The sequence below is a fragment of the Methylobacterium sp. BE186 genome, from assembly GCF_031457035.1.
Classification (GTDB): Bacteria; Pseudomonadota; Alphaproteobacteria; order Rhizobiales; family Beijerinckiaceae; genus Methylobacterium; species Methylobacterium segetis.
The window spans coordinates 1-46,966 of the sequence record NZ_JAVDVV010000037.1; the positions used below are offsets into that span (position 1 = coordinate 1).

General features: G+C 66.7%; 41 protein-coding genes and 2 pseudogenes. 19 read left to right on the forward strand and 24 right to left on the reverse strand.

The annotated features are described in order from the left end of the window. Positions 1-307: 307 nt before the first annotated feature. The 3 genes from J2X36_RS24705 to J2X36_RS24715 form a co-directional block, all read right to left on the reverse strand. On the reverse strand, positions 308-484 hold the full coding sequence (locus J2X36_RS24705; RefSeq protein WP_310354613.1) for a hypothetical protein: 177 nt from the start codon (positions 482-484) through the stop codon (positions 308-310). Between the two features lie 478 nt (positions 485-962). Next, positions 963-1,232: a hypothetical protein gene (locus J2X36_RS24710; RefSeq protein WP_310354614.1), complete on the reverse strand. Its 270-nt coding sequence runs from the start codon at positions 1,230-1,232 to the stop codon at positions 963-965. A 47-nt stretch (positions 1,233-1,279) separates the two neighbouring features. Continuing rightward, positions 1,280-1,564, reverse strand: a complete 285-nt coding sequence (locus tag J2X36_RS24715; protein ID WP_310354615.1) for a hypothetical protein — start codon at positions 1,562-1,564, stop codon at positions 1,280-1,282. Positions 1,565-2,181: 617 nt separating this feature from the next. Between J2X36_RS24715 and J2X36_RS24720 the strand changes: the two genes are divergently transcribed. After that, on the forward strand, positions 2,182-2,409 hold the full coding sequence (locus J2X36_RS24720) for a hypothetical protein (protein ID WP_310354617.1): 228 nt from the start codon (positions 2,182-2,184) through the stop codon (positions 2,407-2,409). Between the two features lie 11 nt (positions 2,410-2,420). Here J2X36_RS24720 and J2X36_RS24725 read toward each other — a convergent pair whose 3' ends face one another. Continuing rightward, on the reverse strand, positions 2,421-2,705 hold the full coding sequence (locus J2X36_RS24725) for a hypothetical protein (protein ID WP_310354619.1): 285 nt from the start codon (positions 2,703-2,705) through the stop codon (positions 2,421-2,423). 179 nt (positions 2,706-2,884) lie between these two features. Between J2X36_RS24725 and J2X36_RS24730 the strand changes: the two genes are divergently transcribed. Beyond that, entirely contained in the window at positions 2,885-3,313 is a 429-nt protein-coding gene (locus J2X36_RS24730) for a hypothetical protein (protein WP_310354621.1), read from the forward strand. Positions 3,314-4,052: 739 nt separating this feature from the next. On the opposite strand, the gene J2X36_RS24735 is transcribed toward J2X36_RS24730, so the two are convergent. Further along, on the reverse strand, positions 4,053-4,301 hold the full coding sequence (locus tag J2X36_RS24735) for a PilZ domain-containing protein (protein WP_310354622.1): 249 nt from the start codon (positions 4,299-4,301) through the stop codon (positions 4,053-4,055). Between the two features lie 704 nt (positions 4,302-5,005). On the opposite strand from J2X36_RS24735, the pseudogene J2X36_RS24740 reads away from it, so the two are divergent. The 5 genes and pseudogenes from J2X36_RS24740 to J2X36_RS24760 all read left to right on the forward strand — a co-directional run. Next, positions 5,006-5,458, forward strand: a pseudogene (locus J2X36_RS24740) (C4-dicarboxylate ABC transporter substrate-binding protein); the annotation flags it as partial. 812 nt (positions 5,459-6,270) lie between these two features. Further along, a complete protein-coding gene (locus tag J2X36_RS24745; RefSeq protein ID WP_310354623.1) occupies positions 6,271-7,944 on the forward strand; it encodes a cache domain-containing protein in 1,674 nt (557 codons plus the stop codon). Between the two features lie 287 nt (positions 7,945-8,231). Continuing rightward, positions 8,232-9,230 (forward strand): hypothetical protein, encoded by a 999-nt coding sequence (locus J2X36_RS24750; RefSeq protein ID WP_310354624.1) that lies wholly within the window; start codon positions 8,232-8,234, stop codon positions 9,228-9,230. Positions 9,231-9,415: 185 nt separating this feature from the next. Then, positions 9,416-9,763 (forward strand): hypothetical protein, encoded by a 348-nt coding sequence (locus J2X36_RS24755; RefSeq protein ID WP_310354626.1) that lies wholly within the window; start codon positions 9,416-9,418, stop codon positions 9,761-9,763. Positions 9,764-9,830: 67 nt separating this feature from the next. Next, positions 9,831-10,520, forward strand: a complete 690-nt coding sequence (locus tag J2X36_RS24760) for a glutathione S-transferase C-terminal domain-containing protein (protein WP_310354628.1) — start codon at positions 9,831-9,833, stop codon at positions 10,518-10,520. Between the two features lie 271 nt (positions 10,521-10,791). On the opposite strand, the gene J2X36_RS24765 is transcribed toward J2X36_RS24760, so the two are convergent. Beyond that, positions 10,792-10,983, reverse strand: coding sequence for a helix-hairpin-helix domain-containing protein (locus J2X36_RS24765; RefSeq protein WP_310354630.1), 192 nt, complete (start codon positions 10,981-10,983; stop codon positions 10,792-10,794). A 91-nt stretch (positions 10,984-11,074) separates the two neighbouring features. Beyond that, entirely contained in the window at positions 11,075-11,953 is an 879-nt protein-coding gene (locus J2X36_RS24770; RefSeq protein ID WP_310354632.1) for a LysR substrate-binding domain-containing protein, read from the reverse strand. 78 nt (positions 11,954-12,031) lie between these two features. Between J2X36_RS24770 and J2X36_RS24775 the strand changes: the two genes are divergently transcribed. Together J2X36_RS24775 and J2X36_RS24780 are read left to right on the forward strand one after the other, a co-directional pair. Continuing rightward, positions 12,032-13,831, forward strand: coding sequence for a YbfB/YjiJ family MFS transporter (locus tag J2X36_RS24775; protein WP_310354634.1), 1,800 nt, complete (start codon positions 12,032-12,034; stop codon positions 13,829-13,831). A 220-nt stretch (positions 13,832-14,051) separates the two neighbouring features. Then, on the forward strand, positions 14,052-14,303 hold the full coding sequence (locus J2X36_RS24780; RefSeq protein ID WP_310354636.1) for a hypothetical protein: 252 nt from the start codon (positions 14,052-14,054) through the stop codon (positions 14,301-14,303). Between the two features lie 67 nt (positions 14,304-14,370). On the opposite strand, the gene J2X36_RS24785 is transcribed toward J2X36_RS24780, so the two are convergent. Then, positions 14,371-15,324 carry an MYG1 family protein gene (locus tag J2X36_RS24785; RefSeq protein ID WP_310354637.1) on the reverse strand — a complete coding sequence of 318 codons (954 nt, stop codon included), beginning with the start codon at positions 15,322-15,324 and terminating at the stop codon, positions 14,371-14,373. A 407-nt stretch (positions 15,325-15,731) separates the two neighbouring features. On the opposite strand from J2X36_RS24785, the gene J2X36_RS24790 reads away from it, so the two are divergent. Further along, on the forward strand, positions 15,732-16,022 hold the full coding sequence (locus tag J2X36_RS24790) for a hypothetical protein (RefSeq protein ID WP_310354639.1): 291 nt from the start codon (positions 15,732-15,734) through the stop codon (positions 16,020-16,022). Here J2X36_RS24790 and J2X36_RS24795 read toward each other — a convergent pair. The 4 genes from J2X36_RS24795 to J2X36_RS24810 form a co-directional block, all read right to left on the reverse strand. Next, entirely contained in the window at positions 16,002-18,419 is a 2,418-nt protein-coding gene (locus J2X36_RS24795; protein ID WP_310354640.1) for an MASE4 domain-containing protein, read from the reverse strand. The genes J2X36_RS24790 and J2X36_RS24795 overlap by 21 nt on opposite strands. 203 nt (positions 18,420-18,622) lie before the next feature. After that, positions 18,623-20,773: an ATP-binding protein gene (locus tag J2X36_RS24800; RefSeq protein ID WP_405029854.1), complete on the reverse strand. Its 2,151-nt coding sequence runs from the start codon at positions 20,771-20,773 to the stop codon at positions 18,623-18,625. Beyond that, complete coding sequence (locus J2X36_RS24805; protein ID WP_310354642.1) at positions 20,766-23,918, reverse strand: PAS domain S-box protein; 3,153 nt, start codon at positions 23,916-23,918, stop codon at positions 20,766-20,768. The genes J2X36_RS24800 and J2X36_RS24805 overlap by 8 nt, the downstream gene beginning before the upstream one ends. Before the next feature lie 4 nt (positions 23,919-23,922). After that, positions 23,923-24,111: a type II toxin-antitoxin system ParD family antitoxin gene (locus J2X36_RS24810; RefSeq protein WP_310354645.1), complete on the reverse strand. Its 189-nt coding sequence runs from the start codon at positions 24,109-24,111 to the stop codon at positions 23,923-23,925. Between the two features lie 297 nt (positions 24,112-24,408). Here J2X36_RS24810 and J2X36_RS24815 point away from each other — a divergent pair, with 297 nt between their 5' ends. Beyond that, a complete protein-coding gene (locus J2X36_RS24815; protein ID WP_310354646.1) occupies positions 24,409-24,747 on the forward strand; it encodes a Mov34/MPN/PAD-1 family protein in 339 nt (112 codons plus the stop codon). 215 nt (positions 24,748-24,962) lie between these two features. Further along, positions 24,963-25,345: pseudogene (locus J2X36_RS24820) on the forward strand (hypothetical protein). An 81-nt stretch (positions 25,346-25,426) separates the two neighbouring features. On the opposite strand, the gene J2X36_RS24825 reads toward J2X36_RS24820, so the two are convergent. The 5 genes from J2X36_RS24825 to J2X36_RS24845 form a co-directional block, all read right to left on the reverse strand. Continuing rightward, positions 25,427-27,154 carry a response regulator gene (locus J2X36_RS24825; RefSeq protein ID WP_310354648.1) on the reverse strand — a complete coding sequence of 576 codons (1,728 nt, stop codon included), beginning with the start codon at positions 27,152-27,154 and terminating at the stop codon, positions 25,427-25,429. Then, positions 27,151-27,612 carry a response regulator gene (locus tag J2X36_RS24830; protein WP_310354650.1) on the reverse strand — a complete coding sequence of 154 codons (462 nt, stop codon included), beginning with the start codon at positions 27,610-27,612 and terminating at the stop codon, positions 27,151-27,153. Before J2X36_RS24830 ends, J2X36_RS24825 begins: the two co-directional genes overlap by 4 nt. Before the next feature lies 1 nt (position 27,613). Beyond that, the gene (locus J2X36_RS24835) at positions 27,614-29,866 is read right to left on the reverse strand and encodes an ATP-binding protein (RefSeq protein WP_405029855.1); all 2,253 of its coding nucleotides are present in this window, start codon (positions 29,864-29,866) and stop codon (positions 27,614-27,616) included. 381 nt (positions 29,867-30,247) lie between these two features. Beyond that, positions 30,248-32,302: an ATP-binding protein gene (locus J2X36_RS24840; protein ID WP_310354653.1), complete on the reverse strand. Its 2,055-nt coding sequence runs from the start codon at positions 32,300-32,302 to the stop codon at positions 30,248-30,250. After that, a complete protein-coding gene (locus tag J2X36_RS24845) occupies positions 32,302-33,828 on the reverse strand; it encodes an ATPase domain-containing protein (RefSeq protein WP_310354654.1) in 1,527 nt (508 codons plus the stop codon). Before J2X36_RS24845 ends, J2X36_RS24840 begins: the two co-directional genes overlap by 1 nt. A gap of 500 nt (positions 33,829-34,328) precedes the next feature. On the opposite strand from J2X36_RS24845, the gene J2X36_RS24850 reads away from it, so the two are divergent. Next, a complete protein-coding gene (locus J2X36_RS24850) occupies positions 34,329-34,520 on the forward strand; it encodes a type II toxin-antitoxin system ParD family antitoxin (protein WP_310354656.1) in 192 nt (63 codons plus the stop codon). Then, positions 34,517-36,571: an ATP-binding protein gene (locus J2X36_RS24855; protein WP_310354658.1), complete on the forward strand. Its 2,055-nt coding sequence runs from the start codon at positions 34,517-34,519 to the stop codon at positions 36,569-36,571. Before J2X36_RS24850 ends, J2X36_RS24855 begins: the two co-directional genes overlap by 4 nt. Before the next feature lie 216 nt (positions 36,572-36,787). On the opposite strand, the gene J2X36_RS24860 is transcribed toward J2X36_RS24855, so the two are convergent. From J2X36_RS24860 to J2X36_RS24875, 4 genes are all read right to left on the reverse strand, one after another. Then, positions 36,788-37,225 (reverse strand): SHOCT domain-containing protein, encoded by a 438-nt coding sequence (locus J2X36_RS24860; RefSeq protein WP_310354660.1) that lies wholly within the window; start codon positions 37,223-37,225, stop codon positions 36,788-36,790. 86 nt (positions 37,226-37,311) lie between these two features. Then, positions 37,312-37,647, reverse strand: coding sequence for a DUF3768 domain-containing protein (locus J2X36_RS24865; protein WP_310354662.1), 336 nt, complete (start codon positions 37,645-37,647; stop codon positions 37,312-37,314). 127 nt (positions 37,648-37,774) lie between these two features. After that, positions 37,775-38,416 carry a hypothetical protein gene (locus J2X36_RS24870; protein WP_310354664.1) on the reverse strand — a complete coding sequence of 214 codons (642 nt, stop codon included), beginning with the start codon at positions 38,414-38,416 and terminating at the stop codon, positions 37,775-37,777. 753 nt (positions 38,417-39,169) lie between these two features. Further along, a complete protein-coding gene (locus tag J2X36_RS24875) occupies positions 39,170-40,309 on the reverse strand; it encodes an HPP family protein (RefSeq protein WP_310354666.1) in 1,140 nt (379 codons plus the stop codon). Between the two features lie 696 nt (positions 40,310-41,005). Here J2X36_RS24875 and J2X36_RS24880 point away from each other — a divergent pair. From J2X36_RS24880 to J2X36_RS24890, 3 genes are all read left to right on the forward strand, one after another. After that, positions 41,006-41,404: a hypothetical protein gene (locus J2X36_RS24880; RefSeq protein ID WP_132251774.1), complete on the forward strand. Its 399-nt coding sequence runs from the start codon at positions 41,006-41,008 to the stop codon at positions 41,402-41,404. A gap of 92 nt (positions 41,405-41,496) precedes the next feature. Further along, positions 41,497-41,784: a CBS domain-containing protein gene (locus tag J2X36_RS24885; RefSeq protein WP_310354668.1), complete on the forward strand. Its 288-nt coding sequence runs from the start codon at positions 41,497-41,499 to the stop codon at positions 41,782-41,784. Between the two features lie 82 nt (positions 41,785-41,866). Then, complete coding sequence (locus J2X36_RS24890; protein ID WP_310354670.1) at positions 41,867-42,100, forward strand: hypothetical protein; 234 nt, start codon at positions 41,867-41,869, stop codon at positions 42,098-42,100. Between the two features lie 167 nt (positions 42,101-42,267). On the opposite strand, the gene J2X36_RS24895 is transcribed toward J2X36_RS24890, so the two are convergent. Both J2X36_RS24895 and hmpA read right to left on the reverse strand, forming a co-directional pair. Beyond that, on the reverse strand, positions 42,268-42,879 hold the full coding sequence (locus tag J2X36_RS24895; RefSeq protein WP_310354672.1) for a hypothetical protein: 612 nt from the start codon (positions 42,877-42,879) through the stop codon (positions 42,268-42,270). A gap of 305 nt (positions 42,880-43,184) precedes the next feature. Then, the gene (gene hmpA / locus J2X36_RS24900) at positions 43,185-44,426 is read right to left on the reverse strand and encodes an NO-inducible flavohemoprotein (RefSeq protein ID WP_310354673.1); all 1,242 of its coding nucleotides are present in this window, start codon (positions 44,424-44,426) and stop codon (positions 43,185-43,187) included. Between the two features lie 95 nt (positions 44,427-44,521). On the opposite strand from hmpA, the gene J2X36_RS24905 reads away from it, so the two are divergent. Further along, positions 44,522-45,004: an Rrf2 family transcriptional regulator gene (locus J2X36_RS24905; RefSeq protein ID WP_310354675.1), complete on the forward strand. Its 483-nt coding sequence runs from the start codon at positions 44,522-44,524 to the stop codon at positions 45,002-45,004. Between the two features lie 326 nt (positions 45,005-45,330). Here J2X36_RS24905 and J2X36_RS24910 read toward each other — a convergent pair whose 3' ends face one another. Further along, positions 45,331-46,329, reverse strand: a complete 999-nt coding sequence (locus J2X36_RS24910) for an AraC family transcriptional regulator (RefSeq protein WP_310354677.1) — start codon at positions 46,327-46,329, stop codon at positions 45,331-45,333. Positions 46,330-46,456: 127 nt separating this feature from the next. Here J2X36_RS24910 and J2X36_RS24915 point away from each other — a divergent pair, with 127 nt between their 5' ends. Beyond that, a complete protein-coding gene (locus J2X36_RS24915; protein WP_310354679.1) occupies positions 46,457-46,909 on the forward strand; it encodes a DUF2380 domain-containing protein in 453 nt (150 codons plus the stop codon). The last annotated feature ends 57 nt before the right edge of the window (positions 46,910-46,966 follow it).

The following is a 46,966-nucleotide window of genomic DNA, read 5'->3' on the forward strand; positions in this document are numbered from 1 at the left end:
GATCTCCTCTGGCTTAGGTCGCTTCGCCATCTCGTCCGTCCTCCAGGCTCAATAGCCATACCAAAAGGGCGGACCACTCCCGTGGGGACGGATCACCACACGCTCCTTCGCGGGCCTCAAGTTGCAGTAATAGACCACAGCGTTCGCTATGGTCGGCGAGCCAGGTCTTGACCTTGTGCGCGGCTGACTGCGCTCGCACACTGCCGGGGCCGGCGTGGTTGTTCCTTCCTCGGACGCTGGCCCCACCGGTCGGACAGACTTGTGCAGGATCGATCTTGTGGACGAGTCGACGCTCAGCGCGGCTCGCTCAGCCCTCGGCCTTGTCGGGCTGCGCCGTCTTGGCGCCCCCAGCCGGATCCGTCTCGTCCTCGCCGGACGCGTCAGGATCGGTGCGACCCTGCGGTGTCAGACGGGGCGCGGCGATATCGGATTCATCGGCCTGAGAGCTAGGTTGCCCGGGCTTCTTCTCGGCGTTAGCCGACATGCTCGTTCTCCGGTGTTGCACCCCAACCCAACGCTCTGTGGAAGCGACAGTTCTGCTCAGCCGCTATCGCTCTGGAGCACGCGTGCCGTCTCGCCGCCGCAGGATGACTGTCGGTCCGTCGCTCTTTGTCTCTGGCGTTGCCCACCGCTTGCCGCGTGCGTCGGCAGCCCCAAAGGGGCCGCCGTCGCGACCCTGCACGCGGTCTGGGCTGGCTTGCGCCTTGGAAGGCGGCTCGAAGGATTGTTTTGGCTCTGCGTGCGGCGCGATCAAAACTTGGATGACCGCCGGAGCGATCAGCACCGCAAGAAACATGAGCGATGGGGTGGAGTGCTTCATTGCGGCCTTCACTGGAACCTCGCCGATGCAAAGGCGTCCAGAGGGCTAACGTTCCTACTCCTGAAGGCTGAGCCGGCTCTTGCCAGCGGAGCCGCCCCATGAACACCCATCGCAGTGATGAGGGCAGGGGTAAGAGGCTCGCTCAGAACCTCTCCGACAGTTCAATTCGCGCGGCAGGTACGCCAGGGTTGGATGCCGCAGCGTCGGGGCCTTTCGCAGCCGCCTCAAGAAGCCGGATGACCCTCTCACGATCGAGCGAGTCGCGGTCGGTCAACCCGTTGATGAGGACCTGCAGGGCGTATTCGAGAGCAGAGATACGGGCTTCGAGTTCCTGTTGCTTCAATTCTATCGCAGGCTCTGCCGCCATCAATACTGAAGCCGGGGCAACGGATCTTGGCCCGGAAAGATCCATTCTCACCCTCCCGGCCGGGGAGGCGCGATCGTGAGCGCCTTCGCTTCTTACGGACAGACGTGCCCAGCACGCAGTTCAGCGCGAACCCGCAATGCGACTGCGGTGATGATGTCGGGGCGCGATTGAATAGTCGGCGAAATGGTGAGCATCCGCAGAAGCCGTTCTGCGATGTCGGCTTCGAGATCAGCCAGCATCATGCGAGCCGCCGTGGACCCCTTACAGCGAAAGGTGTTGCTGCATTCGGTGAGTGTCGATTGCAGCAGAAGCATCGCCAATCGCGCGACCAGAAGGTCATCGGGAGGCTCCCTGCAAGATTTGAATGCGTACGCCATGGCTCTCGTCGGCGCGTATGCGAGCACGAACCCTGGAAAAGGAAAAGAAGCTATGTTGCTGATATATGCGATTATCATTCGCATATTGGTACTAAACTGTCCGATTTAGCCCGCTCGGATGCCTTCGAATTGAGGCGAGTCGTGCAGTTTGGTACTAAACTGTCCGATTTAGCCCGCTCGGATGCCTTCGAATTGAGGCGAGTCGTGCAGTTCTCCCGGGGGCTCGATCAAAAAAACTCTGCAGCAGCTCGTTGCAGCCAGTTTTCGAAGCAAGGCAGCTCCTTTTCGCGCTTCGAGCACGAGCCAGAAACACCGATTAGCTCGGCCCAGGAGGTACGGTCGTGAGTGCCTTCTATCATTGCCTTGATGTTACGCTCATCGTAGCAAGCAACGCCTCGCCCGCCGTCTCTCGAGCGGTGTGCAACTCGTCGAGGAGCCACCGATCAACGCAGAGCGCATGCGCGTCAATCTCAAGGTCTAGAAGCTCGCAGAATTCGCTGCGCCGGCCTGCTGGGGCATGTGGAATCGGTCCGTCCAAGATTGACAGCAGCCGCTTTGCGACCGCGCGCGTTGATGCTTTCCGATCTCGTAATGCCTGTGCAGTAATAAGTATACTCATGCGCGTCATCCTTACGGATTGCGCGGAAATATCTGCTCGTTTCTCCAAAGATCTCACATTAAAGCCGATCAACTTCTGGCCCTTCGTACCTTTTCGTGCGCACGCGGACGCACTGAACAGCTTCCTCCGCCGCTACCCCGGCAAGGACGTGGAGATAAACGCGCTGCACGGCGCGGCCTGCGACTACCTCGGCGTCGAGCGGCCAGTCGCGGCGGTGCAATCGTGAGCGCATCGCTCTCAGTTGAAAGCGTGCCGGCGCTCCCGCGTTCGAGCATCTCGAATGATGCCTTGCACCTGCTCGCTTACCGCCAGCAGTAGGTTCTCTTCCAAAGCACGGTTGGATCCAGCCGCGTACAAGAGAGCAAGGCGAGCCAACATGGTATCTTCAGTTTGATCTAGGCGCTCCAAGATCTCTGCGTCGCCTTGCCTGCGCAAATCGCCAGCGAGACCAACAAACGCGTCGCGCAGCAGTTCGTGAACAATTCGGCCGACAGCGGACGAAAACGTGTCCTCATCTTCCATGCGAGCGACCTTCCCTCCCAGATTTTTGTGCAAAATCGCACAATTCCTCGGGGGACTTCTGTTCACGGGTTCGTGATCGCTCCGCGACTCAACGGCGCGGATGAAAAGCAGAATTGCATGGTCCCCGCTCTGCACTCCGCTCCGCCACCCGTGCTAACGCCACCGCTGGGAGCGCTGTGATGGTCACCTACAGCTTCAAGAAGCGTTTCGCGGTGCCGATCCTCGCCGGCACAAAGGCGCAGACGCTCCGCACCGATTGGAAGCGCCACGTGCGGCCGGGCGAGCTCGTGCAGCTCTTCACGGGCATGCGAGCGAAGTACTGCCGGCGCCTTGGCGAGGCGCGGTGCACGGACATCGTGCCGGTCCGCCTCGCGTTCTCGCGGCACAACGCGACCGAACTGATCCGGCTCGGCGATCGCCTGATGGCGCCTTGCCTGCTCGACACCTTCGCCCGGGCGAACGGCTTCGCGAACATCACCGACATGGCTCGCTTCTGGTGTGCCGAGTATCCGCCCGAGGAGGGCGACACCCTCACCTTCGAGGGCGTGCTGATCCGCTGGACGCCGCTCGCCCCCGCCGACACCCTCGACATCGGAGCCGCAGCGTGAGGTGCGCCGCCTATCCGTGGTCGACGTACCGGACACCTATGGCATGCGCGGTCCGACGCACGACCTCGCACTGCTTGTCCAGGTTGTTGCTTGCGACGGTCAACCTGAACCGGCCCGGGATGCCGTCGGTCGTGGCGACCTGGATCAGGGCGCCCGTCCCGGACTCATCTCGCACGAGACAGTCGACGGGCGATGGCATCTCCACCGAGGTCAGCTCGCCGATCCGGAAAGAAGATTGCCGGATCGCCTTCCGCTGCTCTGATCCCACTCTCGGCCCCCACGCTCCACCACGCCGGCACGGTGGCCGAGCCTCGTTAAATTTTCGGGCAGCAGCGGCTGCGTCGCGCGGTGTCGCAGCATGCCCCCCCCCACGCCCCGAACCCGCTCCCGCCGCCAACCGAGGAGGAGCACCAGCGTGCGCGTGAGGCCGCGCAGGCGCTGCGAACCGCCATCGCCGATCCATCCACGATGGGCGCGGAGTCGGTCGCGCACATCGACCTCGCCGGCCCACGACGTGGCGAGTAGTGGACGACCTGGGCCAACCTGCCCGGCTTCGTCCGCGCCAACGGCCGCTTCCGGCACGCCTCGCTCCCGGGCCGGGAATACAGCTGGGCCGAGGTGGGGACGGAGATGATCCCCGACCTCGAGGCGCTGGCCGAGCACGGCATGCGCCCGACCGAGGTGACATCGGGAGCGGCAGCATGAAGGCTCTGACCAACTTGGGCGGCGGTGAGCGGATCTATATGCCCTCGAACTCCACCCCGATCTCGCTCTCCTTGCGCCAAGCCACACGCGCCGCACGCGTTTCTCCCGTTCCGGGAATCTCTAACGTGAAGGCGTCGGGGATGCCGATCACGCTGACCACTTTAAGGCGAGCACCAGACGGCGAGCGGTCGCGCAGTACACAGTCAATCACTCCGCCACCTAGCAAGTGGATCTTGCCGGGGATCAGGGCGCGCCGACGGGTCTCTGATCGCTTATCGTCCATAGTCACTAGCTCCCGCGATTGCAGATACAACCGCAATGAGCAGTGTCTTGGCAGACACTTGCCGTATTGCGACGCTATCCTTCCTGAGGAGGCACCCCCGTGAGCACCCCCGGCTTAGTTGATGGTCGGACAATACTGTTTCGCTTATGCATCAGGGATGATGGATTCGATCCGCGCGCGCTGCAAGCAGAACCAAATGGTCCTCTGGCCGGCTCGAGCCGCTCGCAAACAAGATCGCGAGCTGACACGGCATCAGACGTGCCAGACGATCCAAGCGCCCGGCGAGTTTGCGGCAGTATCACGTACGCAGATCGTCTGGAATACCGACCAGCGCATCGCGCAGAACCCCGCGAGCTATGCGATCATTTGTGGATGCAATAGGGATACCATCCAGCACAACCGCGCTCCTCTTACAAAATGCTCTGTACAGCATTTCACATACCCTGCGGACGTCACGTGTCAAGGCTCTCTGACGCCGCCGTGATTTACCGGTATGAGACCGGTGGCGCTAACGAGGTCTGCCCGTCCTCCACGCGCAATTGCGCGAACCTGCGTTCGCACATGGGGGCGCAGCAGTCTGAATTTCGCGCTGAGGATGTCCGCTGATGGCTGAGCACCCCGAACCTGGGCGCACGGCCTACGAGGCGCGATTCGCCGGGCAGAAGCTCGGTCCGCGCGGCGTCGCGTCAGCGCGGGCGGACCTCGAAGACGTCAGCCACCCAGACTACGAGGACACGGCCGACGCCACCTCCGCGCGCCTGCCCATCCACCCGGGCTCCATCGACTATTATGAGCGCGAGCAGGAGACTTTCATCGAGCGCTACGAGAGCTGGATCTACCTTGTGGCCATCCTCGCCGGCGGCCTTGGCTCCACGGGCGCCTGGCTGCGCCGTCGGATCGGACGCGTCCGCCGCGAGCGGATCGAGGTGTCGACAGCGCGCTTGCTCGAACACCGCTCGAAGGCGCGCCGCGAGACGGACCGCGACCGGCTGGAGGCGATGGCGGGCGAGGTGGACGACCTCGTGGGCGGCATCGCGCGCCACGCCCTGAACCGACCGACCGAGACGCGAACTAAGGGTGCTGGCAACGTGGCCATCGAGGCGGCGCGCTCAACGGTCAAGCGTGCCTTGTCCCATTCGAGTATGCCAGCCCGATAACTGGCATACTCGACCTGGCAGAACCGCAATCAGAGGTTCTACGAAGCCAATGCGAAGGTGTGCTCCAGTGCATTGAGCTGCCATACCGTGAGGGCGAGCCGAAGATCCGGCGATGGCGCGAGTGGGACCTGTGATCCAATATGTGCCGATGTCCGCTTCGGAGATGCCGGCAAACGCCTCTGAATGGCCGAGATGGCGCAAAGCCGAATGTCCGGTGTTGCGCGCTCCCGCGATCCGGCGTGACAAAGTCTGGCCGATAGCGGCCTGTCCGCTTCGGGGGCCAAACTACATTTAAGCGGACGCTCTGTGCGGCTCAGGTGAAGGCCTCAGAGTGACCTCAAGCGGACAATCGAACCGCATGGAACGAAGGTCCGAATGGGGTGGCAAGCGGAAGTTGGTTTGACGCCCCAAGACGGACCTTCGGCTGTGTGGCCATCTCGACCGTACATGGGTTGGCGGCCCCGGCCAGGAGCGGACGAGGACCGCGGGGAACTCAAAATGAGCCGCCGTGCTTCCAAAGGCTCATGACCGCCGGCAGCAGATGTCGGTCAGCGCGAGGTTTCGAGTCACGTTTGCAAACGCCAGCAGTGAGTTGCAATCCAAATCGGCGTCGCACAGCTGCGCTGATCGATAGATTTAGGACGCCTGCGCTCGCGATCTCGCATCTCGAACGACTGCGCTGCTGCCCGGCTCAGGGGCCGCGCTCGCGCTGAATTTGCCCCTGCTCGCTGGGCTTGGCGAAGTTTTAATTTCGAACCGCCTACAATAACCATTGCCTGCCGGCGAAGTCGGTGCACATTTGGTCTAAGTTCATGTCGCTGAAGATATCACAACGCATCGGCCTTCTAGTCCTCTGTTTCTTTTTCGTACTAGCAGTGCTTGAGGGTCTCCATCTCTTCAGCACGCGAGAGGCAATCTTGCAGGAGCGCAGAACCGCTCTCGCGGGTCAGGTTGAGGCGGGCATCTCGACAGTGAAGGGTCTCGCGCTCAGCGCTGAAAAAGGCCTGATCTCGCAGCAAGAGGCTCAAGACCGCGCAAAGTCAGTGATCCGGGCCGTGCGCTACGGTAAGAATGACTACTTCTTCGTCTATAATTATGATGGCGTGAACCTCGCGCATGGCTTGAAGCCAGAGAACGAGGGCAAAAACCTGCTAGAGGCCAAGGACGCGAACGGTCTGCGGTTCAACGCCGCCCTGATCGAGGCTGCCAAGGCAGGAGGCGGGTTCATCGAGTTCATGTTCCCGCGCGCTGGGCAGGATCAGCCTTCACCCAAGCTTGGCTACGCACTCAGCTATGCGCCGTGGAAGTGGGTGATCGGGACCGGTACCTACATCGACGACATCGACGCCCGGTTCTGGGAGCTTGCGCGGCGTGACGCGGCGTACGCTGCGGCCCTGATCGCCCTGCTGGTCGCCTGCGCGTGGCCGATTGCACGCGGGATCGTCCAACCCATTCGCGCACTCACAGGCGCGATGAGCACCTTGTCTGCCGGCCGCATGGACGAGGCCGTCCCTGGGCAGGAGCGCGGTGACGAGATCGGTCTGATGGCGAGGGCTGTTCAGGTGTTCAAGGAAGGGCTGATCGCCAAGCAGGCGGCCGAAGCGGCTGCGGCTGAAGAGGCCGAAGCCAAGATGCGCCGGGCGAACCTGCTCGATGATCTGACCAAGCGCTTCGAGCGTAACGTCTCGGTGATGACGCAGGGGCTCGCCGGAGCGGCCACCGAGATGGAGGCGACCGCGCAGTCGATGACCGCCACGGCGGACGAGACCACACAGCAGACCCTGTCGGTGGTCGGTGCTGCCCAGCAGACCTCGGCCAATGTGCAGACAGTCGCGGCTGCCTCTGAGGAGATGGCCGCCTCTGTGGCTGAGATCGTCCATCAGGTCAGCCAGTCGGCCCAGATCGCCAACATGGCCGTCGAGAAGGCTCAGAGCACGGACGCCACCGTGCAGCGGTTGGCGGGCACGGCCGAGCGGATCAGCAGCGCTGTGTCGATCATCTCCACCATAGCTTCGCAGACCAACCTGCTGGCGCTGAACGCCACCATCGAGGCGGCGCGAGCCGGCGAGGCAGGGCGAGGCTTTGCCGTGGTTGCCACCGAGGTGAAGGAGCTTGCCGGGCAGACGAGCCGGGCTACGGGCGAGATCAGCGATCGGATCGCCGAAATTCAGAGCGCCACGAGCGAGGCGGTGGCCGACATTCGCGAGATCAGCCGGGTGATCGCGGAGATGTCCACCTACGCGGGCTCGATCGCAGCAGCGATGGAAGAGCAGGGTGCGGCGACGCAGGAGATCACCCGCAACGTGCAGCAGGCGGCGCAGGGCACCGAGCAGGTGACGCGCAACATCGCGGGCGTGCGCGAGGGCGCAGGTCAGACCAGCACGGCCGCCTCTCAGGTTCTGAGTGCCGCCCAGGAACTAGCGCGTCATTCTGTGAGCCTGTCACAGGAGGTCGGCACCTTCCTATCCAGCGTCAAAGCCGCCTGAGCCGCCGATATCGGCTGTGATGCCGCGACTGGAGGCCGGGTCGTCAGCCCGGCCTCTTCGCTTTGTGCCCAATTACATCCTTCCGGACCTAACTCACGGCCAGAGGCCGCCGACCCTGGTCGCATGCTGGCTGCGCGCCTTTTGCCGAGGCACGTCAACGCCCCCACCCTCATCCCTCCGGCACGAGCTTCTTGTGGTGCGTGGCATTTCAGACGCAGGCAGGCGGCTCTGCTTCGTGTCTAACCACAGCGGTAAACCCACTGCCTTCATTGGGCCGCCGCAGGATCATGACCGGAAGCAACAATCCCGCACGTCGCGTCTTTCAAGCGGTCGCAGCGCTGTTTGCTTTGTTGGTCGTCTCGCTTACCGTCCAAGCCAAGCAGGACAACAAGGGCGGCTCCGACAAGGCTGACCAAGCGACGGGCGGCAAGGGGGATGGGCAGGAGACCGGCAAGTCAGACAAGCAGAAGGACGTTGATACCGAGCACCTGTTCGGCTTCACCGAGGGCGCCGACGCCGGCGAGAAGGGCGAGCAGGAGGTGGTGGTCGACACCATCACGCGCCTGAGCAAGCGCCGCGACGGCCCGGGTTCCTCGACCTACCGTGTGCTCGACACCCGCTTCGCCTACCAGTTCAACCCCATCGACAGGTTCAGCGTCGAGTTCAGCGCCTTCGGCAACCTCCGTCGCCAGCGCAACATCGTGGATCTGGACGACAAGTCGTTCGGCACCTTCGACGGGGTGTCAGTGGAACTGAAGTACCAGTTCCTGAAGGGCTCCGCCGAGCAGCCGCTCGGACTGGCGATCGAGGTGCGGCCGCGCTTCGCCCGCGTGCTGCCCATCGAGGGAAACGGGGCCAACATCTTCGACATGGAAACGTTGCTGCAGCTCGACGTCCAGGTGGTGCCGGACAAGATCTGGTACGGCAGCAACATCAGCTTCGAGCCAGCCGCCGGGCGGCAGCGAGGTTCCGGCGAGGGTTACCGCTCCTCGACGTTCCTGTGGTCGAACGCCGTCGTCGGGCAGATCGCCGAGAAGACCTTTCTTGGCCCAGAGGTGCGCTACCTGCGGGGCTATGACGGGATCTTCCTCAACCGCCTGGAGAGCGAGGCGCTCTTCATCGGACCTGCATTGCACCACCGCTTCACAGAGAAGGCGTGGTTGACGCTGGCTTATGGGGCGCAGGTCTGGGGACGTGACACAGATCCGGTGTACACGCGGCGTGCTCTGGGCCTGAATCAGTTCGAGCGCCACAACCTGCGCGTGAAGTTCGGCATGGAGTTTTGAGCGAGGCAGCGAAATTTGTTCTCCTGCCAGCTCAAAGCCAGCTTCCACCTCCTTCGGGGCTTGCCGGTCTCAGTACCGGCAGCAGTCCGGCTTATCCCGCTATCGCGAGTGACGATGCGGAACACGCGCTACTCTCATAGGCGACCAATCAAGAATCGTTGGAGCAGTGTGGCGGGGGCGTTTGGATGAGAGCAGTTCTGAGTTGGGTCCTGTGCTTCTGGATCGCGGCTGCCCAGGCGGACACCGCCAAGATTGTCGGGATTGGAGCTTCGACCTGTGCCCGCTTCAACCAGGAAATCGTGGAGCGCCCGGACGCCGAGCAGGACTACTTTGTCTGGGCGCAAGGCTTCATGAGCGGAGCGCTCATCAGGGCCCCAGAAGGCGTCGACACGGGGCTGGACCTCGCGCCGCCCTCAATGCCCCTGAACGTCCAAGCGGACTTCATCCGCACATTCTGCGCCAAGAACAACGATCAGGGCTACATGGACGCGGTGCGCGCGCTCTATCACCGGCTGCGCGGACCCAGTCTCTGAGCGTCCCCTCCAGCCCCTTCGTTCGCGGCCGCGTTCAGGCATCACCGCGTGAGCACCGGAGGACGCGATGCTGACCCTCTACTCGTACCCAGGCCTGTTCGGCGTCGCGGACAACAACGGCTACGGCCTCAAGGTCTTCGCCGTCCTCAAGCTCGCGGACCTGCCCTTCAAGCATGAGCACATCGTGGACGCCTCGGCCGCGCCGCGCGCGCAACTTCCCTACATCGTCGATGACGGCGAGACGGTCGGCGACAGCGACCGCATCGTCGCGCATCTCGCGAGCCGGCACGGCGTGTCCATCGATGCGGGGCTGAAGCCCGGCCACCGGGACATGGGCCACCTGATCAACCGCATGCTGGACGACCTGTACTGGGTGATGTCCTACTCCCGCTGGAAGGACGACCGCTTCTGGCCGGCGTTCCGCGATGCTTTGCGCCGCGAGCATCCCGAACTGACGGACGGGTTGCTCGGGAAGGCGCGAGAGTTCAACGCGCTGCGCTACCACTACCAAGGTATCGGTCGGTACGAGCCGGACGAGGCGTATGCCCGGGGCGCCGCCGACCTCCGGGTGTTGGCGAACTTGATCCCCGCGCGCGGCTTCCTGTTCGGGATCAATCCGACCAGCTTCGACGCCGCGGTCTACGGCTTCCTGGCCAACATCCACTTCTACGAGATCGACACCCCGCTCAAAGCGTGCCTCTTCACGCAACCTAACCTGGTCAGGCACTGCGAGGCCATCCACAGCCTCGTCCGATGAGAAGCGGTCGGAGCGCCGTCGGTTTCGGATCCCAACCTACGCCCCAGGGTCCCGGCCGTCGGGGCGGAAGCCCCCTGTGGAGGATCTCGTCGAACGGGATCTCAAACAGGACCCGGCCCGCCTCGTCCATGTCCACTTCTGAGATGCCAGCGAAGGCCGCCGAATGGCCGAGATGGGCGCGCAGCAGCCGTCTTGAGATGATCGGCAACTTCTCCGCTCCCAAACATCCTTGCGGGAGCCGGCCGAGCGGCGCGTAAGGTTGATGTGCGGCCTAGCTCTCCGAGACTGTGACCTGATCCGCGATATCGTCTGTTTTGCCACTGAGACCCGGAACCTCATCAAGCTGTCGCAGACTGGTGAACCGGCCCCGCTCCTCCCGGTAACGCACGATCTCAAAGCCGTGACCTCGCAGCACAGGCACGCTGTCCAGCTCCTCGGCGGTCGCCGTGTTGAGATCGACCATCGGACCTGCCCCGAGTCATGGTCCGACCGCAACGCCTGCAGCTTGCACACGTTCCGGTCCTGACTTCGTGAAACGGGCAGCGTCGGCACTTTCACGCAGGCGCCTGCTGACTGGCGGCCGCGCTGGGCAGTAGCCCCATCAGGGCCTGCAACGACGCGCTGGCCTCACCCGACCATACGAGGTGGGTGCGGTTGACCCGCAGATGCGGGGGCAGCGGATGGCGCTCCACGGCCGTGCTCAACACGGCCTGATCAAGCACCTCCGCCGGAACAATCGCCGCCCCTGTGCCGGCCGCCACGCACGCCACGATGGCGTGGTACGAACTCATCTCCAGAACACGGTCCGGCGACACAGCGCCTTCAGCTAGCCACTCGATGAGGCGCTGGCGATAGGAGCAACCATGCGGGAACGCCACCAGTGTTTGCCCACGTAGCGCGACAGCTTCGCGGATCGTCGGACCACCCCTGGCGGTGATCAGCACCAGTTCCTCGTCGAAGGCCGGAAGCGCAGAGACGCTGCCCTTCTCAAAGGGCTCCGACACGAAGGCGGCCTCGACCTCGAAGCGGTCGAGCTGGCGCAGCAACGTGCGGGTCGTGCCGGTTTGCAGCTCGATCGTGACGTTGGGGTGCCGTGCGTGAAAAGCTGACAGGATCGGCGGCAACCTCGCGCCGGCTGCGCTTTCCAGAGAGCCCAGCCGCAGCACACCGCGCACGACGCCGCTACGCACCTCCTGCTCAGCTATGTCAGCCATCTGCAGCAGCTTCTCGGCGTGGCCCAGCAGTGTACGGCCTGCCTCGGTGAGGGTCAGGCTTCGTCCCTCGCGGCGGAACAGCGTCACACCCAGCCGCTCCTCGAACTGCTTGATCCGGGTCGTCACGTTGGACGGCACACGGTGCAGCAGGTTCGCCGCGCGCGTCACACCGCCCTCCCGCACCACGCTGCGGAAGATGTGGAGGTCGTCTAGATCCATCGTTCTCATATGAAGAATGATATGCCAGGAGAATTCATTTTCCAAGAACAGGCTGAGGGTGTTTGATAGGCTCGTCCCATGAGCATCACACGTCCTTCTCCCCCGCCCCACCCCCACCCGACTTGGCCGGTCGTTGCCAGCGGCATCGTCGCACTCGCCGTCGCCATGGGCGTCGGGCGCTTCGCCTTCACGCCGCTGATGCCGTTGATGATGCGCGACGGCACCTTGAGCGCTGCAGCCGGCGCGGAGTGGGCGGCTGCCAACTACGGCGGCTACCTTGTCGGTGCCCTGACCGCCTCCTGGTTCTCCGGCAACCCGCGTCGTGGCCTGCTGCTGAGCCTCATAGGCGTAGCGCTGACAACCCTGGCGACCGCGGGAGCCGATGCCATTCCCGGTGCTTTTGCCGGTGTCCTGCTGCGCGCGGCGGCGGGCGTGTTCAGTGCCTGGGCGTTGGTCTGCGCGAGCAGCTGGTGCTTGGCCGAACTCGCAAGGCGTCAGGTCTCGCAACTGGGAGCCTGGATCTACACTGGGGTCGGGCTCGGCATTGCGCTTGCCGGCATGCTGGCCTGGCTCGGCGGACGTCAGCCGGCGGACTGGCTGTGGCTGGAGCTAGGGCTCGTCGCCGGGGCAGGCGCGCTTCTCGTCTGGGCGCAGTCAGCAGGGCCGAGTACCGCCGCAGTGCGAATGGAGGAGCGTGAGGCGACGGCAGATGCGCCGGACAGCCGCGGTGGGCACCTGGCTCTGGTGCTATGCTACGGCACCTTCGGGTTCGGCTACATCGTGCCCGCAACCTTCCTGCCCGCCATGGCCCGCGAGCTAGCCCCCGATCCCCTCGTATTCGGACTGACTTGGCCGCTGTTCGGCTTGGCTGCTGCCCTCTCGGTCGCGGCTGTCGCACGCTGGCTAGCGGCTTGGCCGCGGAAACGAATTTGGGCCATGGCCCAGGGCATCATGGCGCTCGGCACCGCGCTGCCCCTGGTTGTGCAGGCCCTCTGGGCAATTGCCGCGTCGGCGATCTTCGTCGGCGGCACGTTCATGGTTGCCACGATGGCCGGCTTGCAACTGGCGCGTGAAGTGCGGCCCGACAATCCCACGCCGCTCCTGGCCCAGATGACTGCAGCCTTCGCTGCCGGGCAGATCGCAGGCCCGTTGGTCGTCCGCGCGATCGGTTCGGGCCGCTGTGCTGGCGGGGATGCGCTGGGCTGGATCGGCGCGGCGGCCACGCTGCTGCTGGTGCTCACAGCCCTGTGGCTGTGGCGAGATGCCGAACTGTCATTCAAGAAGCCTGAGGTGAGCCTGATGAGCCCGAACCGTTCCGCCACCGCCATCCCAGCCTTCCCGGAAGCCGGTCTATCCGAGCGGCTGGGGCCGCCGGACACGCTCGACGCAGATCAGCAGGCCGCTGCTGACGAGCTGATCAACGGCCCACGCCGCGGCGTCTATGGCCCATTTCGGCCGCTATTGCACCGCCCGCCGCTCCTGCAGGCGGTCGCCAAGGTCGGCGAGACGCTGCGCTACGCAGGGACGCTCGATGATGCGTTGCGCGAATGGACGATCTGTGTGGTGGCCCGTGAGGTGTCCAACGTGTTCGAGTGGGACATGCACCTGCCGTTGGCCGAGGCCGCCGGCGTGCCTGCGGCTGCCTTGGTCGCTGTCGAGCAGGGGACGCCGCTACCGGACGACCTGCGCAGCGACCTCGCACTAGCGCGTACCGTTGCTGCGGAACTCATCGGCCAGCATCGCTTGCTCGATGAGACCTACGCCAATGCTATTCTGACCTGGGGCGAAGCGGGGACGGTCGAGCTGCTGACGCTGGTTGGGTACTTCGTGATGGTGTGTTGGCTGATGAACGTGGCACGCACGCCAGGGCCTGCATGATCCAGCTTTCAGTTCCGCCGGCAGACCACGTCACCATCTATCGGCAGCTACGTGTGCCAGATGGCGTGCCGGGTCGAGCCGTTATCGAGTTCGCGCGGGCGCTCCGAACCTGATCAGCTTGGCGAGCCGACAGGTTTCGGCGCAGTCCAACAGGGCTTCGATGCTGTCCGTGCGCCGCCATCGGAAAGGTCGACGCGATCATTGAGGGTGTGAGGTCACGATGCGGTTCTCCCTCGGCCTTCTGATGGTTCTCGCATTTGGCGGCCTCGCATCCGCCATTGAGGCGTCGATCACGATCGAACGCCTACTCGGTGACGGTTGGGAGATCGCGGGATATGCGGGGAACCTCGACGTGCGAACCTCTCTGATCCTGTTCCGGAAGAAGGATGTGAAGCACCTCGTGCAGTGCTCCACCCTGTACGATGTGACGAGGAGCCAACGCGTCGTCGTCAACTGCTACGAGCTGCGCTGAAGGTGGGGTGCAACCGGGCGCTGAGTGCGCTTCTCTCTGTTTGACCGGGATGGCCACGGTCCCTTTCTCAGATGCTCGCCGGTCTCCGCCCGATCTCGATGGCTCTGCGGGCCATCAACAAGGCCCCTTTGCGCGAACGGGCTGCTCCAACGAAGCGGCGAGAGTGGGCGAACACGGCGTCGGGCACACCGCTGGCCATAGCCAGTTCAGCGTCGCGCAAGCCGGCCCAAGCCTCTGGTAGCGGAAGGCGCTGAGCGAACGAGCCAGGCTCCGGCGGCATGGCCTCCACCATCCAGTTGCCGCTCGAGACCGGATATACGGCGTAGAGAACGGGGAGCGCATGCGCGAAGACCGCTCCTTCCCAAGGCATCTTCTGGTTGAGCTCTAGCACGCGCGGATCCGTCGACCGGGCATGAGCGTCGAGAACGGCAGCTTCAGCGGCCAGGCGCGCCCGTACTGCATCGATGCGCCGCTTCAGGGAGGCTTGCACCAGGTCTGCTGCCTGCAGGAAGGCTGCATCTTCCGCTGTGCGATCACCAACTGCGGGCGCGCTCCAGGCTGGGTTGAAGTCCTCAACAATCGCGGCAAGGCCTAGGGCATCTCCGGGACTGCCGACGCCATTGTCTGTCTCATCGATGCGCCGCACCAACTCGCGATCGATCACTGCTCCGACTTGCGCATCGAACTGCGCGGTATCAGGCAGGCCCGACACGCTCCGTACGGCGGCTTCACCGTAGTGGCGCCAGACCAGCCCGGCTGAACTGAAGGGCGTGCCATCCTCTCGCACCGGCGCGCCACGCTGGTGATGGTCGAAACGACCCGCTGCGGGCTCGTAGGCTGCTCCTACGTCCCAGGCCAAGTCGGCCCGCGCGATCTCAGCCTCGTCGCGGGTTCGAACAAGCTCATGATCTCGCCCAACCTCACGCAGGCTGAGTGCCAGCCGAAGGACGGCATAGGCGAAGGTTTCATCGAGGTGGAAGGTCCCGCTATGGGTGACCAGCCGTGGAGTGGATGGCGGCATCACCTTCTCCGGTCGGCGCTTCGTCTGAATGGACCGGAGCGTGCCATCCGTCCTGATCTAAATGCGGCTTCGCTCCTAGCCGAAGCGCAAAGCTGGCCGGAAAAATAATCAACCCCGATCAGTTTGGGCGCCTCGCTTGAGAACCGCCCTGCTGGCGATGGCAGGTACGATTCGTTCATCGGCTTGCGACAGGTTCGAGGAGCGTCCGCTTTCCAGTAGCCCGACCTTGAGCTGCAGACGACCGATGTTGGCCGAGAGCAGCCCGTCCGCTTCGGTGTGGGAGCTATGGGTAAGCGGACGGTCAGCGTAGCTTAGGTAGATGCCTTGAAGTGCCCCCTACCGTTACCAGGAACTCGTCGCCGCCAATGCGCGGCGCTTCTCGGCCTGAGACAGCGGGAACGAGGACTGTGGCCAAGCCGGTCGAATGCCGCATCGTCAACCTGCCAGACTTGCGCTTCGCGGTGGTGGGCGTGCTCGCCTGCGGCAAGGTCTTTCGCCGCGCCGGGCTGATGACCCTGGCCGGAGCAGAGGAGAGTGTGAGCGACGTGCGCACCCTCATGGCCGCCTGCGAGGCGCCACTCATCCGGCAACCGCCGACGTTGCCTGACATCCCGTGCTCCGGTCCCGATAACGGTCCGTCCGCCAGGATCGGACCGCGTCCGCCGTGCGGGCCATCCTCAGCCAAGGACGATCCGTAGCTTGTTCGCGAGCTCGTCTCGTTGGTACGGCTTGCTGAGGAGCGGCAGGTCTGCTGGCACCCCTTGGTCGTCGAGAGCAGTGCCCGTGTAGCCTGATGTCAGGAGCACGCGCAGGCCGGGCCGCAGGCGCCGTGCCTCGACGGAGAGCTGCACCCCGTTCATGCCGCCGGGCATCACCACGTCCGAGAACAGGATGTCGATCCGCTCTGGACCACCCAGCCGTCCTAGGGCCTGTGCGGCGTGCGTCGCGGTGAGCGTCCGGTAGCCGAGTTCGCCCAAACTCTCGACCGCCATCTCCAGCACCGCCGGCTCGTCCTCGACTACCAGGACCACTTCGCCCAAGGCGGCGCGGCGTAGCGGCAGCGCGCCGTCCGGACGGCTCTCCACCGCCTTCTCAGCCGAGCGCGGCAGGTAGAGCTCGACGGATGTGCCGCGCCCGACCTCACTCTTGATCTGAGCGTGGCCGCCGGCCTGCCGCACGAAGCCGTAGACCTGGCTCAGGCCAAGGCCGGTGCCCTTACCGACATCTTTAGTCGTGAAGAACGGCTCGAACGCGCGGGCGAGCGTACCGGCATCCATGCCATGGCCCGTGTCCGAGACGGAGACGAGCACATAGGCCCCGGGGCGTAGGTCCGGCCGACCCACGATCTCGCCGGCGTCAAGGTGTGCGTTGCAGGTCTTCACCGTCAGTGTGCCGCCACCCGGCATCACATCGCGCGCGTTCACTACGAGGTTGAGCACTGCACTCTCGAACTGCCCTGGGTCCAGCCGCACGGGGTCGAGGCTTGCATCAAGGTCGAGCCGGACCTCGACCGTCTCGCCCACCGCGCGCTGCAGTAAGGCCCGGAAGTCGTTGAGCAGGCGGTTCGGGTTGATCGTCTCGGGCCGAAGCACTTGCCGTCGCGAGAAGGATAGCAGCTTTTCGGTCACCTCCGCCCCGCGCCGGGCCGCGGTCATCGCCGAGGTGGCAAGCCGCTCGACGCGTTGCGCGTTGTCGGGCTTGCGCACGATCATGTCGGGGTTGCCCACGATGATGGTGAGCAGGTTGTTGAAGTCGTGCGCCACGCCGCCGGTCAGCTGGCCGATGGCCTCCATCTTCTGGGCTTGGTTCAGGCGCTCCTCGGCCTCGTGCTGCTGCGTCGTGTCCATGACGATGCCGGCAATCGTGCGCACCTCGCCCGCTCCGTCGCGGTATGCCTTGCCCCGCAGCGCGATCCATCGGGTTGCGCCGTCGCCGGCCCGCTTGATCCGGCAGTGCAGGTCGATACGCTCCGTGCCGCTCGCCCCTTCCAAGGCAGCGCGGACCATGGCGCGGTCCTCGGGCAGGACATGCCCGAGGAAGGTCTCGATGCCCCACGTCTCGACCGGATCGCGGTAGCCGAAGATCGCGTCGTGCCTCGGGGTTCGGCGCGAGGCGCCGCTGCGCAGGTCGAGCTCCCAATCGCCCATCTCGGCCGCTTCGAGCGCGAGGGCGAGGTTGTCGCGCGCCAGTTGCAGCTCCGACCGCCGCGCCTCGCGCTCATCGGCTGCGGCCTCAGCGCGGGCGTATAGAAAGTCGACCTCTCGCAGGTAGACACCGAGCAGGATGAAGCCTGCAACAAGCGCCTCCAGACGCCCCGCGAACCAGCCGACCGTGCCGCGGGCGGCGCCCAGCAGGGTGACCATGTTGTCGAACACGAGCAGGAGCAGCGAGACGGCCAGCCAGAGCTGCAGCACGGTCCGCAGGCGCGTGGTCCAGCACAGCACAGCCAGGGCGAGCACCGTGAGGGCCACGACGGTCGGGCCGACGCCCGAGGTCGTCAGCAGCCAGTAGTCGTCGCCCTCCACGCTCTTCGGCAGGAGGTGGACGTAGCGGGTCACCGCCACGGCTGTGAGCGCGGCGGCCGCCATCGTCCCAGCAATCGCCAGCAGGCCCACCCGACCGACGCGCGATGGCGACACAATCCGGTCGCGCCCGTCGCCCTCCATGATCGCGTAGGGCAGCGCGAAGAGCGGGGGGCCGAGGTGCCAAAAGGTCCAGAGCCAGGTCGTGGTGTCCGGCCCGCTGCCGAGGATGCGTCCTTGAGCGAGAACGTTGGGGAACGACAGCAACTGCAGGAGCACGGCCAGCGTCACGTAGAGGCTGCCGGTCCCGAGCACGAGTAGCGACCCCGAGCGGGTGCGCCGGTACTGAGTGAGGAAGAGGTAGGTGGTCAGGCCGTAGACCACGATCAGGGCCGATTGGTAAACGGGCACGAAGCCCGGCATGGGCCATATGGGCCAGCTTGCGAACGGAAGCAGCGCGAGCGTGATCGCGCCGAAGGCCAAGCTGACGAGGCCGGCGATCAGGCGCTGGGTCCTGCCGGCCCGGGCGGTGGCGAGGGTTGCGAGCGCAGGGCTCGCGGTAGCCGTGCCCATCGTGTGCTCCGTGACGAAGCGCGATGGCTGACCGTGCCGGCAAGTCGCTCGCGAAGCACAGGGGTACCACGGCTCCGGCGAAGGCGCCATTTGGCGCCCCGCAGGGGCTGACAGGGGCGGCCCCTCTGAGGAATTGACGGGGTGTGTGCACGCGCCTGTATGGAACCCCTATCCCATTCCCAGGCCGGCTCCAGGGTCTACCTCTACAAGGTAGCGGCGCGGACCTTCGGCTTCCGGGCGGTGGCCGCGCTCAGGACTTTGCCCACCTGCTCCGCCGAGTAGGGCTTGCGCACGAACTCGAAGCCGTGCGCGTCCTCCTTCGCCAGCACGTGGCTGTAGCCGGAGGTCAGCACCACCGGCATCTCCGGGTGCAGCTCCTGCAGCCGCTTGGCCAGCTCGATCCCGCCCATGCCGGGCATCACCACGTCGGAGAACACCGCGTCGAAGCGGAAGGGCACCGCCTCGATCTCGGCGAGCGCCGCCTCCGCCGTCTGCGTCAGCACCGTGCCGTAGCCGAGGTCGTGTAGGATCTGCGTGCAGAAGCGACCAATCTCGACATTGTCCTCGACCACCAGGATACATTGGTCGGCATCCTCGACCGGCACCCCCTCCGGCTCCGCCGCGTCCCTCGCCGCACCCTCGTTCGCGTCGGCCTGGGGCAGGTACAGCGTGAAGGTGCTGCCACGCCCGACCAAGCTGTCCACGTCGACGTCGCCGCCCGACTGATTCGCGAAGCCGATGACCTGGCTCAAGCCTAACCCGGTGCCCTTGCCCACCTCCTTGGTGGTGAAGAACGGCTCGAAGATCTGGGCGAGCCGCTCCTTCGGGATGCCCGAGCCGGTGTCCGTGACCGACACCACGGCGAAATAGTTCGGCGAGCCGGCATGGCCGCGGATCGGCGGCTTCAGCCGGTGGCAGCTCAGGGCGATGGTCAGCGTGCCCTCTCCAGCCATGGCGTCGCGCGCGTTCACCGCGAGGTTCACCAGCGCCGTCTCGAACTGGGTCGCGTCGGCTCGCACGAAGCAGGGGCTCTCAGGCTTCTCCGTCACGATGCGGATGCGCGCGCCCGTGAGGGAATCGAGCATGCTCGCCACGCCCGTGAGGCGCTCGCCGGCGTCGAACACCTCCGGCCTCAACGCCTGGCGCCGGGCGAAGGCGAGAAGCTGCGCCGTCAGCTTCGCGGCGCGCTCCACCGTGTCGGAGACCGCGTCCATGTAGCGGGTGCGGCGCTCCTCCGGCAGGTTCGGTCGGCGCAGGAAGTCGATGGACGAGCGGATGATGGTCAGCAGGTTGTTGAAGTCGTGCGCCACGCCCCCGGTCAATTGCCCGATGGCCTCCATCTTTTGGGCCTGGACCAGCGCGTCTTGCGCCTCGGCGAGCTCGCGGGTCCGCTCCTCGACCCGCCGCTCCAGAGTGTCATTCATGCCCTGGAGCGCATCGCGGAGCTGCCTGTCAGCCACGGCGCGCAGGTCGACGTTGCGGGCCAACCGGGTGGTCAGGGCAGCCAGCCAGAGCGCCAGGACGATGACGAGGAGGGCTGACCCGGTCTCCGCCTCCAGCAGTCCGGCGCGGACGGCATGGAGTTCCAGCAGGCCCAGCACCAGCGGCGCGACCACGGCCGCCGGCAGCAGGTGCCAGGTCAGGGCTCCGGCCTCGCCGCCGCCGAGGGCGGTCGTGACCCACGGCCGGTTGGGCCGGCTTAGGAGCACCCCGAGCGACAGGATCCCAAGCGTCAGCGCTGTGACCAGCGCCATGCGGGAGTAGGGACCGCCCTGGTGGAAGGCGCCCAGGCCGTAGGCGTTGCCGAGGCCGCCCACCGCCGCGACGACGAAGGCGATGAGGGCCGCGACGCTGCCGAAGAGGTGGAGGCGACGGCTTCGAACGTCCTGGAGGATGAGGCCGGACGCGGCGCCGAGGATGCTGGCGGCCGAGGCGAGTGCCATGCCGCTGTCGGGCGCCAAAGGCCCGAACACAAGCCGCTGGACCCAGTCGTCGAGGCGGAAGCCACCCGGAAGGGCGTATTGCAGGCCTGCGCCGAGTGCGATGGCCGCGGCCGCACCGGCAAGGCTCCGACCGGTACGACGGCTGGCCCGCGCGCCTTCGCGCCGGGCGGCGAACAGGAGCGCCGCCCCGAGCAGGAGCGTGCCGAGTGCGGTCAGGACGACCATCGGCGGCTGGCCGGGGATGAGGCGCCGCATCGCCGGCACGTCGAACCACCAGCCGACGAGGACGGTCAGGGACACCCCCGTGCCGAGGATGCCGCAGGCCCGCGCGATCCATCGGGCCCGAGCGGCGGCTCTCATCGACCGGGAGAGCACCGCCTCGGTGAGGCTTAGCCGTTCGGCATCAGCCATGCGCGATCATCTCGCGGATGCGCACGCCCAGAGCCTCGACCACGAAGGGCTTGGTCAGCACGGCCATGCCGGGCTCCAGGTGGCCGTTGCCGACCACCGCGTTCTCTGCGTAGCCGGTGATGAACAGCACCTTGAGCCCAGGACGCCGCTCGCGGCCGGCGTCCGCCATCTGCCGCCCGTTCATGCCGCCCGGCAGGCCGACGTCGGTGATGAGCAAGTCGATGCGCACGTCCGACTGCAACACCTTCAGCCCCGAGGCGCTGTCGGCGGCCTCGATGGCGGTGTAGCCGAGATCCTCCAAGACCTCCGTGACCAGCATCCGCACGGTCGGCTCGTCGTCGACCACCAGCACTGTCTCGCCCTGCTCGGCGCGCTGCACGTCGCCGAGGCCGGCCAGCGGGTCGTCCTCGTCGACCGCGCCGTGGTGGCGCGGCAGGTAGATGCAGACGGTCGTGCCCTCGCCGACCTCGGAGTAGATGCGCACCTGCCCGCCCGATTGCTTGGCGAAGCCGTAGATCATGCTGAGCCCGAGGCCGGTACCCTGACCGATGGGCTTGGTCGTGAAGAACGGGTCAAACGCCTTGCCGATGACATCCGGGCTCATGCCGGTGCCGGTGTCGGTCACGCAGAGCGAAAGGTACTGCCCGGTCGGGATGTCGTGCTTCCTCGCGGCGTACTCGTCGAGCCACTTGTTGGCGGTCTCGACGGTGATGCGCCCGCCCCTCGGCATGGCGTCGCGCGCGTTGATGCAGAGGTTGAGCAGTGCGTTCTCAAGCTGGTGCGGATCAACCAAGGCCGGCCACAGCCCGGAGGCGCCGACCACCTCGACCTCGATTTCGGGGCCGACCGTGCGCCGGATCAGCTCCTCCATGCCGTGGACGAGGGCGTTCACGTCGGTCGGCTTCGGGTCGAGGGTCTGCCGGCGCGAGAAGGCGAGCAGGCGGTGCGTGAGTGCGGCGGCCCGCTTCGAGGCGCCCTGGGCCGCGGTCATGTAGCGGTCTAGGTCGGTCAGCCGGCCCTGGGCCATCCGGGTCTGCATCAGCTCTAGCGAGCCGGAGATGCCGGCGAGCAGGTTGTTGAAGTCATGCGCGAGGCCGCCGGTCAGTTGCCCGACAGCTTCCATCTTCTGCGCCTGCCGCAGTTGCTCTTCGAGCCGCGCCTTCTCCTCGGCGACCCCCTTCTCGGCGGAGATGTCGCGCCCGACACCCGTCAGCCGGGTGCCGCCCGGCTCCGGCGCCAGCTTCCAGGCGATCCAGCGCCAGGTCCCGTCGGCGGCTTTGACCCGGTCCTCGAACCGCACCGGCCTGCCGGTCGCCCGCATGTCGAGCAGCGCCTCCATCACGACCGGGAAGTCGTCGGGATGGACGATCTCGGCGTAGGGCCGGGTCAGCAGGGTCTCCTCGTCATGGCCGAGCAGGACCGTCCAGGAGGGACTGACCTGCAGGAGGCGTCCCTCGTAGTCGGCGTTGACGAGCAGGTCCTCGCTGAGGTCCCAGAGGCGGTCGCGCTCGGCGGCGAGCCCCGCCTCGGCGTCGCGCTGGGCAGTGACGTCCTGCACGAAGACGTAGAAGCCGTCGACCTTGCCACTTGCATCCCGGCGCGGCTCGTAGCGGATGTCAGCGATCCGCCGCCGGCCATCCGGCCACGGCCAGGGCAGATCAAGGCGAACCGGCGTTCCGGCGAGCGCCCGCTCCATGTGTGGCAGCCTGGCTCGGAAGCCCTCCTCGTCGACGAGGTCATGGACCCTTCGGCCGATGACCTCGTCCGGTGTGCGTTCGAACCAGTCGCGGTAGGCGGCGTTCGCGAAGCGGTAGGTCAGGGTGCGGTCGACGAAGGACACCAGGAGGGGCAGCGCGTCGGCGACGAGGCGCAGTTGGGCCTCGCTCGCGCGCCGAGCCTCCTCGGCCCGGATGCGGGCGGTCTCGTCGCGGGCGACTTTCAGGAAGCCGCGCGGGCGACCCTGGGCATCCGGCGGCAGCGGGTGGACCGAGCCGTTCAGGAAGACGTGCCGGCCGTCCTTCGCCAGGTGCCAGCGCTCGTCGGCGGCGCAGCCGTTCCGCGCCGCCGTCGCGATCTCGCGCAGATCGGCGTCCTTCTCGCGGTCCTCGGGGGTGAAGGTGATGGCGGTGGGTTGCCCAACCGCCTCCTCGGACGACCAGCCCAGGACTGCCTGCGCGCCGGCCGACCAGCGCGTGATGACGCCGTCGGTGTCGGTGGTGAGGATGACGTGGTCCCGGGCGCTCTCGACGACGAGCCGCAGCTCCTCCTCGCTCTCGCGCAGGGCCGCCTCGGCGAGCTTCTGGTCGTGGATGTCCTCGACCACGCCGTACCAGCGGATGATGGCGCCGGCGTCGTCTCGGCGGCGATAGGCGCGGGCCCGCTGCCAGCGGTATTCGCCCGTGGCGGCGATGCGGATGCGGTAGTCGACGTCCACTGGCTCGCCCGAGGCCAAGCGGGTCGTGAATACCGCCGCGGTCGGCTCTAGGTCGTCGGGATGGAGCGCCTTGGTCCAGCCGGCGCCGTCCGGCTCGCCCGGCCCCTGGCCGGTGAGTTCGAGCCAGCGGTGCGAGTAGGAGGTGACGTTCCCCTGCGGGTCGCAGGTCCACGGCACCTGCGGGTTGAGCTCGACCGTCTGACGGAAGTGCTCCTCGCTCTCGCGCAAGGCCCGGTCGGCCAGCACGCGCGCGGTGGTCTCGTTGGTGAAGATGAAGAGGCCGGCGACGCGGCCCTCGCCGTCGAGCACGCGCGAGTAGGAGAACGAGAACCAGGTCTCGGCCGGGCCGCGATCGGTGCCGAGCTTCCACAGCAGGTCGTCGAAGCGGCGGCTGCGGCCTGCGAAGGCGTCGTCGATGATGGGCTTGGCCTGTTCCCAGGCGTCGGCCCAAACCACGTCGAAGCGCTCGCCCATTGCCCAGGAGAGCCGGGGCCCAAGCAGCGGGGCATAGGCGTCGTTGAATAAGAAGTGGAGCTCGGGCCCCCAGGCGAGGATCATCGATTCCGGCGAGTTCAGCACCAGGCTGAGCGCCGTGCGCAGCTCTGTCGGCCAGATCTCGGGGCGGCCGAGGGGGTGGCCGGACCAGTCGCGCGCGCGGATCATGCGGGCGGCCTCGCCGCCGCCCGCCAGGAAGGCCATGTTGTCGCTCACGGGATCAAGCCTCGCCGGGCGCCGACGCCCCTTCGCGATGGGCCAGGAAGGCGAGCTCGCGCTCTTCGAGGAGGCGTAGCGCCGTGCGCATAACCTCGCTCATGTTGCCGTAGCGACCCGAGGCGAGCAGCCGTTCCGCGACGGCCAGAAGCTCGGGACTGAGCGAGATGGTGACGGACTTGCGGAGGGGCATGCGGGCCTGTGGCCTGTGGGATCAGCTCACACAACGCGGCGGCGTGCCGCAAGGATGCCCGTCCGAAGTATGCCAATCCCGCCGGGCGTCATCGAAGATGTCCGAGCTGCCCGCCCCCGATCCAGAACCCCTCGTGACGATCATTCCCTACGCGGGCGGCCTTGAGGCAGGCTCTGGGCATCGACAACCCGGGTGGGGACGGGGCGTGCGCATCGTAGGTGAACTTCGCTTCCCGCCGTTCGAAATGAGAATTCGACCCCTCGGGAGATCGAGCCGAGTGTCGAGAATGCGTGGCGGATGCCCGGTGTCATCCCGATGGGCGTCTATCGCGACCGTACGCACGCGGACCCCGGGCATCACGGCGAGGCGATCTGCGCGCTCCACCGAAGGACGGGCTACGACTACATGCGGTTCAACTATCTCGGCGAATGGCACTCGCACCCGTCGCTTCCGAGCACACCCAGCCGTGATGACCTCGCCGCCATGCATGAGCTTCTCGCGGAGGACCGGATCGGCGCGACCTTCGCGTGCCTGCTGATCGTGCGGCCCCGGCTCTTCCGCCGCCTCGACGTGGGGGCCTACGTCTTCACGCCGGATGGCGGGATGCAGGTCTTGAAAGTCGTGCGCGAGCGGTAGCCGCCCGCTGGCTACACAGGGGTGGCGTCCTCGGCCTTGAGCGCGCCCGTCACGCGGGTCGGGTCGACGCGCATCCTCTCGATCCATTCCGCCAGGTTCGGCGGCCGGTACCCGGGATTGTCGCGCCACCGCGCGAAGACGCTGCCGTCGATGGTCTCGTTGATCCGCCAGGTCGTGCGCTCGGAGCCGACCGCCGGTGCCGTCCCGACGGGCCGGTGGAAGCGCGGCGTGACGAGGCGCAGGAACCACCCTTGGGACCCAGTGCGCGGGCGATTGCCACGACGGCGGCCCTGGCCGAGATGGCCGGGGACAAGATGCCGTTCGCCCCAGACCGGCGCATCCCGCCATCCTTCGGTCTCCGGCTCGCGATCGGCGCGGTCGGCGGCTGGGCGTTGACCGGTCGGCACGACCGACCCGAGTGTACGGGGCCCTGGCCGGTCTCGCTGGAGCGGTCGCCGGTACCCTCCTCGGGCGCGCCGCGCGCGGGGCGGACTCGAAGACGGCGGCCGGTCGCTCCCGCGGGCTTGCCGAGGATGCCGTCGCCGCCGGCCTCGCCGTGGCCTTGGTCGTGTCGGCGGAGCGACAGCGACAAGCCTAGTTTCCGCCATGGGGACTGCCGTCGCCGGAGCCGTCGGCAGCGCCGCATCGACCGGAAGCGCGGCGGCACCGCGCGAACGCGTCAGGCGCTTCGGTCGCGGCCCGAGACCAGCCTCAGTTGCGCTATCGGCCGGGCCGCGAGGGTCGAGGCGACCTTCCGTTCGAGCTCACCGTCCTGGAATGGCTTCTGGACGATGCTGTCGACCCCGACGGCCCCCACCTGCGTCAGCGCGGCCGTGTCCGCATAGCCGGTGACGAACAGGACCGGGACCTGCGGCCATCGCTTCCGGATCTCGGCCGCCGTATCCGCCCCGTTCATCCCGGGCATCGCAAAGTCCACCACGACGAGGTCGACGCACGGGTCCGCTTCCAGCGCGGCGAGCGCCTGCAGGCCGGAGGCCGCCTCCCGCACGCCGTAGCCGGCCTCGACGAGCCGGGTCGCGGTCACTTCGCGCACCCCGGCGTCGTCGTCCACCACGAGGAGGGCCGGCTTGCTGCCGGGCGGGTGCGTCCGCGCGCAATCAGCCGGTGCGGACGCCGGCGGCGCATCCGCGTCGTCGCCGTCGACGCGCGGCAGGTACACCTTGATCGACGTGCCCTCGCCCGGGACCGTGTCGATCCGGATACCGCCGCCGGACTGCTTCACGAAGCCGTAGACCTGAGCGAGCCCGAGCCCCGATCCCTTGCCGACCTCCTTCGTGGTGAAGAACGGCTCGAAGGCGCGGGCGAGCACCTCGGGCGGCATCCCGCTCCCGGTGTCGCTCACCGACACCATGACGTAATCGCCCGGCTGCGGCTGCTCCGGCCGGGTCGGCCTGCCCGTGACGGCGACGTTGGCAGTCTCGATGGTGAGGAGGCCGCCGACCGCCATCGCGTCGCGGGCGTTGATGGCGAGGTTGAGGATCACGAGTTCGATCTGGGTGGCATCGACTAGGGCCGGCCACAAACCGGCTTGGAGCGTCGTCTCGATCCGCACCGCCCCGCCGATGGAGCTTTGCAGCAGGTCGCGCATTGAGGCGACCGTCCGGTTCAGGCTCACCGGCGTCGGCTCCAGCCGCTGCCGGCGCGAGAAGGCGAGGAGCTGCGCCGTGAGGTTGGCCCCACGCTCGGCCGCACCCTTCATCATCCCGAGCCGTCGCTGCCCGCGCTCGCTGGAGACCTCGCGTCCCAGGAACTCGATGTTGCCGGCGATGACGGTGAGCAGGTTGTTGAAGTCGTGCGCGACGCCGCTGGTGAGCTGACCAACGGCTTCGAGGCGCTGTGCCAAGCGAAGAGCTTCCTCGACGCGCTCGCGCTCCACGATCTGCGCCTGGAGCGCGTTGTTCGCGTCGGCGAGCTCGCGGGTCCGCTCCTCGACGCGCGCCTCCAAGGTGCGGTTCAGCGCCTGCAGGGCGGCCTCGGCTGCGCGCTTCTCGTCCCGCGCCCGCGCCTCGGCAAGCGCCCGCAACACAGTTCGCGGCAGGCGGTCGAGCCGCTGCTTGGTTACGTAGTCGACGGCGCCGTTCTTGAGGGCCTCGACCGCGACGTCTTCCCCGAGCGTGCCCGAGCAGAAGACGAAAGGGATGTCTGGACATTGCTCGCGCGCGATGCCGAGCGCGCTGATGCCGTCAAAGGTGGGGAGCACGTAGTCGGCGAGGATCAGGTCGTGCCGTCCCGGGCACGCCTCGACGGCGAACGCGTCGCGATCCATCACCCGCCCGATCCGCACGCGCAGTCCGAGGCGGTCGAGCTCGGCCTCGATCAGCTCGGCGTCGAGGTCGCTGTCCTCCAGGTGGAGGATGCGGAGCGGGGCGGCCGCCACGTCCGTCACGCGTTCGATGGCCAGCCTCCCCGGTGCGGCGGCGGCTCGTTCAGCAGCGCCCAGAACACCCCGAGTTCCTTGATGGCGGCGAAGAACTCCTCGAAGCCGACGGGCTTCACCACGAACGCGTTCACGCCGAGGTCGTAGGAGCGCACGACGTCGGTTTCCTCCCGTGAGGAGGTGAGCATCACCACCGGGATGCCCCGCGTGGTCGGGTCGCCTTTCACTTTGGCGAGGACTTCGAGCCCGTCAACCTTAGGCAGCTTCAGGTCGAGCAGGATCACGGCCGGGTCCTGGACATGCCGTCCCTCGTGCGGTCCACGCCGGTAGATGAAGTCGAGCGCCTCGGCGCCATCGCGGCAGATGACGATCTCGTTCGCGAGCTGGGTCGATTCGAGCGCCGCGAGCGTGAGCTCGATGTCGTTCGGGTTGTCCTCGACGAGGAGGATCGGCTTCAGGGCCGCCATGTCAATGCGCCTCCTCTCGAACCGGTAGCGTGAAGAAGAAGGTCGCGCCTCGACCCAGGTGGCCCACGGCCCAGGTCCGCCCACCGTGGCGCTCGACGATGCGGCGGACGTTGGCGAGGCCGATGCCGGTGCCCTCGAACTCCTCGACCCGATGCAGGCGCTGGAACACCCCGAACAGCTTGTCGACATAGGCCATGTCGAAGCCGACGCCGTTGTCGCGGACGAAGAACACCGCCTCGCCGCCCTCGGCGGGCAACCTGCCGACCGTGATGACGGCATCCGCACGGCCGCGGGTGTACTTCACGGCGTTCGAGAGCAGGTTCTCGATTACGAGGCGCAGCATCGCCGGGTCGGCGTGGATGCGACCGAGCGGCTCGATCTCCCATCGGACGACCCGATCCGGCGTCACCTCCCGGACAACCTTGCGCCGGACCTCCTCGACCAAGGCGCCCATCTCGCCGGTGACCTTGTTCAGGGAGTGCCGCCCCATCTGCGAGAAGGTGAGGAGGTTGTCGACGAGGGTGCCGGCCGAGAAGGCCGCCTCGATGATCGTCTCGACGTAGTGCCGGCCCTTGTCGGAGAGGTTCGCCCCCTCGCGGTTCTTCAGGAGGTTCGAGTAGCCGACGATGTGTCGGAACGGCGCCCGCAGGTCGTGGCTGACCGAGTAGGAGAACGCCTCCAGCTCCTTGTTCGAACGCTGCAGCTCCTCGCTCATCGCCGCGAGTTCCTCGGCTCGGCGTAGCACGATGCCGAGAACTGAGGCGCGCAGGTCCTTGGCCGCCTCGACCTCCGGGACGGACCAGGGCAGTGAGCGGCCTTTCACCGTCTCCTTCCAAATCTCGAAGGACTTGCGCGGGTGCAGCCGGTCGGGGCCCCCCTCCGGGTCGAGCTGGGCAGGCTTGACCGGGTTTCCACCCCACTTCACCGTGCGCACCACCTCCGGCCTGAACCAGAGGATGTAGCTCGCGTACTTCTTCGAGACCGAGATCGCGAGCAGGCCGCTGGCCCGGTCGGCGAAGGCTTCCGCCTTCGGGAAGGCCTCGGCGAGCGCCTCGGAGGCGAACACCTCGTCGCCGTCGCCCTGAGCCGAGAGCCAGTCGTAGAGGGTGCGCACCTCGCGCTCCGACGGCGTCGCGCCGAGCAGGCGGCAGCGGTCGGCCGTGACCACCGCCGCACCCGCGGCGTTCACGAGCGCCAGGACATCGTCGGGGTGCTTCAGCAGCCCGTCCACGAAGCTGTCCTCCTCAGCCATGAAGCCGAGGAGGCGGGCCTGCACGGCCCCAAGCGCAAGCCGCTGCTCGGCCTGCTCGCCGCGGACCTTCGCGGAGAGCTGCAGGGCGAAGATCTGGGTGAGAACGTCGCAGGCGTTGCGGGCCTGGAGCGGCACGCGCTTAGGAGCCTCGTTGTGGCAGGAGACGAGGCCCCAGAGAGCGCCGTCCACGAGAATCGACACGGACATGGACGCCATCGTGCCCATGTTGCGCATGTACTCGACATGGACCGGCGAGACTGACCGCAGGACCGACTGGCTGAGGTCGAGCGGCTTGCCGGCCGGGGTCGCGGCCGGCCGGATCGGGACTGGGACGTAACCGGCGTCCGGGATGATGCGCAGGCGGTTGCGCCGGTAGAGCTCGCGCGCCTGGGCCGGGATGTCGGAGGCGGGAAAGCGCAGGTCGAGGTAGGAGGGCAGCACGCCGTTGCCGTCCTCGGCGAGCACGGTGCCGTGCCAGTCCCGGTCGAACCGGTAAACCAGCGCCCGGTCGAAGCCGGTGATGTGGCGGATGTCCTCGGCGAGGAGCTGGCAGAGGTCTTCGACACTCCGTGCCGCGTGCAGCCGCTGCACGAAGGCGCGCAGCCGCGGCGTGAGGGCGTCGAGGCCGGATTCGCCCCGGTCGTCCTCGATCTCCTCCAGTTCCAGCACGACGAGGTCGTCGACCCGGTGCGCCGCGACCTCGTAGGCTTGGCGGGTGGAGCCGGAGCCGTGCGTGACGGTCCGCAGGTATAGGGCGCCGTCGTGGTCCGCGGCCTCGTCGAGGTAGCGGCGCACGAGTGCGGCGAGCTCCGGGTAGGCTTCCTCCAGGCCGGTGCCGACGGGCGCGGCTGCCGGTGCGTTGGCGCTGGCCTGGGCGACGACGAGGGTCCGGGCGTCGAGGGCGAGCAGGAAGCCGTGCGGCTGGACGCTGCCCACGATGTGGATGGGCTCGCGGTCGCAGGCTGATAGGTCGAGGCGCGGGGCCGCGTCACTCGGCTGGATCAAATCGGGCTTCCCCTTGGGCGACGACCGCCGGAACTCGGCCTCAGCGATAACAGTCGAGCCGCCACGCTCATAGGCGACATAGGGCGACGATCGCGGATCGCCCCCCTCAAGTTGTCACAGGCCACGGGCTACGGGCCGTCCGCGGACCCGGACCTGCGACGTTTAAGCATGGCCGTGACGGAGCTGACCTCGCAAGGACGCATCAGCAAGATCCGGTAAGGCCCGGTCTGGGCCTCGGGTTTGCCGAAATTGAAGGTCCGACTACCGACAGCAAGCGGAGCTCATGCAGGTAGGCAGCCACAACACGCCGGCCTCAGAGTCATATGTGCGCCGTTGCCGCCCCCGCTCACGCCAGTCGTTGGCGCCCTCGGTGAAGGGTCAACGTCCTTCTCCCCCCAGCACCACGCGCAGCGAGCGGGCGAGCTCGTCGCGGCGGTAGGGCTTGTTCAGGACTGGCATCTCGCCGTGGCCGATGACCTGACCTTCATCGAGGTTCGCCACATACCCTGACGTGAGCAGGACCTTCATGCCGGGCCGAAGCTTCTGTGCCTCGACCGCCAACTGCGACCCGTTCATGCCGCCAGGCATCACTACGTCGGAGAACAGGATGTCGATGCGCTCCACGCCCTTGAGATGCTCCAGTGCCTCGGCGGCGTTGCGAGCGACGATGACCCGGTAGCGCAACTCCTCCAGGCTCTCGACAGCCATCCCGAGCACCTGCTCGTCGTCCTCGACCAGCAGAACCGTCTCGCCCTCGCCGGCGCGGCGCAGCGGGATCGAACTCGCCGAACCGGCGCCCGTCTCCTCGCCGGCCGGATCGGTCGAACGCGGAAAGTACAGGCTGACCGTCGTGCCCGAGCCGACCTCGGACTCGATCTGGGCAAAGCCCTTGGCGCTGCGCGTGAAGCCGTAGACCTGGCTGAGACCGAGCCCAGTTCCCTTGCCGACCTCCTTGGTGGTGAAGAACGGCTCGAACACACGCTGAAGCTTGTCGGGTGGAATGCCGCTACCGGTGTCGGTCACGGACACGACCACGTAGGGTCCCGGAGGCACGCCCCTGTCGGCGACCGCAGCCGTTCCGAGATGAACGTTGCGGCTCGTCACCGCAATGCGTGCATGCCCTGCGTTGCCTTCCAGGGCATCGCGTGCATTCACGATCAGGTTCAGCACCGCCGCCTCGAACTGCGCCGGGTCGATGCGAATGGGGTCGAGGGCTGGGTCGAGATCGAAGCTGAGCTCGACGGCGCCCGTTGCCGCCCGCTCGGCAAGAGGCTTGAAGTCTAGCAGCAGGCGGTTCGGGTTGAGCGTCTGTGGTCGCAGCATCTGCCGGCGCGAGAAGGCGAGAAGCTGCTGCGTGAGCTGCTCGCCGCGCCGCGCGGCGCCCATGGCCGCCTCGGCCAGGCGCTTGACGCGGTCGATCTGCTCGGGGCGGCGCAGCATCATGTCCAAGCCGCCGACGATCACGGTGAGGAGATTGTTGAAGTCATGGGCGACACCGCCGGTGAGCTGCCCGATGGCCTCCATCTTCTGGGCCTGACGTAGCGCCTCTTCCGTGACTTGCTGCTCGGTTCGGTCCATCAGGATCCCAGCGATGCGTGCCGGAGCGCCCGACGCGTCGTACTTGACCTGCCCTTTCGCAGCGACCCAGCGCACGGCGCCGTCCCGCCGTGTGATCCGGCATTCCAGGTCGATCCCACCGGTTTCCCGAACGGCCGAGAAAGCCTTCTTGACCGCAGGACGGTCCTCCTCGACCACGTGAGCGAGAAAGGCATCGCGGGTCCACGATGGTATCGGCTCGGCGTAGCCTAATATGGCGTCGAAGCGAGGGGAGTGGCGGGAGGTTGCGTTCGCGAGATCGAGGTCCCATGAGGCCATGCCGGCCGCATCAAGGGCGAAGGCCAGGGTCTCGCGAGCGGCCTCGACCTCGCGGGTCCGCTCGGCGACCCGCCGTTCGAGACCCTCGTTGAGGAGGCGCAGGTGCTCCTGCGTGCGTTCACGCTCGGCCAGGAGGCTGCGCGCCTGGTACTGGCGTCGGCGCGCCCGTAGCGCCGACGCGGCGGCGCTGGTCAGCGTCTCTGCGTTGATCGGACGCTCCAGTAGGATGACGTTTCCGAGCCGTGCCAGGATGCCGGCAGCGCGCTCCGACCGGCGGCCTGTCTGCCGTGTCGCCAGGACGATGAACGGGAAGTCGGACCAGGCGGGCTGCTCGTCAAGCCAGGCGAACAAAGAACGCGTGTCCGCCTCGGCGAGCGCTTCCTCGGTGACCAGCGCGGTACCGGCTCCCGCTCGCAGGCACGTCACCCAATCCGCCACGTCGGCGCAGGTCGCGGTCGGGGTGCCAGTGCGATTGAGCACCTGCTCGACTACGCATGCATCGCGTCCGCGGGGCGCCAGGACAAGGACGCGCCCCTCGTGGTCCGCGGGTCGGTGCATCAGGCCGCTCCGCCTGGCCGGGCGCCGCCTGGCAACATCGCGACCTTCCCGTGATAGGATGGAAGACCCGTGAGCACTCCCTCGAAATCATCCAGGGCCTCGCCGACCCGCAGCCCCTGGGCCGAGAACTTCAACTCGCGGATCGTGCGCTCATGCGGGTTGACCCGGTTCTTCACTACCGAGACCGCCGTGCGTACCTCGCCCTTGGCCTCGAAGAACCGGAAGAGGAGGATGCCGTCGCTCAGGTAGCTGAGGTCGATGTCGGTGCGCACGTCCCCAATGACGCCGTGCTGGCCCAGGACCAGCAGCGTCGTGACGCCTTGCTGGTTCAGGTAGTTCAGGAGCTCGTGCATCTGCAGGATGAGGAACTCCTCGCCCGGCATGGCGTGCAGGTAGGCATTGAGGCTGTCGATGGCAACGAACGTCGAGCGGCGCTCCTCAACGGCTTGCCGAACGTGGGTGGCGAACTCACCTGGAGCGAGTTCCGCCGGGTCAATTTGGGTGATGGTCAGCCGGCCCGCCTCGATGTGCGGGGCCAGATCCATGCCGAGCATCGCGGAACGCGTGAGCATGGTGGCGAGCCCCTCGTCGAACAGGAAGTAGGTCGCCGTTTCCCCGCGTTCCAAGGCAGCCAGCATGCACCCGACCGTGGTCGTGGTCTTTCCGACACCTGAGGGGCCAAGGAGCAGGGTGTTGGTGCCCGGCACCAGGCCGCCGCCGAGCAGCAGGTCGAGCTCGTGTGAGCCGGTGGACTTGCCCGTTGGATCGAAGGTCGCGTGGTGCTCGGCCGCGATCAGGCGGGGGAACACACGGATGCCGCCGGTTTCCAGCACGAAGTCATGGTAGCCGCCCCGGAACTTGATGCCGCGCATCTTGATGATCTGCAACCGACGGCGCTCTGAGCCGAACTCGCGGGGTGCCTGCTCCAGCGAGATCACCCCATGGGCGATGCTGTGGAGCTGCACGTCGCCGGTCTCTGAGGTCCGGTCGTCGAGCATCAGCACGGTGCAGGCACGCTTGGCGAAGAATTGCTTCAGGGCCAGGATCTGGCGACGGTAGCGCAGCGGGTTTTGGGCCAGCAGGCGAAGCTCGGACAGGCTGTCGAACACGACGCGGGCCGGCTCCAAGTCGTCGACGCGAGCGATGACGTCCTTGACGGTCTCACCAAGCTCGATCTCGGATGGGTGCAGGATCGACTGCTCGCTGTCGGGATCCAGGCCGAGCTCATTGACGAGTTCGTAAATCTCGATGTCGGCGAGCGACCAGCCGTGCGAGGCAGCCGCGGCCCGCAGCTCATCCTCCGTTTCGGAGAGGGTGACGTAGAGGCCGCGTTCGCCGCGAGCGGCGCCTTCGAGCAGGAATTGAAGAGACAGAGTGGTCTTCCCGGTGCCGGGCGTGCCCTCCAGCAGGTAGAGCCGGTCCGGCGTGAGGCCACCGCCTAGGACCTCGTTGAGGCCGGGGATGCCGGTGGATATGCGCCCGTGAGCGCCGCTCGGTGCGTCGGGGCGGGAGCCGTGTTCTGCCATGGTACTGTTGCGCCAAGCCTTTCCAAGTCGCCACCTCAACGCTTGGCTTTAAGGATTGCTCCTTGTTCCTCAGCTATCGCCGGCGCGCCGCCTCTCCGCGCCATGCTCGGGTCGTCCAAGTAAGTCGGGGCGTGGCTCGGGCCCCGAGGCTACGTCATCCCCTGGCCGCCCGAGGGATGCGGGATCCGACATCTCAGGTCGTTAGGCTGCGACGTAGGTGAACCGACGACGGTCGGTCCCGCGGCCAGACAAGCGCTTCAAGCCATCGACGGCATCCTTCCTACCTCCCGCTCTACGGTAACGGATCGGCGACAGCGGGTAGTCGAAGCTCTTGGCGGCGAGTTAGTCCGCACCTGCCTGGTGGATGAGATGCAGCAGCGTCACCGCCGGCCTGGTCGGATCGAGCCGTTGTCGCAAGCGCTACTCGAACGGCCGCTCATGGCGAAACTCCAGGGTTGGCAATCTTTGACGGTCCAGCTGCGGCATGCCAGGGTTCGGGTATGTCCAGCACGCCGACCCGCAACATCTCCTTGACCACCGAACTGCAAGGCTACATCCGCAAACAGGTCGCCACTGGCCACTACTCGAATGCCAGCGAGGTTGTCCGCGCCGGTCTGCGCCTGCTGATGGAGCGCGATCAGGCCGTGCTGCGCGATTACACCACGGCAACGAAACCCTCGTCCGCGCGATGAGCACCCTCGGGCGCGACCCGTCCGCGGCGCACGACTTCCAAGCCGACATCCTCGCCATCGAGAGCATCACGGCCGTTCCGACGATCCTGGATGTTGTCTGCCGCACCACCGGCATGGGCTTTGCCGCGGTCGCTCGCGTCACCGAGGACCGTTGGGTTGCCTGCCAGATCAGAGACGATATCGCTTTCGGCCTCCAGCCCGGCGGTGAGCTGAGGGTCGCAACCACCATCTGTCACGAGATCCGCCAGAGCGGGACGGCCGTTGTCATCAACCATGTGGCTGAGGACCGGGCCTATTGCGGCCATCCGACGCCCGCGATGTACGGCTTCCAGAGCTACATCTCGATGCCGATCGTGCTGCCGGACGGCACCTTCTTCGGCACGCTCTGCGCCATCGATCCGAAGCCGGCGCAGCTCGACCGGCCAGAAGTGGTCAGCATGTTCAAGATGTTCGCCGACCTGATCGGCTTCCATCTTGATGCCAATCAACGCGTGGCATCGAGCAGCGCTGCGCTGCGGCTTTACGAAAATATCGTTCAATCGGACGCGGCGCCGATCTGTGCCTTCGATCCTGAATGCCGTCTGATTGCCTTCAACAAGGCCCACAACGACGAATTCTGCCGCGTCAACGGCTTTTACACGAAGATCGGAGACGTCTTTCCAGACCTGTTCATCCCGGAACAGGCTACCGTCATGCGCGCCAATATGAGCCGAGCGCTGGCGGGCGAAACGTACACTGTCGAGGCTGTCTTTGGCCGACCCGAGTTCGGGCAGCCTTGCTGGGAGATCACTTACACGCCCCTGCGCGATGAGACCGGCGCTATCATCGGAGCCTTCCATCAGGCGCACGACATCAGTGCGCGGCTTCTGGCTGAGGCCGAGCTTCGGGACGCTCAGGAGGCGCTGCGCCAATCGCAGAAGCTGGAGGCGGTCGGCCAGCTCACGGGGGGCGTGGCGCACGACTTCAACAACCTGCTGACCATCATCCGCTCGTCCATCGACTTCCTGCGCCGACCGAACCTGCCGGAGGAGCGTCGCACCCGCTACATGGATGCGGTCTCCGACACGGTGGAGCGTGCGGCCAAGTTGACAGGCCAGCTCTTGGCCTTTGCCCGACGGCAGACGCTCAAGCCCCAGGTGTTCGAGGTCGGCACACAACTGCGCGCGGTGGCCGACATGCTCGACAGCGTGACCGGCGCCCGGATCCGCGTCGTCACGCAAGTGCCGGACACACCCTGCTTCGTGAAGGCCGACCTCAGCCAGTTCGAGACCGCGCTCGTGAACATGGCGGTCAACGCTCGGGATGCCATGAACGGCGAGGGCATGCTGACGCTTCGACTGGTTTGCTCCGGTGCCCTGCCGCCGATCCGGGGACATGCGGGGGCGCCCGGTCCCTTCGTGGCCGTAATGCTCACCGACACCGGCAGCGGCATCGCTCCCGAGCAAGTTGTGCGGATCTTCGAGCCCTTCTTCACGACGAAGGATGTCGGCAAGGGCACTGGTCTCGGCTTGTCGCAGGTCTTCGGTTTCGCCAAGCAGTCGGGCGGTGACGTCGCGGTCGAGAGTACGGTCGGGCGAGGCACCACCTTCACCCTCTACCTGCCGGAAATTGAGGACGAGGCGCGTCAGGAACAGGCGATCAGGCGCGACGGTGAAGTCTTCCCAACAGGCGACGGCCAATGCGTGCTGATCGTGGAGGACAACGTCGAGGTTGGCCGCTTCGCCACGCAGATCCTGGAGGATTTCGGCTACCGGACGACCTGGGCGGCCAACGCCGAGGACGCCCTAGAGAAGCTCGATCCGGACGGCGGTGGGTTCGACGCGGTCTTCTCCGACGTGGTCATGCCGGGCATGGGCGGGATCGAGCTGGCCAGGATCCTTCAGCAAACGATGCCGAACATGCCGGTGCTGCTGACCTCGGGCTACAGCCACGTCCTGGCTCAGGACGGAGCGCACGGCTTCGAGCTACTGCACAAGCCGTACTCGGCCGACCAACTCGGCCGCATCCTCAGCCGGATCATCACCCGACGGTCACTTGCCGGCGCAAGATAACGGTAGCTCTGTGCCCGCGTGCGGCCGACACGACGGTTAGTTGCATAACACCCGGCCTGCGAACGTCCGCTTCAGAGGAGCGCCTCGGGGCTCCCGAACGGCCGAAATGGGCGCAAAGGGGAAGGTCCGCTTTTCGGCAGTGAACCAACCTCAGCAATTGGCACACTGCCGGCTTTCGAGAAGCGAGTTGGCGATCCTGTCGAGCAGGTGCTCCCCCTACAAGCCGCTGACGTTGATAAGCAGATTGCCGCCGCGCTGGTACAAGCGCCACGTGATGCTGCGCTCGCCCGCATTCAGCGTCGCTATTGCGGTGCAGTACCGTTCCGGCGCCTTTGCGTCGTAACTCACCTCCTCAATCTCATCGAGGGACAGCAGCTTCATGCGTGTGAGGCGGGAGGCAGGCCCTTCCTCAATGGCTCGGCGTACCAACTCACGGGCCACGCTCGCCGTGCAAGGCGGAAAGCCCGTCGCTGCGCGGGGCCAGAACAGCCACACCAGGAACAGCAGCGCCGGCACCTTCCACCACCAGCCTGTCCAGCGCGTGCGTGGCCGCCGTGGCTTGAGCAAGCGGCGCTTCTGGTCCTCGTACTCAGCCTCGGTGATTAGGCCCCGCTGGCGCAACGCGGTCAGCTTGGTCAGACGATCCGTGTCCATGATGAAGCAGCTCTCAGGTGAGCGTGCCGGCGCGTCTTCTCACGGCGAGCCAGCACCTTGGGGAGGGGCAGGGGAGGGGCGCTGGCTCAGTACTCGTGGCTCAGCAGCACGGTGAGCACGCGCGCCGTGACGCTGCTGTCGGCCGGATCGGACGAGGCGCAGGCCAGCGCGCGGTCGAAGTAGTCGATCTTGAAGAACACCTGCTCGCCGTCCGCTTCCAGCGCGCCGAAGTCGTGCTCGCCGTACGGGTCGTTGTCGGGGTCGAAGCCGTCGAAGGCCGCGACCGCGGCCAGGATCGCCTGCTGACGTTCGCGACCGAGCGCGACGATGCCGGCGCTGAGCACCAGCGTGCCGCCGCAGAGCGTGCGGCGCAGGATGTCGTTGAGCGCAGCGATGCGGCCCACATCAAGGATGTCGGACATACGAATCTCAGGATCTGGAGGAGAGGGGAGGGGGCATGCACGACTCGTGCGCTCGTGCGCTCGTGCATCGGCTACTCGCCTGAGCCGAACTCAAGTCACCAGCCCAGGCGAGCGAGGCTGTGGGCGCTCAGGCTTGGCTGGGCGGCAGCAGGGCGAGCTCGTCGGCCTTGCGCAGGATAGTCGCCTCGGTCGGGTAGTCCCGCCAGCGCAGGGAGAACACGCTGCCGTTGATGCCGATCACCTCGGCTTCCCACCAGCCCTCGGCGGGTGCTTCCATGGCCAGCACGAAGCTGCCGAGACCGATCTCCTCGCGATCCTGCGGCAGAGGGCTGCCGACAAAGCTGCGATCAGCTGGCCGCGGCTTGCTCGCTGATGCAGCGGCGGCTGGCTTGCTCGGACTGGAGCTAGGCGACCGCGGTGCTGGCTCGGCAGCTGATTGAGCCCCACGTGCATTGCCGAGCGCGACCGACTCGATCTTCTGCGATGCTCGAGGAGGCGCCTTGGCTGACTGGCCAGGTGCGGTGCTGTCGCCCGCGAGTGCCACAAGGCGACTGTAGAGCTCACGTTTGACGAAGGGCAGGAATGCCTTGCCGCTGGCGAGCAAGCGCCCACGGCCGAGTTGCGCCGCGAGGCTGCGCTGCGCTTCGTCCGCAAGGGCCAGCAGCCTCAGCTGGCTGGTTCCGGCCGCCGCGGTCGCGGCATGGGCTTGGCCTGCATCGTACCAGCCGGCGCGCAGCTTGCCGGCCGCGTCACGTCCGAACAGGACCATACTGGGAGGCTGCGGCACGATGGGTGTTTCGGCGGCTGGAGGGCAGGGTGGTGAGGTCATAAGAGGGCTCCTAAAACGACGAAGGCCCCCAGAGTGGGGGCCTTTGCGACGAGGGCGGAGCGGAGCTTGCACCAGCTTGTGTGAGGTCGTGATTGGTGTCGCCTGAATTGTGCGAGCTGAGTCATGAGGATGCTCCGCGTTCGGCGTCGGCCGGCATCGCTGCCATTCGGCAGTTCAGCAACCGACGGTTTCAGCATCGCCGATCGACCATGATGCGTCAAGACTATAATCCTATTGCGGCAATAAAGCTAGCCGCGCCGAAATCCGCCTCTGTGGGCAGAAGCTGAGCGTCGCGGCAGCAAAAACCGTTCCGAATGGGGGACAGTAAGCCGATCAGAACCTGAGCCGAGGTCCCAACCGAATTGAGCACGGGCCGACGCGGCTCTGCTCGACAGGCGGTACAAAGTGGTGGTACAAAAGGTTCACGAGCCGGTGGGCTAAGTCTTTGTTTTTTCGCTGTTTTGTTTGGAAAGTGGCCAATCCTTTCCTGGGCACCATCAGCCGCCTAAAGCGCTGATCCGCAAAGAAATTCAGTCAGATCCTGTCGTTGGACCCGCCCGCATGCGCCGTGGCGGTGCGGAACGCATGGGTTTGATGCGCTCCGGCAAGCGGATCGTCTCCGGTCGGCCGCCGAGCGTCCACGACCTCCATGCGTGCCTTTGCCGGCCAGCGCTGAAGCGGGGTTAGCCCTCGCTACGCGGCCAATCCCGCACGCGGGTCGAAGGCTTTCGCCGAGGCGGTGCGCGCCAGGGTCGCGAGCAGGTCCGTCTGGGTGATGACCCCCAGGACCGTGCGGTCCTCGGCCGTGACCACGATCGCGTGCGTTCGGCCATCCGTGAGCGTCGGGACCAAGCCGACGGCGGGATCGTTGAGGGCGGCCGTCTTGGCTTCGGAGATCGCCTCCGCGAGGCTTCCGGAGGTACGAAGGGCAAGTTCCCGCAATCCCACCGTGCCCATCACCCGGCCGTCCCCATCGACCACCGGCAGCGTCCTGATGTTGTGCGCGAGCAGCAGTTCCCGGGCCCGTTCGGTGCTGCTGTCCAGCCCGAGGGTCACGACATCCCGCGACATGACCTCGCCGCAGGTGATGTCGCCTTGGGTCCGGACCAGCGCGTTGAGCTCGACCTGCTGAAGGAGGCGGTCGAGATCGCTGCGGTCGATGTCCAAGGTCTCGTCGAGCGCGACCAGCGCCGCGTCCACATCTTCCGGCCTGAAGCCCACGCGGAGCGGTGCAGGCAGGTCCGACGTTCCGTGCGTGTTGACCGGAGCCTTGACGGGAACGTGCGGGTAGTTGCGGCGCGAGACCTTATGGAACGCAATCCCGAGCGCCACCAAGATCACCGAGTTGATGCAGACCGGAAACAAGGGGAACAGGAACCCGGCGGAGGTCACGGCCGGGCCGCCGATCAGCGCCGTCAAGGCGGCCGCCCCACCTGGCGGGTGCAGGGAGCGCGTGAGCGACATCGCGGCGATGGCCAGCGAGACGCCGACGCCGATCGCCACGACCGGATCCGGAATGAGATAGGCAGCGAGGACGCCCATGAAGGCAGAGATCGTGTTGCCCCCGATGATGGGCCAAGGTTGGGCCAGGGGGCTCGCCGGCACGGCGAACAGCAGGACGGCCGACGCTCCCATCGGCGCCACGATGAGCGGAATGTGCGGGCCCTGTCCGAAGAACCAGCCGCAGATCAGGCCGGTGAGCGTGATACCGGCCAGGGCTCCCAAGCATGCGACGAGGCGCTCCCTCAGCGTTGCCCCGGCGAGAATCGGCCTGAACAGGCGAAAGCCGCGGGCGTGCTCACTGTATCGGGCGGGACCACCGGGCTCGATCATGCGAGAATGCGCCTCAGGCTGAAGTGGGACTTGATCGATCGACAGGGGCGGGAAAAGCCGACGCTCGGCTTGCCGAGTGAGACTTCCCGCATCCTCCGCTTGCGCCCTTTACGGCGGCGACCCTCAGCACCGGCTTACGGGATGCGCAGGTTGGGGCATCGGCGCCTTTTAAAGATACAACCTCGATGTACCTTATAGCTCCGATACCTCGGATTTGCAAATCTGGTATGCAGTATGCCTAACCGACAGGCGCTCTGTGGCCGACATCGGATGCTCACCAATCACACGCAGCAGCGCTTGCCGCTTGAGCTGGCTGTCATTGCCTCCCTTGCGTGCAACTGAGGCAACTCGGACGCAGCCATCCGAGCAGCCGCCTTCCGTCCGATCGTGCATGCCGCGCGCACGACCGCATCGAAAGCGTGCAGATTGGTGTTCGGTTTCGTGGGTAGGCGCTGCCGCGGCATCGGAGCGGAATGCTCCTCCTGACGCGCCTTCGTACCAGCGGCCTCCCAGTCCCGGCTGTTCCCGCTGCCAGCACACGCACGCCACGCGATCGGAACAGACTCTTCGCAGTCATGGAGACGGACACACGGCATGGCATGCTCTCTGCATGCAAAACTCGGCCTTTAGCATCTAGGCACGTTCCTCGCGGGATCGACTCAGATACTCGGGGCTGGCAGTCAGCAAGAGAGTGTGATGATGGAAGATCGTGTCCTTGTCGGACTGACGAAATCGTCACCGAGTTCATCGGATAAAATACTCAAGAATGGTCTGCTACTGCTGGCCTCCTATTGGATTGCGGTTCTCGCCGCACAGATGATGATATTTTACAAAGAGGGCCACTATCCGGCTACGGTTTGTGAGCTGCATCGCGGTATTTATGGTAGCGATGCATGCGATCTCTACGTTGAAAATTTAGGGTTCGGGCGCGCGTCCGTGAGCTATGCGCTGACGGAGGCGAGCCTGCTTTCGGCCGGTATTGTCGGGATGGGTCTGCTGATCGGAGCCATCGTCGTCCTCAACGCGGTGGAATACCGGTCGGGTCGCAATCGCGTGGCGTCAGGTCTCCAAACCGCCTGCACGGCTCGACGCTGAGGGAGCAATCCGCGCCTCTCTTTCGCTGGGTACTCACCGGCGACGTCCTTATCCTGGCCCCGCTCCTGGCTGCGTCCGTCGCGGCCAATGCGGTGACGGTGCTGCTCCTGAAGCGGTCGATCCGGACGGAGAAGATCGCGCGACGCGGGCAGCACATCACGCGCGAGTACGGCGTGGACTCGCACGAACTGACCCGCGTCTCGGACATCATGGTCCGCGACGTCGATGTCCTCGATGCCGGCGCGTCGATCGCCGCCTCCATTCAGGCCAGCGCAGGCGGCCGGGATCACGCGTATCCCGTCGTCGATGGCATGCGCAGGCCTGTGGGGATGGTATTCCGCGCTGACGCGTTGCGGTGGAAGACCGAGAAGTCACGGTAGAGATTGCATCGAGGAGAGGATCTCCGACGCGTCGCTGGCGCGCGTGCATCCGGACGATGTGGTCGCGCGGGCGCCGGACATCATGATGACCACCGGCCAAGGCCGAATCCTGGTGATCGATCCGGCAAGCGGCGCCCTTGTCGGCCTCGTTATGCGCAAGGATCTGCTGCAGATCCGAGCCACGGTCGTGCATTCCGAACGCGAGCGTCGGGCCTTTCCCTGCCACCGGGCGATCCGGCGTGCGAGGCAGCGATACGAGGTCGATCCGGCGCAGTCGATCGCTCGGGATGCCGCTGGAGCTTCCGGTCCGGCCTGATCGGTGGGCGAAGGTCTACCGCGATGATGGGCGGGCCCATCTTCGCGGACAGCCGCGTCCCTCGGGAGCGACGACGTCTCGCGCGCGGCAAAGTCCCGCTCCGGCTTCAATCCGAGGCGGGTGAGACGCGGCCTCTCCGCCGTCGCGGCGGGCGCATGGCCCGCCTCCTAGATGCTCCGCCAGTGTGCGGCCTCGTGCGGGGCGCGCTCCAGATGTTCGAGGGCCGCCAGGACCAGGGCCAGGGCGGCATGGCTCGCTTCGACCCAGGGGCCGGCCCTGCCTTCCTTCTCCAGCCTAACCGCGACGCGGCCATCCGCGCAATGCAGGAGGAAGCCGCATCCCGGAAGCAGCGAGCCGAGCAGCCTGACGGCCTCGTCGTAGGAGCTGATGAACGCGCACACGTTCATGCTGCAGGCCGTCACGTAGTAATGCAGCTTGAACTCGTCCGAAGCCAGCATGCGCGCATGACCGTTCCGGCCGACGAAGACCGGCGGGCTCTCACCCTTGTCGTTCAGCGCGATCTTCTCGATGCCCAGGCCGTAGCGCGATCCGTTGGCCTGCGTGACGGTGTGGTAGAGGGCGTCGACGAGGTCCGCATTGGCCCGGGTCGCACGCCACTGATACGCGTAAGGATCGGCCAACCGGGCGCTCAGGGCGCGCAGGAGGGTGGGGTCGATGAGCCGGGGGTCCGGCGGCGGGCTCAGAAAGCGCTGGCCGCGAAAATCCCCGATCATGGCATCGATCGCGGCCTGATCGGCCTCGAAGCTCTCGTCCACCACGGCGTGCCGCCCTCAACCCTTGCCGGAGAGCCTACACAACGACACATCGATCGCTTCGACGCCAGCGGCGTTCAGGGAGCCGCGCGGAGCGAGATGCGGTTGCCCCCTGGGGGCATCGCGGCCGAATCCCGCTCCGCCGGCGGCGGAGTGTCCCCGTCACAGGATTGGGCGGGACCGGTATCATAACCCGCCTCGGCGCGGAGCCCAGCGACGTTCCCGTCGAACCGGAGCGGGCCGGCCCTGCCATCATCTGCGCTTCGGTCGTCTGGAGCGGCGGATAGGCAAGCACCCTGCCGGGACTCGCCTCAGGCGGCCTGCTTCGGCACCTCGACGAGGTCGTCGGCCGGCCCGAAGAACTCGAACCGCACGCGGTCGGCGGGTACACCCTCGCGCAGGAGGCCGTTCACGAGGGCGCGCAGGAAGGGTTTCGGCCCACACAGGTAGTAGGTCGCCCGCTGATGCGGGGTCCGCGCCACGAGCCAGTCAGCCGTGATCAGACCTGACTTGTCATAATGCTCACCCTCTCGGTCCTCCGCCTCCGGCTCCGCGTAGAAGGTTTGCAGGCGCAGGTTCCCGTTGCTGGCCGCGATGGCGCGGGCATGCTCGCGCAACGCGTGCACGCGCCCGTTCAACGCGCCGTGGACGTACCAGGTGGGCCGGTCCGGACTGGTCTCGGCGATGGTCTCCAGCATGCTCATCATCGGTGTGAGCCCGACCCCGCCGCTCACCAGAACCACCGGATCGCGCGTCTCTCGGTCCAGGAAGAACTCACCGGTCGGCGGAGCCACGCTCAGCACGGTGCCGGGCGCAGCGCATTCGTGCAGCCAGGTCGAGACGATGCCGGCGGCCTGATCCGCCTTTCCCTCCCGCTTGACGGTGATGCGGTAGGCGCGATCGTTCGGCGCGCAGGAGATCGAGTAGTTCCGCTTGAGGATGCCGTGCTGCGGCAGGTCGAGGAGGAGGCCGAGATACTGTCCCGGCTCGTGGCGAAGGACGGGTCCGCCATCGGCCGGGACGAGGACGAAGGACCGGATCGTCTCGCTCTCTCGTGTGACGCTCTCGACGGTGAAGGGGCGCCACCCGTTCCAGCCGCCGGGCTTCGTGGCGAGGTCGCGATAGATCGTCGCCTCGCGCCCGATCAGCAACTCGGCGAGAAACCAGTATGCCTCGCCCCAGGCAGCACAGATCTCCGGTGTCGCCGCCTCGCCCAGCACGTCCCGGATCGCGCCGAGAAGCGCGTCGGCCACGGAAGCATAATGCTCGGGCAGGATGTTGAGCGCGACGTGCTTCTGGGCGATGCGCTCGACGGCGCCGGCGAGCACGCCGAGGTTGTCGATGTTGCGGGCATAGGCCAGCACCGCCTGGGCGAGGGCCTTCGGCTGCGAGCCGCTCTCGCCATGGTGCGATTGGTTGAAGAGGTCGCGGATCGCGGCATCCTGGAACAAGCGCTCGTACATGCGCCGGGTGATCGCGAGGCCGTGCGCCTCGAGTGCCGGCACGGTCGCTTTGACGACGGACATGGTGTTGGCGGACAGGGAGGTCGGCATGTGCAACTCTCAAAGATGCAAATCGCGTGCACCTTTTAGGTCACCTTTGAAAAGATGCCAATCGAATATACCTTATGGTTTCCTCCGGAGTCGCCATGCGCCTGACCCGCTACACCGACTACGCCCTGCGCACTCTGATCTATGTCGGCCTTCACGAGCCCCGGCAGAGCTCCATCGCGGAGATTGCGCGCGCCTACGGCATCTCCGAGAACCACCTGACCAAGGTGGTGCATCAGCTTGGACGCCTGGGGTTGATCCGGACGATCCGGGGGCGCGGCGGCGGCCTTCGCCTCGCGAGGCCGCCGGCCGAGATCGTCGTCGGCACGGTGGTGCGCCAGACCGAGGACGATCTCGCGCTGGTCGAATGTTTCGCCGGCGGCGCCTGCGCCATCACGGCGCCCTGCCGGCTCCGGCGCGCTCTCGGCGAGGCTCTGGCAGCCTTTCTTGCCGTACTCGACCGATACACGCTCGCCGACCTGCTGGCTGGGACCGAGGGGATCGAGATCGCTACCCTGCTGGGCCTTCCCGCAGCCATCGACGGCGAACCGGGCATCTACGCCCGGCCCGACCTGACCTGAACGTCGTCGGGAATGATGCCGTTCGATCCGCATGTTCAATGAGGCGATCGATGGGCACGGCCGCTCGCAGCCTTCGGGAGCTCAGCCAAACATGCCAGAAGCGAACTCGTGACACGAAGCAGGCTCTGAGGAGGTCTGCTCTCAGGTAGGCTGATGGGCGAGCCGGGCGACCGGTGGTGGAGGGAAGCGGTACGCCTGCTTCGGAGAAGGTCTGCCGGAGGAGGAGACAGGCCTCCACCGACTCTGGTCGGTCATAGGAGCGAGCCCGGATGGTTCTCGATAACCGGACGTCCGTCTCAAGCTCAATCCGGCCGCCTTCCGCCCTGTCAGGATCGCAGCACGTGGTGCCGCCGCCACTGGCTGGGCGTCACTCCCGTCCATCCCAGGAACGCGCGCGTGAAGTGCGCGGCATCCCCGTAGCCGATGTCCGCGGCGATGCGGCCGATGCTCGGCGTCGGCTCTGCCAGCCGCTCACAGGCACGGCGCAGGATGATGCGGCGATGGATGTCGGCGTAGCAGGTGCCAGCCTCCTCGAGGCGGCGCTGGAGGGTTCGGCGCGAGAGGCCGAGGCGCAGGGCGACCCGCCCGATTGATGGACGGCCCTCGTCGAGATCGAGGCCGATCACGTGTGCGACGCAATCCGCCAGCCGATCGCCGATCGGCGCGTCTTTCATGCCCCCTTCGTGGACAGGATGAAGGGGGAGCGGGTTGACGGTATCGAGAAGAGCGGCAGGGAAGACGAGCCCTGCGCGCGGGCCCAGCGCGACCTCGCATCCGAACAGCGCCTCGATGTCACTGCGGGCCGGCAGCCACGCCCCTGTCACGACGGCGCGCTTCGGCCGCCAGACCGCGCCGAGGAAATGGCGCACCGTACCGAGCAGGTAGCCCAGCGCCAGGATCTCGTTGGCCTGACGCCCGCTCTCGATCCGCTCGGCGACGCCGTAACCGTAGAAGGCTTCCGCGCCCCGGCAGCGAACGCCGGTCCGGGTCGCGGTCTGCAGGAGAAGGGGCGTGACGATCTCCACGCGTCCAAGGGCGGCTCCAAGGGTCTCGGCAGACTGCACCTGAATGCCGATGGGGCCCAGACCGACGATGCCGGTGCGGGTCGAGAGCCGGGCCGGAAGGGCGGGATCGCCGATCTCGCGGATGGCAGCCTCGACGAGCGTGAGTTGATCCCGCAGCAGGATCAGCTGGTCGGGGGTATCGAGGAGCGTCAGCGGAATCCCGGCGCGGCCGAAGACGCGGCTCACCGAGCCGCCGGCCGCGGAGACCGCGTCGGCGATCGGCCCCATCGTGCGCGCCCTGGTCAGGCCGTATGCCGGCATGAAAGGTCTCCCTGTCGGCAGGCTCGGCGCTTTGGCGCCGAATGGCAAGATCGGACGGCATGTGTCGCCTAGACCGTGACGCGCTGGCCGGCGCGGATCGGCTGGATTCCTTCGGGAGGAGACGGCGATGTTGACCTACATCGAACGCGGCGCCGTGCGGCGCTTCTTTCGGATCGGCGTGGTCGCAGGCGCACTCGCATGGCTCGCCGGGACACCGGTCCGCGCGGCAGGCACCACGCCGGTGCCGGTGGCAGTGCTGCCCCTCAAGTTGCTCGACACCTCGGGTGAGCCCGCGGATCAATCTGCTCAACACGCAGTGCGCCTGGCACGCCTGACGGACGAGCTGGCCGTCGATCTGACCAGTACCGGCCTGTACCGCGCGGAGGTCCTTCCCGCGGAGAGGCTCCGTCAGGATTGCCCGACCGACCAAGCTGCATGCCTGCTCCAGGTCGCCCAGGATCGCGGGGCGCAGCTGATCTTTGTCGGCGTCGTGCACAAGAGCAGCACGCTGATCCTTCAACTCTGGGCTCGTCTGGTCGATGTGGTCCGCCCCCACGCGGTGGCCCAGGTTGGAAGTTAGTGCACGGTCGGCCGCTCCACCACGGACAGTCTGGCCGGCGCGGCCGGCCAACCGGCG

Coding starts and splice junctions, on each gene's coding strand:
- J2X36_RS24725 (WP_310354619.1), bottom strand. CDS start 2,705: ATGGAAGATGAGGACACGTTTTCGTCCGCTGTCGGCCGAATTGTTCAC.
- J2X36_RS24800 (WP_405029854.1), bottom strand. CDS start 20,773: ATGGCTGATGCCGAACGGCTAAGCCTCACCGAGGCGGTGCTCTCCCGG.
- J2X36_RS24850 (WP_310354656.1), top strand. CDS start 34,329: ATGTCCAGCACGCCGACCCGCAACATCTCCTTGACCACCGAACTGCAA.
- J2X36_RS24815 (WP_310354646.1), top strand. CDS start 24,409: ATGCCCGGTGTCATCCCGATGGGCGTCTATCGCGACCGTACGCACGCG.
- J2X36_RS24715 (WP_310354615.1), bottom strand. CDS start 1,564: ATGGCGTACGCATTCAAATCTTGCAGGGAGCCTCCCGATGACCTTCTG.
- J2X36_RS24795 (WP_310354640.1), bottom strand. CDS start 18,419: ATGGGCACGGCTACCGCGAGCCCTGCGCTCGCAACCCTCGCCACCGCC.
- J2X36_RS24710 (WP_310354614.1), bottom strand. CDS start 1,232: ATGGATCTTTCCGGGCCAAGATCCGTTGCCCCGGCTTCAGTATTGATG.
- J2X36_RS24875 (WP_310354666.1), bottom strand. CDS start 40,309: ATGATCGAGCCCGGTGGTCCCGCCCGATACAGTGAGCACGCCCGCGGC.
- J2X36_RS24845 (WP_310354654.1), bottom strand. CDS start 33,828: ATGGCAGAACACGGCTCCCGCCCCGACGCACCGAGCGGCGCTCACGGG.
- J2X36_RS24730 (WP_310354621.1), top strand. CDS start 2,885: ATGGTCACCTACAGCTTCAAGAAGCGTTTCGCGGTGCCGATCCTCGCC.
- J2X36_RS24870 (WP_310354664.1), bottom strand. CDS start 38,416: ATGGTCCTGTTCGGACGTGACGCGGCCGGCAAGCTGCGCGCCGGCTGG.
- J2X36_RS24785 (WP_310354637.1), bottom strand. CDS start 15,324: ATGCCGCCATCCACTCCACGGCTGGTCACCCATAGCGGGACCTTCCAC.
- J2X36_RS24770 (WP_310354632.1), bottom strand. CDS start 11,953: ATGGATCTAGACGACCTCCACATCTTCCGCAGCGTGGTGCGGGAGGGC.
- J2X36_RS24810 (WP_310354645.1), bottom strand. CDS start 24,111: ATGCCCCTCCGCAAGTCCGTCACCATCTCGCTCAGTCCCGAGCTTCTG.
- J2X36_RS24860 (WP_310354660.1), bottom strand. CDS start 37,225: ATGGACACGGATCGTCTGACCAAGCTGACCGCGTTGCGCCAGCGGGGC.
- J2X36_RS24775 (WP_310354634.1), top strand. CDS start 12,032: ATGAGCATCACACGTCCTTCTCCCCCGCCCCACCCCCACCCGACTTGG.
- J2X36_RS24865 (WP_310354662.1), bottom strand. CDS start 37,647: ATGTCCGACATCCTTGATGTGGGCCGCATCGCTGCGCTCAACGACATC.
- J2X36_RS24720 (WP_310354617.1), top strand. CDS start 2,182: ATGCGCGTCATCCTTACGGATTGCGCGGAAATATCTGCTCGTTTCTCC.
- J2X36_RS24915 (WP_310354679.1), top strand. CDS start 46,457: ATGTTGACCTACATCGAACGCGGCGCCGTGCGGCGCTTCTTTCGGATC.
- J2X36_RS24765 (WP_310354630.1), bottom strand. CDS start 10,983: ATGGTCGATCTCAACACGGCGACCGCCGAGGAGCTGGACAGCGTGCCT.
- J2X36_RS24760 (WP_310354628.1), top strand. CDS start 9,831: ATGCTGACCCTCTACTCGTACCCAGGCCTGTTCGGCGTCGCGGACAAC.
- J2X36_RS24840 (WP_310354653.1), bottom strand. CDS start 32,302: ATGCACCGACCCGCGGACCACGAGGGGCGCGTCCTTGTCCTGGCGCCC.
- J2X36_RS24755 (WP_310354626.1), top strand. CDS start 9,416: ATGAGAGCAGTTCTGAGTTGGGTCCTGTGCTTCTGGATCGCGGCTGCC.
- J2X36_RS24890 (WP_310354670.1), top strand. CDS start 41,867: ATGATGACCACCGGCCAAGGCCGAATCCTGGTGATCGATCCGGCAAGC.
- J2X36_RS24855 (WP_310354658.1), top strand. CDS start 34,517: ATGAGCACCCTCGGGCGCGACCCGTCCGCGGCGCACGACTTCCAAGCC.
- J2X36_RS24905 (WP_310354675.1), top strand. CDS start 44,522: ATGCGCCTGACCCGCTACACCGACTACGCCCTGCGCACTCTGATCTAT.
- J2X36_RS24910 (WP_310354677.1), bottom strand. CDS start 46,329: ATGCCGGCATACGGCCTGACCAGGGCGCGCACGATGGGGCCGATCGCC.
- J2X36_RS24745 (WP_310354623.1), top strand. CDS start 6,271: ATGTCGCTGAAGATATCACAACGCATCGGCCTTCTAGTCCTCTGTTTC.
- J2X36_RS24735 (WP_310354622.1), bottom strand. CDS start 4,301: ATGGACGATAAGCGATCAGAGACCCGTCGGCGCGCCCTGATCCCCGGC.
- J2X36_RS24880 (WP_132251774.1), top strand. CDS start 41,006: ATGATGGAAGATCGTGTCCTTGTCGGACTGACGAAATCGTCACCGAGT.
- J2X36_RS24750 (WP_310354624.1), top strand. CDS start 8,232: ATGACCGGAAGCAACAATCCCGCACGTCGCGTCTTTCAAGCGGTCGCA.
- J2X36_RS24780 (WP_310354636.1), top strand. CDS start 14,052: ATGCGGTTCTCCCTCGGCCTTCTGATGGTTCTCGCATTTGGCGGCCTC.
- hmpA (WP_310354673.1), bottom strand. CDS start 44,426: ATGCCGACCTCCCTGTCCGCCAACACCATGTCCGTCGTCAAAGCGACC.
- J2X36_RS24705 (WP_310354613.1), bottom strand. CDS start 484: ATGTCGGCTAACGCCGAGAAGAAGCCCGGGCAACCTAGCTCTCAGGCC.
- J2X36_RS24830 (WP_310354650.1), bottom strand. CDS start 27,612: ATGGCGGCCCTGAAGCCGATCCTCCTCGTCGAGGACAACCCGAACGAC.